Origin of the sequence: Mesorhizobium carmichaelinearum, assembly GCF_900199455.1 — a bacterium.
GTDB lineage: Bacteria > Pseudomonadota > Alphaproteobacteria > Rhizobiales > Rhizobiaceae > Mesorhizobium > Mesorhizobium carmichaelinearum.
Genome location: NZ_FZQR01000010.1, coordinates 226,323 through 282,297 on the forward strand (window position 1 = coordinate 226,323; position 55,975 = coordinate 282,297).

A 55,975-nucleotide genomic window follows, 5' to 3' on the forward strand; every position below is an offset into this window, starting at 1 on the left:
GCATGCCGCCGGAACCGCAGGGTCGGACTGCGACCCTGCGCGTGGGGAATCTTTGAACAGTTGGAGACAGGAAATGCGTTTGAAAACACTTCTTCTTGCCGCCCTGGCAAGCCTGGCGGCTACGACGGCTCACGCCGCCGGCCTGAAGTTCATTCAGATTCCGGGGGATGCGGCGGGTCCGGCCATCGACGCGGTCATGTGGTCGCCTTGTGCCAGCCCGGCGGTCGAGGTGAAGATCAAGGGATTTCTGGTTCCCGCCGTGCCCGATTGCCCGATCGCGGGCGGGACATTGCCGCTCATTGTCATCTCGCATGGCTATGGTGGCTGGTATTTCGGCCACCACGACACAGCCGAGGCGCTCGCGGATGCCGGCTTTGTCGTCGTTGCCATCAATCACCCGCAGGCGAACCATGCGGATATGAGCCGTGCGAATGGGCTGGGCGTGCTGAGACAGCGTCCGCTCGACATCAAGCGCACCATAGATTTCATGCTCGGCGCCTCGGCAGATTCGGCCAAAATCGATCCCCGGCGCGTCGGCTTCTTCGGATTTTCGCAAGGCGGCTATACCGGGCTTGTCATCGGCGGCGCCAATCCGGATTTCAACAAGCTGCCGCCGCGCTGTTCGGACCCGACTGCCGTCGGCTGTCCGCCGGCCGGTCAGCCCGAGCCTGCGCGCAAGCAACTGCCGCTGGAAATGCTGACCCACGATCTCCGCATCAAGGCGATCGTGGTGGCGGATCCCCTGAGCGTTGTTTTCCAGACCACCGACAGCGTGAAAGACGTCAAGGTTCCGCTGCAGCTCTGGAGTTCTGAGTTCGGTGGCGACGCTGTATCGCCCGCCGACGTGAAGCGACTGACTGGGTTGCTGCCGCCGACACTCGACTTTCACGTCGTGCCCAACGCCGTGCATTTCTCATTCCTGACGCCATGTCCGCCCGAGGACGCGCGCAAGCCATCTCCGGCTTGCATCGATGCCCCCGGTTTCGACCGCATTGCCTTCCACAAGGCGTTCAATGCGGATGTACTTGCCTTCTTTCGCCAGTATCTGGCCGAGGACCATGGGACAAAAATGTCCGAGCCTGGCCACGAAGCAGCCGTGCAATAGGCAAATTACCACTGATGGAAAGGCTTGCGCATGGCGCAGATTGAAAGAGGGGGAGAAGTGGAGGTTTCTGTTGCCAGGTACCTCCGAACCCCGCCTAGAAGTGCGAACCCCTAGGGCTTGATTTGAAGCGTTCGCACTGCATTAAGCAGCGAGACGAGCTTCCGCATAGTTGTCGTTGGCAACTATAAGTTTAGCCCGATGACGGTGGTACAATGCCGGGCAAAAGTACGATCTTTACACCTTCGTCGATCCTATTTCGCCCCCAGCAAAAACCGCTCTGTCGTCAACAGCGGCTTTTGGTGGAGGCGCCGGGTACCGCCCCCGGGTCCGAACGGCTTATTTCATCGCCCATTTATCGCCATAGTCGGTCAAGCCGACAAAACGAATATAGGGGGCGTTGCGCGGAAATGAAAGGCCGCAATGGGGCTTTGTCGCTCATGTCAAATTGCGACGGCAAGGGTTGACTTGGGCGCGGTCTCAACGGAAGCTTTGCGAGCGGTGAGGAGTTAGCGACCTAGCGCACAAGTTGCGAAGCGCGCCACAGCCCTCATCGACCGGATCCGTGGCGCCGACGAGGGGATTTTTTTGATGGCCGACTATCTTGCGGATGTGAAGAAGTACGACGCGGGCGCCAGCGCCGACGCGGTCGAAAAGATCGTCAAGCATCTGGGCATTGCGCTTAGGAACCGCGATTCCTCGCTGGTGTCCTGCACCGACCCGAAGGAGCTCGAGCGCGTCAAGGAGAGCTGGGTGGCCAAGAAGCTCGGCGTCAGCGACGGGGCCAAGGCCGACGCCTCGATCGAGAAGACCTGCAAGGCCATGCACGCCGACAACACCAAGAGCCGCGTGACCTTCTATTATCTGGTGGCCAAGGATCTGGGCAAACTCGGCTCGCTCTAACGATCGCCCGTCAATTTGCGAAGGCTGGCACGGCAGGATAGTCGCTCCAGCCTTGTTTTTCACTTCATCGAGCGTCAGCGCTGCCCCTCATCTGGCTGCCGCCCTCTTCTCCCCCGTGAACGGGGAGAAGGACGCTGTCTGGGCGATTTCGCCAATTGCCAACGTTGCAGAAATGGCGCGGCGACGCGGCCAACTTCTTTCTCCCCGTTTACGGGGAGAAATGCCCGGCAGGGCAATGAGGGGCGGCGCAAACGTCTGGAAAGAGTGGTGGGCCGAGCAACCCTTCTACCGTTTTGCTGTGTTCGGCCGCCGGTCTGGCCGCTATAATACCCACACACTCGAATCGAGCCGGAACCGATGCGCCAGTATCTCGACCTCTTGCAGCATGTGCTCGACAACGGCGCCGATCGCGGTGATCGCACCGGCACCGGCACGCGTTCCGTCTTCGGCTATCAGATGCGCTTCGATTTGGCGCGCGGCTTTCCGGTCACCACCACCAAGAAGCTGCATCTGAAGTCGATCATCCATGAACTCCTGTGGTTCCTGGCCGGCGACACCAACATCAAGTATCTCACCGACCATGGCGTCACGATCTGGGACGAATGGGCCGACGAGAATGGCGACCTCGGCCCAGTCTACGGCAAGCAGTGGCGCTCCTGGCCGGACGGCCATGGCGGCTCGATCGACCAGATTGCGAATCTTCTGAAAGAGATACGCCGCAATCCTCAATCGCGGCGGCTGATCGTTTCGGCATGGAATCCGGCCGAAGTGGAGGCGATGGCGCTGCCGCCTTGCCACTGCCTGTTCCAGTTCTACGTGTCTGAGGGCCGGCTTTCCTGCCAGCTCTACCAGCGTTCGGCCGACATCTTCCTCGGCGTGCCGTTCAACATTGCGTCCTACGCGCTGCTGACGCTGATGGTGGCGCAGGTGACCGGACTGAAGCCCGGCGATTTCGTCCACACGCTCGGCGACGCGCACCTCTACTCGAACCATTTCGAACAGGCGCGCGAGCAATTGCGCCGCACGCCGAGGGCGCTGCCGACGATGTGGATCAATCCGGAGGTGAAGGACCTGTTCGCCTTCCGCTTCGAGGATTTCCGGCTGGAAAATTACGTTGCCGATGCCAGTATCAAGGCGCCCATCGCGGTCTGAGCCGCAGCCGGTTCAGTCGATGCCGACCATCACGTCCGAGGCCTTGACCACGGCATAGGCCTGCTTGCCTTTTTCGAGCTTCAGATCGGCAACCGCCTCGTTGGTGATCGAGGCCGTGACGATGGCGCCGCCGCCAATGTCGATCCTGACATGCGAAGTGGTGGCTCCTTTGACGATTTCGGTGATGGTTCCCTTGAGGATATTGCGGGCGCTGATCTTCATTGGGCTCTCCTTTGCTTTTATGCATGTCGTTCTCCCAAAACCGAGGTCACTTTTGGGCGACATGCATTAGGGCTTCCTGCTCGTCTTACCAGAACAATCGACGGGGCATAGGCGTTTTCGCAAGCTGCCGGGCCTTCCCTTGTTATATTCATGCGGATATATCGATCGGCAGGCTTCGCGCCACACGGATTTCAAACTAGGGAGAGTTTTCGATGACGCGCAAAGGTTTCGGGTTGAGGGCGATCGCCATTGGCGGTTTTGCGGCGACATTGATGGCGGTGCCGGCCGCGCATGCGGAAGACAAGGTCGTGGTGTTCGCGGCGGCCAGCCTCAAGGACGCGCTCGATGCGGTGAACAAGGCCTGCGAGGCCGATGTCGGCGAGGCCGCGACCGTCTCCTATGCGGCGAGCTCGGCACTGGCCAAGCAGATCGAGGGCGGGGCGCCGGCCGACGTCTTCATTTCGGCCGACCTCGACTGGATGAAATATCTCTCCGACAAGAAGCTGACCAAGCCCGACACAGAGGTGAAGCTGCTCGGCAACGAGATCGTGCTGGTGGCGCCGAAGGATTCGACGGTCGAGACCAAGATCGAGAAGGGTTTTGACCTCGCCAAGCTGGTCGGTGACGGCAAGCTCGCCATGGGTGACTTCAAGGCGGTGCCGGCCGGCAAGTACGGCAAGGCGGCGCTGGAATCGCTCGGCGTCTGGTCCTCGGTCGAGGGCAAGGTGGCGCAGGCCGAGAATGTGCGCGCGGCGCTCAAGCTGGTTTCGACGGGCGAGGCCACGCTCGGCATCGTCTACGCCACCGACGCGCATGCCGAAAAGGGCGTCAAGGTGGTCGGCACCTTCCCGGAGGATTCGCATCCGCCGATCATCTATCCGGTTGCCCAGACCGCCGATTCGAAGGACAAGGATACGCCGGCTTTCCTGAAATGCCTGCAGTCCGCCAAGGCCGGTGCGCTCTTCAAGGAACAGGGTTTTACCGTGCTCACGCCGAGCAACTGAACAGGGGCCTGATAGCGCAATATGAACTGGCTGCTGGACCTCACTCCCGACGAATGGAATGCGGTCCGGCTGTCCATCAAGGTGGCGACGGTGGCGATGCTTTTCAGCCTGCCACCGGGCATACTGATCGCGCTGTTGCTTGCCCGCGGACAATTCTGGGGCAAGACGCTGCTTAACGGCGTGGTTCACCTGCCGCTGATCCTGCCGCCCGTGGTGACCGGCTATCTCCTGCTTTTGACGTTCGGCAAGCGCGGCCCGGCCGGCGCCTTCCTGGCCGAGCATTTCGGCATCGTCTTCTCGTTTCGCTGGACAGGTGCCGCACTTGCCTGCGGCATCATGGGCTTTCCGCTGATGGTGCGGGCGATCCGGCTGTCGATCGAGGCGGTGGACCGCAAGATGGAGGCGGCGGCGGGAACGCTTGGCGCCAATCCTTTGTGGGTGTTCGCCACCATCACGCTGCCGCTGATCCTGCCCGGGCTGATCGCCGGCGCAATCCTGGCCTTCGCCAAGGCGATGGGCGAGTTCGGCGCGACGATCACCTTCGTCTCCAACATTCCGGGCGAGACGCAGACGCTGCCCTCGGCGATCTATACGTTCACGCAAGTGCCGGGCGGTGATGAGGGCGCATTGCGGCTGACATTGATCTCGATCGTCATCTCGATGGCGGCACTGGTCGCCTCGGAAGTGCTGGCGCGGCGTGTCGGCCGGCGGATGGACATCGAATGAGCGTCCTCGTCGACATTGGCCACCGGCTCGGCGATGTCGCCATCGAGGCCCGCTTCGAGAGCGCCGGGCGGCTGACGGCGCTGTTCGGGCCGTCCGGCTCGGGCAAGACCTCGCTCATAAATATGATCGCCGGGCTGATCCGGCCCGACAAGGGCCGCATCGCGGTCGACGGTCGCGTGCTGGTCGACACCGATGCCGGCATTTTCGTGCCGAAGCACAGGCGCCGCATCGGTATGGTGTTCCAGGACGCGCGGCTGTTTCCGCATATGAGCGTGGCCGGCAATCTGCGCTATGGCCGCTGGTTCACGCCGGCAAAGGAGCGCTATGCCGACATGGACGCCGTCGTCGAATTGCTCGGCATAGGCTCGCTGCTCGGGCGGCGCCCGGCAAAGCTGTCCGGCGGCGAAAAGCAGCGCGTGGCAATCGGCAGGGCGCTGCTGGCCAGCCCGAAACTGCTCCTCATGGACGAGCCGCTGGCCTCGCTCGACGAGGCGCGCAAGGCGGAGATCCTGCCCTATATCGAGCGGCTGCGCGACGAGACGAAAATCCCGATCGTCTATGTCAGCCATTCGGTCGCCGAGGTGGCGCGGCTGGCGAGCGACGTGGTGATGCTGGCGCAAGGCAAGGTCGTTGCCAGCGGACCGACCGAGGCGGTGATGCAGAGGCTCGATTTGTTGCCGGCCGAAGAGCGCGGCGAGGGCGGGGCGGTTCTGGACACGAAAGTGCTGGGTCACGATGAGGTGTTCGGAATGACCGTGCTGGACTCTGCCGCCGGCGAGATCCGCGTACCGCGCCTCGCGATGAAGACCGGGGCTCGCGTGCGTATCCGCATCCGCGCCCGCGATGTGATGATCGCCACGGAGAAACCGGCAGGCCTCAGCGCGCTCAACATCCTGCCCGGCACGATCGTCGCGATCAGCCCGGGAGAGGGGCCGGCGGTCGAGGTCGGCATCGACTGCAATGGCGCGACGGTGCTGGCCCGCATCACCGAACAGTCGCGGCATGCGCTGAAGCTGCGGCTTGGCGGCAAGGTTTTCGCGGTCGTCAAGACAGTGAGCTTCGACCGGGCGAATACCGGCGCCGGCCTGCCGCTCGAGGTCGACGGCTGACAGGTGCGGCAATCGGCGCTATATTATTTTGGAATAGCGGTATTGCCGGAGTGGTGACCGCGGAGGAGCAAAGATGCCATCGCTGAGCTTGCGGATAAATCTCGATCCGGACGGGCGGATCGGTCCAGGCAAGATCGAGCTTCTCGAGCACATCGCCACTTTCGGCTCGATCTCGGCCGCCGCGCGCGGCATGGAGATGTCCTATAAGCACGCCTGGGACCTGGTCGAGGACATGAACCGGGTGTTCGGCAAGCCGCTGGTTGCCGCGCAGACCGGCGGCCGCAAGGGCGGCGGCGCGCAGCTGACGGCCATTGGTCTGGCGGTGGTCAGCCGTTTCCGCGCCATCGAGCGCGCGGCCACCGCAGCGGCTGCGACGCATATGGATGCGCTGCAGGCGGAGATTGATGCGGGCTGAGTGATCGGCGGGAACAGGAGAGGGGCGACCGAAAGGCCACCCCTCGTCGGTTTTCTTACTCCGAGAGCGTGAACGGAGCCGTGTACTTGTCGACATTGTCCTTGGTGATGAGCAGACAGTCGAACAGCTGCTTCTCAGTGGCGGCGCCGGTCTTGCCGGTCTTGATGAAGGAGTCGGCCTGCTGCACGGCTTTCGCCGAGTAGACGGCCACCGGCTGCAGCACGGTGTATTGCAGGTCGCCGGCCTTGATGGCGGCGACGGCGTCCGGCGAGCCGTCGAAGCCGCCGACCTTGATGCTCGACAGTTTTCCGGCCTCTTTCAGCGCCGCGATTGCGCCGAGCGCCATTTCGTCATTGCCGCTGGTCACGCCGATAATGTCGGGATGGGCCTGCAGCAGGCTCTGCATCTTGTCGTGGCCCTGGGTGCGGTCCCAGTTGGCGACTTCCGAGCCGACCTTCTTGAGGTCGGGATACTGGCTGATCACGGTCTCGTAGCCGTTAGACCGCGTCGCGGCGTTGTTGTCGGACGGGGCGCCGAGCAGTTCGACATAATTGCCCTTCTCGCCGATGGCCGTCACCCATTGCTGGCCGCCAAGTGCCGCGCCTTGCGCGTTGTTCGAGACAAGCTGCGCCTTGGCGAGGCCCTCCTGGTTGATCTCGGCATTGACGAGGAAGACCGGGATGTTAGCGGCGATCGCCTTCTTCACCGCGCCGATCGAGCCACTGGCATCGGCCGGGTCAAGGATGATGGCCACGGACTTGTTGGTGATCGCCGTGTCGATCAGCTTGCTCTCGGTGTTGGTGTCGGCCTTGGAGGCGCCGACCGTCGCGGTGTAGCCGAGCTTCTCGGCTTCGGCCTTGGCGACATTGCCTTCGGTGAGCCAGTAGGGGTTGGCGGGATCGATGACGATGACCGAGATGAGGCCACCGGCCGACGCCGCGCTTGCCGCGACGATCGGTGCGGCCAGGGCGAAGGCCGAGAGCATCAGAATTCTGGCACTGCGATACATAGAGTTCCTCCTTTGGTTAGCAATCGCGCCGGTCAACCGGCGGTCCTCTCGAGGGCGGGATCGGCCGTTGTGGCCTTGTCCTTTTGTGGAGAAGTGGGCGAGCCGCCGGCCGGGCTCGGGAGCTTGACGCGGCGGCGATACTGGATGGCGTTGAGCAGCACCGCCAACACGATGACCGCGCCGGTGAACACTGTTTGCCAATAGGCAGAGACGCCGATGATCACCAGACCATCGGACAGGAAGCCGATAACGAAGGCACCGACCAGCGTGCCGCGGATGTTGCCCCGGCCACCGGTGAGCGCCGCGCCGCCGATGACGACGGCGGCAATTGCGGTAAGCTCGTATGAGGTGCCGGCGGTCGGGCCTGCCGAGGTCAGTTCGGACGACAGGATGAGGCCGGCCACCGCGGCGCAGATGCCCGAGAGCATATAGACCGAGACCTGCACCTGCTTGACCGGCACGCCGGAGAGTTCGGCGGCGCGTTCATTGCCGCCGGAAGCGTAGAGCCAGCGGCCGAAGGCGGTGCGGTTGAGGATGATGCTGCCGATGATGGCGATGACGGCCATCACCAGCACGCCGATCGGGATGTCGAGCAGGCGGTTGAAGCCCAGCCATTCGAAGCCGGTGTTGCCGAGCTCCGGCTTGCCGCCGAGATCGTTGTAGGTCAGGCCGTTGGTCATCAGCAGGGCTGCGCCGCGCACGACGTAGAGCATGCCGAGCGTGGCGACGAAGGCGGGGACCTTCAGCCAGGCGATGAGGACGCCGTTGACCAGGCCGACCAGCGCGCCGAGCACGCAGACCAGCACCGCGACGACCCAGACCGGCGGGTAGAGGATGACGCCGAACGAGGTCAGCTGCACGCCCTGCATCAGGAAGCCGGCGATCACGCCGGAGAAGCCCAGTGTCGAGCCGACCGACAGGTCGATGCCGCCATTGAGGATGACCAGCAGCATGCCGACCGCCAGTATGCCGAAGATGGCGACATGCGAGGCCATGGTCAGGAAATTGCCGACCGAGAAGTAGTAGGGAGACAGAAGCGAGAAGACGATGATGATCGCGATCAGCGCGAAGAAGGCGCGGCCCTCCAGCAAAAGCTTGGCCAGGCTGAAGCCGTCGGTCGAAACCCTTGGCGAAACCCTCGGGGCGCGGCTGCGATCGGGGCTAGCGTCGGTCACGTTTGTGGCTCCTGTGTTCTTCATGGTCGGAGACCACGGCCTCGCCCGAAGCGGCCATGATCTCCTCCTTCGTGGCATCGGCGCCAAATTCGGCCGAGATCCTGCCGCGATGCATGACGATGATCCGGTGCGCGATGCTCAGGCATTCGGCGACTTCCGAGGTCGAGAAGATGACGGCGAGCCCACGGGCCGCCCGTTCGCTGAGCAGCCGGAACACCTCCGCCTTGGCGCCGATGTCGATGCCGCGGCTCGGCTCGTCCAGCAGCATGACCTTGGGATTGGTGGTCAGCATCTTGCCGATGACGACCTTCTGCTGGTTGCCGCCGGACAGCGAGCCGATGGGCGCGCTGCCGCCCGCGGTCTTGACGTGCACGTCGCGGATCGAGGCTTCGACCAGCGACCGCTCCTGCGAGCGCGACAAGAACATTCCCCTGACAAAGGATCCGATGCTGGCGAGCGACAGGTTGGCGCCGACAGACATGGTCTGCACCAGGCCGTCGCGCTGTCGGTCCTCGGGCACCAGGACGAGCCCCCTGGCGATGCGCTCGGCGATGCCGAGGCGGGAGATGTCGTTGCCCCCGAGCAGGATGCGCCCGCCCGATGGGTGCAGGCGCCCGGCGATGCATTCCAGCAACTCGGTGCGCCCGGCTCCCATCAGCCCGTAGATGCAGACGATCTCGCCGTTGTGCACATCGAGCGACAGCCCGTCGACCACGGAGCGTTCCGAACTCGAGGCATCGGCAACGCTGACGTCCTCTACCGACAAGGCGATCTCGCCAAAGGCGTAGCCGGTGGGTGGCGAGCCGAGGTCGAAATTCTCGCCCACCATGTTGCGGACGATCCATTCGAGATTGATGTGCCTGGCGTTGGCCGTCGCGGTGATCGCGCCGTCCCGCAGCACCACGGCGTAGTCGGTGATCTGCAACGCCTCCTCGAGATGATGCGAGATGTAGACGATCGAGACGCCGCGGGCGGTCAGGTCGCGGATCACCCGGAACAGCACCTCGACCTCGGTGGCGCTGAGCGCCGAAGTCGGCTCATCCATGATCAGGATGCGCGAATCGACCGAAAGCGCGCGTGCGATCTCGACGATCTGCTGCTGCCCAAGGCGCAGGTCTTGGACCAGCGTCAGCGGATCGATGTCTTCCTCGAGTTCGGCCATCAGCAGCCGGGTCTGGCGGGCTTCCTCGGCGAAATCGACGCCGGTCGCGCCGCGTATCTCCCGGCCCATGAAGATGTTGTCGCGCACGCTGAGATTGGGCGCGAGGCTGAGTTCCTGATGGATGATCGAAATGCCGCGGTCGCGGGCATCGGAGGCGGAGGCGAAGGTGACGGACTGGCCGTCGAGCTCGATGCTTCCCGATGTCGGCGTGGTCACGCCGGACAGAATCTTCATCAATGTCGACTTGCCAGCACCGTTTTCGCCGAACAGCGTGGTGACCTTGCCGCGGCGGATGTCGAAATTGACCCCTTTGAGCGCATGGGTGCCGCCATAGGTTTTCACGATGTGGCGTGCCGCGAGCACAGTGTCGCCCGGCGCGGGTTCGAATTCGGGCGCCGCATTCATTGGACGCTCAGCTTCACCGGCGCGACCAGCCAGCCTTTGGGATTGATCAGCTTGAAGACGCCGACGACCGAGATGGTCTTGCCGGTGAGCTGAGTGTTGTCGATGGCCGACAGCACCTGTTTCTTCATCTCGTTGTTCAGGGCCGAGCCCGCATTCTGGTACTCGATCTGGTTGGTGAACTGGCCGAAGGTGATCGAGCCGGTGGCATCGCGCAGGTCGGTGCCGTTGATCGCCGGCCCGGTCTGGACGCGAATGACCAGATTGTCCGGGACGTCAGCGACCTTGACGGTGTAGATGCCGGACTTTCCCTCGCCGACCACACCAGTGAACTTGACCGAGAATTCGGTGCCGACATTGGCCGGCACGCCATATTGTTTCTCCGCCGCCGCCTTGTCCTTGACGATGGCCGCGGCAAGCGTCGGCGCATCGACGGCGCGCTGCTCCACGGCGGATTGCACGTTCGGAAATTCAGCCTTGCCGAACGCCTCCGGCGAAAACGCGGCCTTGCGGGTGTCTTCGGCCGAGCCAATGGTGACGATCTTGGTGTCGAGGATCATCGCGCCGAGCAGCACCAGGATCGCGACCGCGACGGCCACCCAGCGGACGCCTGGCGACCCTCGGCGGTTCATCGTGGTGGTTGCTGGCTGCGAACTCATGCTGTGACGACCTGTGTAGTGGCGGCGATGAGAAGTGGCATTTCGTTTTGTCGGCGTGAGGCGCCGAATAAGCCGCTGTGCGGTCGGTCCACTTGCATCGACCCCTCCCGCAGCGTGCTCCTCCAACGCAATCGACCATACATCGATGTGAAATTACCGTCAATAACTGTGATACTTTGCCGATAACGTAACATTTGTGTGACCACTCGGCTGTTAGGAATCAGGCAATGCAATTGATTTTATTGAATTTTTCAAAATCAACAATATCTCACAAGCGCTGTGATACGCTCGCTTTCGAGTCAGAGAGGAGGCTGCGCCCCGCTCAAGCCAATTTGGCGCGATCGCTCGTGGTTCGTGAGAGGCGCTCCGCTTGCAGTCCCATCAAATTGGTGCCGTTGAGCTGCGCGACAACCGCGTCGATCTCCTCGCCCATCCTCTGCGGAGTCCAGCCGAGCGCCCAGCCAGCAACGATGGCGACCTGCTGCAAGTCGCCTGTCGTCAGGGAACCGCTGATGGCCAGCGTCGTGCGCCGCATGACGATGTCGGCCAGATGTTCGACGAATTCATTGCGAGCGATGTAGTCGATCTCCGACACGCTGTAGTTGCTCGAGTCCGGCAAGCGGTCCTCATTGCTCGATGCGCTCTGGTGGCGGGCTATCCGCGACGCCTTGGTGCCATAGCGCGACAAGAGTTGGTCGAGGCGGGCCTCGTCGATGCCTGAAGCCGATGCAGCGTTGGCCAGCCAGTTCGACCGCGCCGCCGTGTCGGCCGGAAAGTCCTTGCCGCCGCCGATCGGCATCGAGCGCGTCGTCACCTTGCGGGCGCGGCCGAGACGATCGAGCACGGTGTCGGCGACTTCCTCGGCGAAACCGCGGAACGTCGTCCATTTGCCACCGATCAGCGAGATGATGGGGAAGGGGCGCGATGGCTCCGGCTCCGCCACCGGCGCCGAGTGGTCGCGGCTGATCAGGCCGGGAACCGTGGTGTCGGATGCGGGCAGGGGCCTGATGCCGCTATAGGCATAGACGATCTGGTTGCGTTCGAAATGCATGCCCGGCAACAGCGTGCGCACGCTTTCCAGCAGATAATCGATTTCCGCCGGCTCGCAGCGGACGGTATCCGGATTGTCGGCCGCAAGATCCGTCGAGCCGACGAGCGCCTTGCCGAGATAGTCGTAGACCAGGCAGATGCGCCCGTCATCGGCTTCGAAATAGAGCATGCGCCCGGCCAGGCTCTGCACCAGCGCGTCGTGCTTCAGCAGGATATGCGAGCCCTTGGTGCCGCCGATCATCTTCGACGGCGCGCCGAGTGCCGCGTTGACATGGTCGATCCATGGGCCGGCGGCGTTGACGACCAGTCTCGGCCGCAGCGAGAATTCGCCGCCGTTCTCCCGGCGGAAGGCCAGCACGCCGTTCGAGGAAGAAACCAGCGAAGTGTAGTTGGCTGCGCTGGAGCCGGGATTGGCCTCCAGACCGTCGGCGATCAGCTCGAGCACCAGCCGTTCGGGATGTATGATCTTGGCGTCGTAGTAGGTGCCGGTGGCGACGATCGAGCCGGTCAGCGCCGGCATGTCGCGCAGCGCCTGAGCGCGCCCGACGAGCCGATGGCGCGGCATCACCCGGTGCCTAGAGCCGTAGAAATCGTAGATCATCAGGCCGATCTTGATGAGGACAGCGCCACGGCTGCGCGGCGCGCTGGTCGAGCCCAGCAGCGTGCGTAGCGCCGCCCACATGCCCTTGCCCCAGGAGAAGATCGGGATGACCGTCGGCAGCGGGCTGACATAGTGCGGTGCGTTCTTGAGCAGCAGGTTGCGTTCCAGCGTCGACTGCGCCACCAGTCCGAATTCGCCGGTCTCCAGATATTTCAGCCCGCCATGGATCAGGCGCGAAGGCGCTGCACTGGTGCCGGAGCCGAAATCCGCCTTGTCGACGATGCAGCAGCTGACGCCCTGCGCGCTGAGATCGCGAAACAGGCCGGCCCCATTGATGCCGGCGCCGAGGATGACGACATCGACATCGCCCTCATCGGGTGCGCCATCGCGCTGGCTTTCGGCCGTTGATGTCATGGCCTCGCCGTGGTGACCACGCGCAGCTGAACCCCGGCCTGCTCCAGCTTTTGCGCATGCTTGTCGCTGATGCCGTCGGTGACCAGGACCGCCTCGAAGCTGATGAGGTCGTCGAGCACGTGCAGGGCCACCTTGTCGAACTTGGAATGGTCGACCAGGAGGATGCGCTTGATCGCTGCCGCCATCATCGCCTGCTTGACCCGCACCACGTGCTGGTCCTGGATGAAGGCCGTGGTGCCGCTGATCGCGGAGGCCGAACAGATCAGGAGATTGGCGCGCAGCCGCGAGATCGCATTCTCGCAGACGATGCCGATATAGGCGTTGTAGGTGCGATGGTACTGGCCGCCGAGGCAGATGAAGTCGATGTCGTCGACATTGGTCAGCAAGGCCGCCGTCGACACGCTGTTGGTGATGACGGTCAGCGGCGTGACCTCGAGCAACAGCGGCGCAACGGCATTGGCCGTGGTCGAATCGTCCAGGATGATCGCCTGTCCCGGTTCGACATAGTCCATCGCGGCGCGGGCCAGCGCGTCCTTCTCGGCCCGTCCAACCGTCACCCGGTAGCGGAAGGCGCTTTCGTAGAGGCCGGATGGCTGCACGGTGACGGCGCCATGCAGCTTGCGCAGCACGCCTTGATGCGCCAGCTGGTCGATGTGGCGGTGGATGGTCATGCGCGACACGCCGAAATGCTCGACCAGATCGTCGATGCGCACCTGGCCGAGTTTTATCACGTATTCGGCGATTTCCTCGCGCCGTTCGTCGGCCTTGATCATGCTGTGCCCCCCAATTCCTGCCCCGCAAGGCTTTCGATTTCCGCCCATTTCGGCCTGAGCTGCTCGGCAATGCGGCCATAGATGGAATAGCGCTCGTCGAAGACGGCGCTGCGTGCCGGGTCCGGGCGGTATTCGCGGCTCACCGTGCAGGTGGCGCGCGCGCCTTCCTGCGGCGAGGCGAACAGGCCGACCGCCGCGCCAGCGCAAAGGGCAGCACCATAGGCGGCCGCCTCGTCGGTCGAGGTGACGATGACCGGCACGTCGAGCACGTCGGCGAACATCTGCGCGATGGTCGGATTGCGCGAGCCGCCGCCGGTCAGCCGCACCTCGCGGACGGCAAAGCCATCGCGCAGGGCTTCGACATGGGTGCGGTGGTTGAAGGCGATGCCTTCCAGCACCGCCTTCAGCATGTCGCCGCGGTCATGCCAGCCGCGCAGGCCGACGAAGCTGGCGCTGGCGGCATTGCCGTAGGGCGAACCGAACAGAAAGGGATGGAAGAGCAGCGTCGACGGCTTCTTCAGTGCCGTGTCGATTTCGGCCGCCAGCATCTCGTGGATGGAGCCACCGTTCTTCCGGGCTTCTTCCTGCTCCAAGCGGCAGAGCGTATCGAGGAACCAGTCGTAATTCGCCGTCGAGGCCGGCGAGATCGACATGTTGTTCCAGCGGCCTCGGTCGATGGCGTTGCGGCAGAACCAGCGCGGGTCGGTACGCGGCTCGCTGGAGACCACTTCGTTGATCGAGTAGGTGCCGGCGACGATGCTGACCACGCCATCCTCGTGGCCGCCGATGCCAAGCGCCGAGGCGGTGACGTCGTGCAGGCCGCAAGCAACCGGTGTCCCTTCTGCAAGCCCGGTCAGTGCTGCCGCTTCGGCGGTGGTGTAGCCGACAATGTCGGCCGAATGCGCAACCGGCGGCAAGGCCGCGAACAGTTCTTCCAAGCCAAAGATGCGCATCGCCTCTGGCGCGTAGGCTTGCGTGCGTACGTCGGTGAACGAGGTGCTTGCCTCGGTCAGATCGGTGCCGACGGTGCCCGTCAGGCAAAAGCGCAGCCAGTCCTTGCAGCCGACGATATGGCCGATCTGGGCGAAACGTTCCGGGGCGTGCTTCTTCAGCCAGCCCAGTATCGCCGATGGTGCCGAAGCGTGCGGAACCTGTCCGGTCAGGGCGAGCGCCTCGGCAAAAACCGAACCCTTCGCCCATTCGTCGACGATCTCGCCGGCGCGGCTGTCGAGCGACAGGATGCCGGGGCCGAGCGGCAGGCGGTTCCTGTCGAGCAGATACAGCCCGTCACCATGCGCGGTCGCCGCCACGGCCTTGATGTCGTGAGCCGGCCGGCCGCTGAGAGCGATGGCTTCCCTGATCGCCTCGGCGGTCGCCTGCCAGAGGCCCAGCATGTCGCGTTCGACCCAGCGGGGATGCGGCATCGATTGCGGTACGCGGCGCCTGGCCACCGACAGCTGCGAGCCGTCGGCATCGAAGATCACTGCCTTCGTCACCGTCAGGCCATTGTCGATCCCAAGCAGGCTGGACATGATGATCCCGTTCAGCGTGAGCCGGTACGCGTTGCGAATTGGTCCCGAACAAGGGTGGCGCTGAACATCATGGAAATCATCCTCGCCGGGATCCGCCATTGCCGATTGCGGGCCGCCGATGACACAGCGGCAGGATTCGAACCGGCCAACTGATCATACAATTCTGTGAATTTAACGTCAATATGTGTGATATACGCCGCGCGGGTGAGTTCCACGGGGCTACGCTTGATTATCAAATTAGCATAAAACGCTGTTTTTTCTAACTCTTGCGAGTCGCCAATCCGTCTCGCCGGTCCTGTTACCCATGCGACGCCGATAGCTGGCTTGCCGCTGATGCCGCAGGGTTCTGACTAGATATCCTCGGGCTCGCCGGGCTTGCGCAGCAGATAGGTGTCCATGATCCAGCCCTTTTGCCGGCGGGCGTTCTCGCGGACCTTCTCGATCTCGGTGCCGACATCGCCGAGGCGACCTGAAAGAATGATTTCGTCAGGCGTGCCGAGATAGGCACCCCACTGGATGAACACATCCTGGTCGGTGAGCGTGTTGAAGGCGCATTTGCCGTCCAGCATCACGACCGTGCTGCCGGCATTGTTGGCCAGACCTTCTTCAGTCAGCCTGCGGCCGGTGGTGACCAGGATGGAATCGCCGATGCGGTTCAGCGCCATTTTGTGGCTGGCAGCAAGCGCCTGGATGGCGGTGATGCCGGGGATGACCTCCAGTTCGAAGGCGACATTGTCTCTCAGCCGCACGCGCTCGAGGATGCGCAGCGCGCTGTCGTAGAGCGAGGGGTCGCCCCAGATCAGGAAGGCGCCGCAGCCATCTTCGGCGATCTCGTCGCGGATCAGGGCTTCGTAGATGGCGGCGATGGCTTCGTGCCAGTCGTCGACGGTCGAGCGGTAGGAAGACGCCGGCTCGGCGCGCACCGGCACGTCGAATTCGACGCGGCGCGATTTCGGGTTGGTGACGAAGCGGTCGCAGATCTCGCGCCGCAATTCGGCAAGGTCGTTCTTTTTCGCGCCCTTGTCGGGGATGAACAGCACGTCGGCACTGTTCAGGCCTGATATGGCCTGAACGGTCATGTGGTCGGGATTGCCGGCGCCGATGCCGATGACGAGAAGCTTGCGCATGGGGCGAACTCCTGCCCGATCGGAAGCTGTTAGTCCAGACTGCTGCTTTGCGTGTCCAGACCGCTTTTGGCGGGTTCACGGATGCGGAAGGGCTTTGAAAGGCCACATTGAAACAGCTAGGGTCCTGGCGGCATTCTCGCCGAGGGGGCTTTCATGCTGCGATATGTTCTGACCACCGTGCTGGCGCTGTCGGCGGCGCCCGCATTGGCCAACGACTCGGTCGCCGAGCTTGGCACCGGTGGCCTCATTCTGTCGCGTAACGATGTGGTCGCGATGCAAAGCGAGGATCTCTTCATCTCGCCCGAGAAGGTGACGGTCGACTACGTCTTCCACAACAACACCGACAAGGATGTCGACGCGATCGTCGCCTTCCCGATGCCCGACATTTCGGGCGATCCCGAAGAAATGCCGGCGATCCCTGAAAACCAGAGCGACAACTTTTTGGGCTTCGAGGTGACGATCGACGGTGCTCCGGCAAAGCCTCAGCTTGAGCAGAAGGTGTTCGCGCTCGGCATCGACATCAGCGCCGACCTCAAGGCGCAGAATGTGCCGTTCAATCCGTTTGGCGATGCGGCCAAGGTGGCATTGGCGAAGCTGCCAAAGGCGGTGGCCGACGACTGGGTCAACCGTGGCATCATCATCGAGGATCCGGAAAGCGACAGCGACCAAAGCGCCACACCGTCCTACGCGCCATGGTGGCAGCTGCGCTCGACCTATTGGTGGCGTTCGACCTTTCCGGCCAACAAAGACGTCCATGTTTCGCACCGCTACAAGCCGAGCGTCGGCGGCACGTCCTCGGTCAGTTTCTTCAATGAGGGCCAGTTCCAGGGCTCATACGCCGCCTACAAGACCCGCTACTGCATGGACGGCACGTTCGAGAACGCGGTGCGCAAGGCGGCGAAGGACAATCCCGACGGCTATCCCAAATTCTATGAAAGCCGCATCGCCTATATACTGACAACCGGCGGCAACTGGGCGGCGGGCACCATCGGCAAGTTCAAGCTGACCATCGACAAGGGCAATGCAAAGGCCCTGGTCTCGTTCTGTGGCGACAATGTCAAAAAGGTCGGGCCGACGACTTTTCAGATGACCGCGAACGATTTCTACCCCGAGCACGACATCGATATCCTGCTGCTGGAACCATCGGACAACAACGGCGGGGAAGCCAACTGATGCATGTTGCGATCTACGTCGCCATTGCCGAGAACAACGTGATCGGCCGGGATGGCGGATTGCCCTGGCGGCTCTCCACCGATCTCAAGCGTTTCAAGGCCGACACGATGGGCAAGCCCATCATCATGGGCCGCAAGACCTATGAAGGCATTGGCCGCCCGCTGCCGGGCCGGCTGAACATCGTCGTCACCCGCGACAAGAGCTGGCGCGCCGAGGGCGTCGAGGTGGCGCATACGCTGGAAGCGGCGATTCAGCTGGCAACGGTGCGCGGACGCTGCATGACCGGCGTCGACGAGGCCTGCATCATCGGCGGCGGCGAGATCTATGCCCAGGCGCTGCCGCTGGCCGACCGGCTGCACGTCACCCATGTGCTGGCCGCCGTCGATGGCGACGCGCATTTCCCGCCGATCGACCCTCAGATCTGGCGCGTGGTCAGTTCGCAGGAGGTTCCGGCCGGGGAAAAGGACAGCCACGCAACGCGCTATTCGGTTTACGAGCGCCGCCGCCAGATACTTTGATAGACAAAAGGTGCATTGAAGGACGACAAAGGGTCGCTACCGGCCCAAAACGGATGATGTCGGCGGGCCATCGCGTTGAAAGCGTGCCGTGGCGTCCCTATAGAAGAACAACACTGGATTTCGCGCCGTAACTGCGGTGCTTGAGGGAATTCCAAGCGAAAGGACATTCATGCCCTGGAACGACAAGAGTGGCGGAGGCGGCGGCCCGTGGGGCGGCGGCGGCAACAATCAGGGACCTTGGGGGCAGGGACCAAAGGGGCCAAGCGGCCCGCCGGGGTCGCCTCCGGACCTCGAGGACATTATCCGCCGCGGCCAGGACAGGCTGCGACGCGCGCTGCCCGGTGGCGGCGGTGCCAGTCCGGCCGTGTTCGGGCTGATCGCCGCGGTGCTGGTCGTTCTGTGGGCGTTCCAGGCGGTCTATACGGTGCAGCCGGACGAGGTCGCGGTCGAATTGCGCTTCGGCAAGCCGAAGCCCCAACTTTCCCAGCCAGGCCTGCATTTCCACTGGTGGCCGCTTGAAACCGTCGAGACCGCCAAGATTTCCGAGCAGCTCGTCGACATTGGCGGCGGCAACACCAGCGGCAACGGCCTGATGCTGTCGGGCGACCAGAACATCGTCAACGTGCAGTTTTCGGTGGCCTACCAGGTCTCCGATCCCCGGGCCTATCTGTTCGACGTCTCCGACCCGGACGGCATGCTGCGGCAGGTTGCCGAAAGCGCCATGCGTGAAGCCGTCGGCCGCCGGCCGGCGCAGGACATTTTCCGTGACGACCGTCAGGGCATAGCGGCCTCGGTGCGCGAGATCATCCAGACGACGCTGGACGGCTACAAGGCCGGCCTCAACATCAACGCCGTCTCCATCGAAGATGCGGCACCGCCACGCGAAGTGGCCGATGCGTTCGACGAAGTGCAGCGCGCCGAGCAGGACGAGGACAAGTTCGTCGAGCAGGCCAACCAGTATTCCAACCAGAAGCTCGGCCAGGCGCGCGGCGAGGCGGCACAGATCCGTGAAGACGCGGCCGCCTACAAGAACCGCGTGGTGCAGGAAGCCGAAGGTGAGGCGCAGCGCTTCATCTCGGTCTATGACGAATACGCCAAGGCACCCGATGTCACGCGCAAACGCCTTTATCTGGAAACCATGGAGAGGGTTCTGAAGGACTCGAGCAAGGTCATCGTCGAGCAGGGCAACGGACAAGGCGTCGTGCCCTATCTGCCGCTGCCGGCATTGCAGCCCAAACCGCCGGCTCCGGCCGCACCTGCCGCGAACACGGGAGGTACCCAGTGATGGCCAACCGTCTTCCCGTCTTCGTCGTCATCGCCGCGGTCATCCTGTTCCTGATCTATTCCTCGGTCTTCGTGGTCAATGCCCGCCAGCAGGCGCTGGTGCTGCGCTTCGGCGAGATCGTCGACGTCAAGAGCGAGCCCGGCATCTACTTCAAGGCGCCGTTCTCGTTCTTCGATGCCGATACGGTGCAACTGATCGAGAACAGGGTGCTGCGCTTCGATCTCGACAACATCCGTGTCCAGGTGTCGGGCGGCAAGTTCTATGAGGTCGATGCCTTCATCGCTTATCGCATCTCGGATCCGCGCGTCTTCCGTGCCGCCGTGTCCGGCCAGATCGAACTGGCCGAAGCGCGGCTGAGGACCCGTCTCGACGCTGCCTTGCGCCGCGTCTACGGTCTGCGCGACTTCGAGGCGGCGCTCTCGGAAGAGCGCGCCGTGATGATGCGCGAAGTGCGCGATCAGCTGAGGCCCGACGCCACCTCGCTCGGCCTGCAGATCGAGGATGTCCGCATCCGCCGCACCGACCTCACGGCCGAGGTTTCACAGCAAACCTACGACCGCATGAAGGCCGAACGCCTGGCAGAGGCCGCTCGGCTGCGGGCACGCGGCAATGAAGCGGCACAGCGCATCACGGCACGCGCCGATCGTGAAGTGGTCGAGATCGTTGCCGAAGCGCAGAAGGAGTCCGAGATCCTGCGCGGTGAGGGCGAAGCCCAGCGCAGCGCCACCTTCGCGGACGCCTACAAGCGCGACCCGGCCTTCTTTGATTTCTACCGGTCGATGAATGCTTATGGCACGGCGCTGGACAACACCGGGACGACCATGGTGCTGTCGCCGAATTCGGAGTTCTTCCGCTTCTTCCGCGATCCGGACGGCAAGGAAGGGCCAGCGAAGCCGCCAGCGGCTCCGGCTGCACCGGCGACGGCACCTGCCGCGCCGACGACGCAACCCAGCACCGGCCAGCAATAGCCGGTGCTGGACTTTTTCGCAGCGATAGGCCTGGTCCTTGTCATTGAGGGCCTGGTCTATGGCGGTTTTCCCAGCTTGGCGAAGAAGCTCGCGGGCGAGGTGCTGTCGATGCCGGAGAATGCATTGCGGATCGCCGGGCTGGCCGCGATCGCCATCGGTGTCGGCATCGTTTGGCTGGTCCGGGGCGGATGAGAACGTCAGGTTTTCGTCTGCGGCATAACGGAGGATTTATCCTCTGCCGGTAGTCGTAGCCGCAAACGTGCCGTATTTTTTGCCAACATGGCGCAACACGGTGTTTTCGCCGTTGCGCTTTCTCTTTCAGAAAGACCGGGAGGCTTCTCGATGACATCCACATTTCTTTTGCGCGCGGCACGGCGGACCTTCATCGCCGGCACGGCAGCGCTTCTTGTCGGCACTGTCGCCGTCCCGTCCTTCGTGGCGCCGACCTTCGCGGCAGACGGACCTGCTTCGGTGGCCGACCTGGCGCAAGGCGTGCTCGGCGCGGTGGTCAACATCTCAACCTCGCAGACGGTCAAGGGCACGGAAGGGCCAGGTGCGGTGCCGATGCCGCAGCTTCCCGAAGGCTCACCCTTCCAGGACTTCTTCGACGACTTCTTCAAGAACCGCGGCGGCGACAAGGACAATGGCGCGCAGAAGGTGCAGTCGCTGGGATCCGGTTTCGTCATCGACGCCGAACAAGGCATCGTCGTCACCAACAATCACGTGATTGCGGACGCCGACGATATCGAGGTCAATTTCTCGGATGGCGTGACGCTGAAGGCGACGCTGGTCGGCACCGACACCAAGACCGACGTCGCGGTGCTGAAGGTCGATCCGAAAGGCCACAAGCTGACCGCGGTGAAATTCGGCGATTCCACCAAGATGCGCGTCGGCGACTGGGTGATGGCGGTCGGCAATCCGTTCGGCCTCGGCGGCACGGTCACGGTCGGCATCGTCTCGGCCCGCAACCGCGACATCAATTCCGGCCCCTATGACGATTTCATCCAGACCGATGCGGCGATCAACCGCGGCAATTCGGGCGGACCGCTGTTCAACAGCGCCGGCGAGGTCATCGGCATCAACACCGCGATCATTTCGCCGTCCGGCGGCTCGATCGGCATCGGCTTCTCCATCCCCTCGCAGCTTGCCTCGGGCGTCGTCGATCAGTTGCGCCAGTTCGGCGAGACGCGGCGCGGCTGGCTCGGCGTACGCATCCAGCCGGTGACGGACGACATCGCAGAGAGTCTCGGCATGGCGACAGCCAAGGGCGCGCTGGTCGCCGGCGTCATCAAGGGCGGACCAGTCGACAACGGCACCATCCAGGCCGGCGACGTCATCATCAAATTCGACGGCAAGGACATCCATGAAATGCGCGACCTGCCGCGCGTCGTTGCCGAAAGCCCCGTCGGCAAGGCCGTCGACGTGCTGATCGTGCGCAAGGGTGTCGAGCAGACGGTGAAGGTGACGCTCGGCCGGCTCGAGGATGGCGAAAAGCTCGCCAGTGGCGAGAATGGCAATACCGATCAGCAAAAGGGCGACAAGGCTCCGGCCGTTTCGACCGCCTCGGTGCTCGGAATGACCGTCGGCGAACTCAATGACGAGACGCGCAAGAAGTTCAGCATTGCCGCCGATGTTTCCGGCGTCGTCATCACCGATGTGGCCAAGGACTCGGCCGCCGCCGAGCGTGGCATCCAGCCCGGCGAGGTGATTACGGAGATCGCGCAGGAATCGGTCGCCACGCCCAAGGACGTCATGGACCGGATCGGCGCGCTGAAGGAGCAGGGCCGCAAGAACGCGCTCTTGATGCTGGCCTCGAAGACCGGCGAATTGCGCTTCGTGACGATCCGGATGGACTGAGATTTCAATCCAGCGAATTAAAAAAGGCGGCTAACCAGCCGCCTTTTTTCTTGCCTGCCAATCCTCGCGCGAAAGCCGGTAGAGCACATGCCGCTTGAGCTCCGGATGGCTGTCGGGAATGCTGGGATGGTCGAAGTCAGCCGATGGGTCGGCCGTCATGCCGAGGCGTTTCATGACGGCGGTCGAGCGGTGGTTTTCCGCGACGGCAAAGGAAACGATCTCGTCGACGGCCAATGTCTCGAAACCGTAGGCCAGCCAGGCTTCCGAGGCCTCGGTGACATAGCCCTTGCCCCAGAATTCGGGCGCCAGCCGCCAGCCGATCTCGATCGTGTCGGCCGGCAGGGATGGTACATGATCGGTAGTAAGGAGGCCGACGAAACCGATGCTTTCGCCGGTCGCGGCAATCTCGGCCGCGGCGAAGCCATAGCCGTCCTCTTCGATCCAGGCGCGGAATTCGTCCATCTTGGCGTCGGCGGCGGCACGGTCGCGGCGGAACGGGAAGAATTCCATGACGCGCTCATCGGAATTGATGCGATGGAAGAGCTCGCGGTCGCGGTCTTCCCAGTTCCGCAGGATGAGGCGCTCGGTGCGCATGGGTTTCATTGGATGATTTCCTCGCTCCGGTAGCCCTGAAGGTAGAGCAAAGCGGTGAGGTCGCCATGGTCGATGCGGACCTTGGCCTGCGCCGCCACTGTCGGTTTCGCATGAAGCGCCACACCGGTGCCGGCGAGGCGGATCATGTCGAGGTCGTTGGCGCCATCACCGACGGCGATGGCATCGGCCGGCGTCAGGCCAAGGCGCGCCGAGATTTCGATCAGAGCATCGGCCTTGGCCGCGCGGCCGAGGATCGGCTCGCCGACCAGGCCGGTGAAGTGTCCGTCTTGTTCGAGCAGGCGGTTGGCGCGGTTTTCCTGAAAGCCGAGCATGGCCGCGATGCGGGTCGTGAACACTTCGAAGCCGCCCGAGACGAGCGCCGTCCAGGCGCCGTTGGCGCGCATGGTCTGGACCAGTGCCCGGCCGCCCGAAGCCAGTGTCAGCCGATTGGCGACGATGCGGTCAACGACGGCGGCATCGAGCCCCTTCAGCAGGGCGACGCGTTCGCGGAGCGCCGGCTCGAAGGCGATCTCGCCGTTCATCGACCGCGCGGTGATCGCGGCAACGCGATCCTTGACGCCGATCTCGTCGGCCAGTTCGTCGATGCATTCCTGGTCGATCATGGTCGAATCCATGTCGGCAATGAGGATTTTCTTACGGCGCGTTTCGGCCTGCTGGACTATGACATCGACCGCTTTCCCAGCCAATGTGGCGCGCAGGGCAGCCGTGGTATCGGCGGCGTCAGCCTCTTGCGGCAAGGCAAGATCGCAGGCAATGCCTTCGGCCAGCCAGACGACAGCGCTTGCGTCCACCGAGCGCGAGGCCATATTCGCAAGCGACGGCGACAGAGCGCGGTCGGCGGGACGGGAAACAAGTGTGGCAATGAGCGGCATTGAGAATTCCGGCGCGGATGCGGGCGAAGGCCGCGTGAAGAACGCGATCCTGATAGCCGGGCCGACCGCCAGCGGCAAGTCGGCATTGGCGCTCGATCTGGCCGAACGCGCGGGCGGCGTCATCGTCAACACCGATTCCATGCAGGGCTATTCGGTTCTCGATGTGCTGACCGCCCGGCCGGAGGCGGCCGACCTCGCACGCGTGCCGCATTTTCTCTACGGCCACGTCCATCCCGGTACCGCTTATTCGACGGGCGCGTGGCTGCGCGATGTGATGAAACTCATCGACGACGGCGCGCTGTCGCGGCGGCCAGTCTTCGTCGGCGGCACCGGCCTCTACTTCCGCGCGCTGGCCGAGGGTATTTCGGAAATGCCCGACATTCCGCCGCGCATCCGCGACCGCTGGCGCTACGAGTTGAAGGAGCAGGGCGCGGTCAAGCTGCACAGCCTGCTGCTGCGCGAGGATTCGAGAGCCGCCATGCAGCTCAAGCCAACCGACAGCCAGCGCGTCGTGCGGGCGCTCGAAGTGCTCGACGCCTCCGGCCGGTCGATCCTGGATTGGCAGGCAGAGCGCGGCCGGCCGCTCATCGACAGGCAGACCGCGCGTTTCCTGGTCATCGAGCCGGACCGGTCCGCGCTGGTTGACCGCATCGAAAGGCGCTTCGACCAGATGCTGGACAAGGGCGCGCTGGAGGAGGTCAGGCAACTCGCAGCTCTTAGCCTCGATCCGGATCTGCCGGCGATGAAGGCGATCGGCGTTCGCGACCTGCAGGCGGCGATGGCGGGTCAGATGAGCTTTCCCGAGGCGATCGAGCGCGCCAAGATCGCAACCCGGCAATACGCCAAGCGGCAGGCGACCTGGTTTCGCCATCAGTTGGGGCCGGAATGGCAGAGATTGCGCCCGGGTGACGATCTCGAAACCACGATCCAGACACTTGTTGCTAATGCAACTTAAAAAGTTGACCATGATGGAAGGGTTCGCGCCGAAGTTGCCGGGATTAACGCTCCGTAAGGCGGTCCGTGCCATAAGGTCGATGGGCACTTTTCCATTGGGGAGCAGATGCGTTTCCATAAGGCGGAATCCGCATTTTTCGTCTTTATTTTCGTGATCCTGGCCGCTGGCCTGGTGACGCTGCACGCCTATGGACTGTTGCAATCCTTCGCCACGGAACTCCATACGCAGTCGGGCCTGGACAAGGTCATCTACCTCAACAAGCTGCTGTTCGCGACGGGCGTGCTGCTTGCGACCGCGCTGTTCTTCGGCATCTTCTTCATCTACCCGCTGATCCGCAAACAGGCGACGGAAGAGGGCAAGCTGCGCGCCATGACGGTCTCGCTCAGCGCCCGCTCCGAAACGCTCGAGCACGCCGCCCTGACCGACGGCCTGACCGGCATGCAGAACCGGCGCTATTTCGACGATGCGCTCAAGGAATATCTCGAAGAGTTCCGGCGCATCGAAAAGCCGGTCGGGCTGATGATCCTCGATCTCGACCATTTCAAGCAGGTCAATGACACTCACGGCCACGATGTCGGCGACGAGGTGCTCAAGGCCGTCGCCAGCTGCCTGAAGGATATGACACGCTACCACGACGTGGTGGCGCGGCTGGGCGGCGAGGAGTTCGCCGTGGTCACGCCCAATATGGAGGCGGAGCTGCTGGCCAAATTCGCCGAGCGCATCCGCAAGGCGATCGCCAACATGTCGATCCTCTCGGGCAATATCCGGCTCAAGATCACCACCAGCGTCGGCCTTGCCGTCTGGGACCGCAAGGAAACGGCAGAAGAATTTTATCGCCGCGCCGACCGCCAGCTCTATGAGGCCAAGAGGCAGGGCCGCAACCGAGTCTGCGCCTGAAATCCCATCATTGATTTCGTGAGGCCGGCCGTCTGCCGCCGTTTTCTGCGCTTCCGGCCTTCGCCGGCCGAAGCACTCATGAGTGGCGTGGCAGCTAAGGCTACGGCCGGCGTAGGCCGGTGCTCACGGACTTATGTCCGCTCCGCTCCGGTTCTCGAAAACAGCACCAGCCGACTCGGCCTGACGAATTCCCTGATGGGATTTACCCAGGCTGGCCAAAGAAGCCTGCGCCCGGAAAGCGTGATTTGGGGCTCTCAGAACTGCCGGCAGATGGGCGTGATGCCCAGGCTCAGTCGTTCTGGGGGCGCAGACCGAAGGTGGCGGGTTTCAGGCCGTAGCGCATGTCGAAATCGTCGTCTGATGGCGCACGGGCGGTTGCCGGCTTGCGGTAATCGGGGTCGCCGGCCTGGCGGCCGGAATCGACCACTTCGGCGAAGGCCATCGCTTGCGGCGTCGGTTTCGGCACGTTGCGCAGCCGCTCGACGATCGCCACCAGATCGACATCATCGCCGCTCTTCGACGAAATAGCCTCTTCGCGCTTGGAGGTGCCGGGAAGCAGGTGGCTGGGCAATCTTTCGAACTTCAGCCGCATGGTCGTCGCCACGCCTTCGCCGAAGGCGATGGCTTCGCGCTGGCCCATGGACGACAGGAAGGCAAGGGTGGAGGCGGAAGAGTCGGCAATGGCCGAGCGGATGATCGCCTGGTCCTGCTCGTTGGCGAGCCGCATGGCGAAGAAAGTCGAGCACTGCGACAGGATGGTCGGGTCAAGCTCGCCCGGACGCTGGGTGACGACGCCGAGATAGCAGCCATATTTGCGGCCTTCCTTGGCGATGCGCGACAGAGCGTGCCTGGTCGGCGCGAAGCCGAGACGCGGATCGGCCGGCATGTAGCGATGCGCTTCCTCGCACAGCAACAACAGCTGCAGCTTGCCCTCGCTCCACAGAGCGAGATCGAAGGCCAGGCGCGCCAGCACCGAACAGACGGAGTTGACCACTTCGGAGGGCATGCCGGCCATCTCGAAGCAGGTCACCGGCCGACCGTGATGCGGCACGCGAAAAATGTTGCCGATCGTCTCGTGGATGGTGTCCTCGATCAGGCGCGAACTGAACATGAAGCGGTAGCGCGGATCGGCCGCGGCCGATTCGATGCGCGTCTTCAGCGATTTGAGCGTCGGCCGTTCGTTCTTGCTCTCCAGCATGCCCATGCGCTCGTCGATCTGCTTGAGCAGATCGACGATGCGGTAAGGCACCGGCGTATCGGCGGTCAGCGCATCGTTGCCGCGCCTGAGATAGGCGCCTGAATTCGGATTGCGGTAGAGGTTCTTGGCGAGCGGAATGAGGTCGCGCAGAGCGTCGATCTCTTCCGGGTCGGTCTCACGACCGCGAAACAGCACCTCGGCGAATTCCTCGAGCTTGAACATCCAGAACGGCAGGTCGAGTGTCTTGGAATCGACCTTGACGCAATATTCGGGCAACGAGTTCGCGAACTCGTTGTGCGGGTCGAGGATCAGGATGCGCAGATCGGGGCGAGCCTCGATCGACTTGCGCAGCAGCAGCGAAACGGCTGTGGATTTGCCGACACCCGTGGTGCCGACAATGGCGAAATGGCGCGCCAGCGTGTCGTCGATGGCGATGTTGGCAGCGATCGCTTCGTCCTGCGACAGCGAGCCGATGGTGATGGAATGGCGGCCGGCCAGATCATAGACCGCCTGCAGGTCACGGCTGCGGATGCGGTGCGCGACCGCGCCGATATGCGGATAGGTGGTGATGCCGCGGTCGAAGACCGGCTTGGCGCCGGGCTCGGGACCATCACGGACTTCGCCGATCAGCTCGATGCTGACCTCGATGGCGTTCTGGCCCTCATTGCTCCAGGCGCGGTCCGATTTGCCGATACCGTAGACCAGGCCGACGGTTCGCGTCGTGCCCAGATTGATCGAGATCATCTTGCCGACCGTCCACAGGCCGGTCACCGCGCCGTCGACATCGTCGGCATAGGCGCTGATGGTGGCGCGCGCGCCGTCGCATTGCACGACATTGCCCAGGATGCGCCGGTCGTTCTGCTCTGCGTTGCGGCGCTCCTGCGATGTCGGTTCTCCGACGGAAGCTTCGCGTTCGACGTACATGGACTGGCCAATCCCCATTTCCCTGGAGATCGGACCCTACAGGAGTGGGGTTAAGGTCGGATGAGGTCGGATGGTGTAGAGAGGATTAAGCGCCTGGTGGAAATTGTCGCGAAAGGCTCTTCTCCAATCCCTGTCTTTCGATATAGTGGACGAATGGATGATATAGCGAACGACATTTCCTCGACCATCGGCAGACGGATCCACACCGAAAGGACCATGCGGGACTGGTCGCTGGCCGAGCTCGCCGAGCGGTCCGGCGTTTCCAAAGCGATGCTGAGCACGATCGAGCGCGGCATGACCAGCCCGACGGCGACCCTTCTGGTGCGCATCGCGGCGGCCTTCGGCATGACGCTGTCGACCCTCATCGCGCGGGCGGAATTGCAAGGCGGCGGGCTGTTGCGCGAGGCCGACCAGCCGGTGTGGCGCGATCCCGATACAGGCTATGTCAGGCGGCATTTGTCACCGGCCACCGACATGCCGCTCGAACTGATCAAGGTGCATCTGCCGGCGGGCGCCAGGGTCAGTTTGCCGGCGGCTTCCTATGCCTTCATCAAGCAGCAGATCTGGCTGATTTCCGGACGGCTCGACTTCACCGAGGGCGATGTGGTGCACAGGATGGAGCCCGGCGATTGCCTGGCGCTCGGCGCGCCGTCGGACTGCACCTTCCATGCCCCGGAGGCGGGCGCCGACTATCTCGTCGCGCTGGTCAGGGGCTGAGATCATGGCGAGACGGCCAAAACGCTCCCACAATGGGGGGCCGCCTCTTGACGAGTACAAGGGACCGCCCTGGGGCAAGGGCGATCCTTACATCTTCCTGGCCTGGCAGGCCGCGCACGCCAAGGCATGGAAAGCGCCGAGCCGCGAAGTCATGCTGATGCGCATGGACAAGGCCGAGCGGCTCGGCCTGACCTATGAGGAATACACGCTCGAGATCCTGGAGCGTGGGCGGCATCTCAGGGAAGAAGACACCGAGCGCATCAGCGCCATCAAGGCCGCGCGCAAACGGCGGCGCGTGCGCCATCTCGACTGAGCCATTCATCGTTTCTAGAGGACCAGGCATGAATTCCATCGAAATCGAAGTGCTGAGCGCAAGTGCGGAAACGCTGGCGATGCTGGCCGACCTGCTGGTCGAAACGGTTGCCGCCGGCGGTTCGGTCAGCTTCATGCATCCGCTGGCGCCGGAAGCGGCAAACGTATTCTGGGAGAGGTCGCTGGCCGCGGCGGCAAAGGGCGAAAGGGTGGTGCTCGGCGCCTGGGACGGCAAGGTTCTGGTCGGCACCGTCACCCTGCTACTCGACCTTCCGCCCAACCAGCCGCACCGGGCCGAGATCGCCAAGCTGATGACATCGATCGAATACCGGGGCAGGGGTGTGGGAACGCGGCTGATGCGGGCGGCGGAGCGCCTCGCCGTCGAGAACGGACGAACGCTGCTGGTGCTGGATACGGCGACGGAAGAGGGCGCTTCAGGCCTCTACGAAAAACTCGGTTTCACCCTGGCCGGCGAAATACCGGACTTTGCGCTGAAGCCGCATGGCGGGCTGACCGGCACGCTGATCTATTGGAAGCGTGTCGGCGCCACATCGCGATAAAGCCCCGGTCAGGCCGAGGTCCCTCTGGCGAGGTGCCTCAGCAGCCACTGGCGGAAATCCTGCTCGGCGCTGGTCAGGCGTGCGGTCGACGCTTTGGTCAGGAAATGGCCCGAGGTGCTGGAGAGTTCGAAATCGGAAAGCGGCACCAGGCTCCTGTTCTTGAGTGCTGCGTCGACAAGCGGCCGCGAGCCCAGAAGCACGCCGGCCCCGGCGCTCGCCGCTTCCAGCGCCGCGACGAAACTGTCGAAGCGGTGCGATCGCTGGGGGTGGCCGGCCCGTCCGGCGGCGGCGAACCATTCCGCCCACATTTCGCGCGCGCCGGCGACCAGAAGCAGCGGCAGGGCTGTCCAATCGGCGGCGCCGGCAAGGGCCGGACTTGCCACCGGCACGAGCCGCTCGGCGGTCAGCCTGTCGGCCTCGCGTCCGGGAAAGAACCCGTTGCCGAAGCGGATGTCGAGCGCGGAACCCGGCAAATCATAGTCGGTCGGCCGATGGATGGTAACCAGATCGAGCTGGATGCGCGGCAGCGCCGCGGCGAGGTCGGGCAGCGCAGGGACCAGTATCAGCAGGGCGAAGGAGATCGGTACCCGGATCGACACGGTCTGCACGGCGCGCGGCTCGAACAGTTCCGTCGTGCTGCTGGAGATGGTGGCAAAGGCGGACTGGATGTGCGGCAGGTAGGCCGCACCCTCCGGCGACAGCGCGACGCCACGCGCCAGCCGCGAGAACAGACGCGTCTTCAACCGGTCCTCGATCAGCCGGATATGCTGGCTGACGGCGGCTTGGGTCAGGCCGAGTTCGGCCGCTGCCGCCGTGAAATTCGACAACCGCGCCGCCGCCTCGAAACTGCGCAGCCAGTCGAGCGGAGGCAGAGTGGGAATGGGTTTTCGAGGCATTAGAAATTTATGGTCTTTGGCCAAAAAATGATAATTTGAGTTATGCCTTTCGCGTGGCCAACATGCAATCGAAACCCTGCGGATCGGGCTGCGGGGCGTAGAGGACAGGAACGGATCTCCATGCTCACCCACGCGCTGGTTGACGACGAAGGCAGAACGATCGAACTTGGCTGGCAAGGCGGGAGGCGCACCCGCTTTCATGCCATGTGGCTGCGCGACAACGCGCTTGACGACGGGACGCGCAGCGCCGGCAATGGCCAGCGGCTGATCACCATCCTCGACATTCCGGCCGAGACAAGGATCGGCGCGGCCGCGATCAAGGGCGGTGCGCTGGAAGTCAGCTTCGTGCCGGAAGGAAAAACGGTCAGCTTTCCCGCGCAATGGCTGAGCGCCAACGCCTATGATCGCGACGAACCTCGCGAGCCGGGTTGGACGGGCGATATCGTCCAGCGCTGGACCAAGGCGACGATGCAGAATTCGGTGCCGCGCGCCCGATACACGGCGGCCTTTCACAGCCGCAGCGTCCTGCGCGAATGGCTGTCGGCGGTGAGGACCTATGGCTTTGCGGTGATGGACGGTCTGCCGGCCGAATCCGGCGCGCTGTGCAAGGTCTCCGATCTGTTCGGCTATATCAGGGAGACCAATTACGGCCGCTGGTTCGAAGTGCGCGCCGAGGTCAATCCGAACAATCTCGCTTACACCAATCTCGGCCTCCAGGCCCACACCGACAATCCCTATCGCGATCCGGTGCCGACGCTGCAGATCCTGTCCTGCATCGAGAATACGGTGGAGGGTGGCGAGTCGAGCGTGGTCGACGGTTTTGCCGTGGCGGCCGCGCTGCAGGCCGAGAACCCCGAAGGTTTCCGCCTGTTGAGTTCCTGTCCGGCGCGTTTTGAATATGCCGGTTCATCCGGCGTGCGGCTGCAGGCGAAGCGTCCGATGATCGAGCTCGGACCGGATGGCGAGCTGATCTGCATCCGCTTCAACAACCGCTCGCTAGCACCTGTCGTCGACGTGCCCTTCGCCGATATGGACGCCTATTATGCCGCCTATCGCCGGTTCGCTGAGCTGATCGAGGATCCCTCCTTCGAAGTGACGTTCAAGCTGGAAGCGGGCCAGGCCTTCATCGTCGACAACACCCGCGTCATGCATGCCCGCAAGGCATTCTCGGGCACCGGCAAGCGCTGGCTGCAAGGCTGTTACGCCGACAAGGACGGCCTGCTGTCGACGCTCGCCGCGATCGAACACAGCTTCAAGGAGGCCGCGGAATGAGCGGCCAGGATCTGAACGCGGACACCATTGTCGAGTTCATCGCCGACATTTTTGAGCGCCGGGGTGCGGAATCCTATCTCGGCGAGCCGGTGACGATGTCCGAGCACATGCTGCAGGGGGCATGGCTGGCGGAGCAGGACGGTGCGCCCGACGCGCTGGTGGCGGCAGCACTGCTGCACGATATCGGCCATTACACCAGCGAGTTCGGCACCTATTCGCCCGACGATGTCGAGGACAAGCACCATGACGAGGCCGGCGGCGAGGTGCTGGCGCCGTTCTTCCCGCCTGGCATCGTCGAATGCGTCAGGCTGCATGTCGCGGCCAAGCGCTATCTCTGCGCCACCGACCCGACCTATTTCTCCAAGCTGTCGCCGGCTTCGGTGCATACGCTGTCGCTGCAGGGCGGACCGATGAGCGCCGACGAAGTAGCCGAGTTCCGCAAGAACCCGTTCCACGAGGAAGCGGTGCGGGTCCGCATCTGGGACGAGGGCGGCAAGATCGCGAACATGAAGACGCGAGCGTTTCGCGACTATGTGCCGTTGCTGCAGCGCGTCGTCCACGATTTCGCCAATCGCGCCTGACGGCGGTTCATCACCAAGAGGAGACAGCCTATGTGTTTCTGCTTCGATGGTGAAAACGCGGTGGCTGGATTCCGACCGGAGAGCTGTCGCGAGCGCCTGACTGACGCTCGCGCCGAACGACCGGTCCCTTCCCAGCCAGCAAAGTTCGGCGCGGTCGGTTCGTTCGTGCCGCCCGATGCTGGCCACGTTCGCCATATTGCTGTCGGGATGGTTCGGGAGTATTAGCCACGCCCGACATGCGGCGCTCTTTGCGCCGCACGCCGTATCGACCACACTTTCGAAGGAGGCATGATGAGAACTTGTTCACGCAATTCGCGCCTCCACGGCGGTCGAACGGGCTGAGCCGCACCACAGCGGATCCCAATTTCCAGACGATCTGACGACCGCCGAGTTGCTATGTGCGCGGCGGTCATTGTCCCACGGCTGCATCGACGCCGCTGATATCAATGAGACGGTGGGAGCCGACACGCCCCGGCCGACGATCGCGGCTGCCTGAAGGCCTGAGATGCGCCTTTGCAACACTCTTTCATGTCATTGTAAACATTAGAAGAATGTCTCTTGCTCCAAACGGTCTGTGAGCCTAGAGAGCCCGCCCATTCCAACCCGTCATCCCCAGAGGAGACCTGTCACATGTCACGCCAATCCAGATCGACACATTCCGTGCCGGCGCTGGATTTGCGTGCGGCTGACAGGGTTCCAATCGGGAAGAACGGCCATGGCCATGTCCATGATCCAGCGCAGGCAGGATGCCGAGCGCCAACGCATTGAAGCATATCAAGCATCGCTGCGGCGGGTGTCCGCCATGCCACGTCCGGCTCCGGATTTCGAGCGGGCGATCGAGGAAGCACACCGCGGCTTCGGCATGGCGGTTCGCGACGGCAGGTTATGGCGTCCGAAGCTGAAGACGCGCGACCCCGCACGTTTGCGGCTGGCGGCAGCGCGTCATCTCTTTGCCCTCTACCCGGTCCCCGCTGCGCTCGAAGCGATCTGGCTTGACGGTTCGGGGCTCGATGCCGGTGAGATCAAGCTGCGCAAGACCTGGTACATTGTGGCCGCGGGCGGCAACTCGCTCTACAAGGCGGGCGCTAATGCGTGGCTGTCGCGCAAGGAGGTGCATTGCTTCCTGAACGTGGCTGGCGACGTTGGCTTCGACGAGGCGTTCTGGTTTGCGATCGCGCGGTCTTACACCGAGGATTGCGGGCTGGCTGCACGACTTGCGCGCACGAAAATTGTGCGCACGCCGCGCGGCGATCTGGCTTTCTGGCGCGAGGTGGTTCGCTTCTTCTGCGAGCACCCTGCCTCGAAGGAGGAGATCGACGACCTCAGCGACTATATCGCCGCCATGCATCGGCGCGACAAAGCGTACAGCCTGAAGGGCCGCACGCTTGCCTCGCTGAACCGGCAGATGTCGGTTTGGCATCGCGACCTTGCCGCGATCGAACGCATCGAGGCGATGCGCCGGCGTGCCGCCGCGCGGGCTCAGCCGGTCGCCGGCGAACCGGCGCAGAACAACGCATGGGCCGGCTCGCGCCTGCAGGACTGGGAATGGGCTCCGCCGCCGAAGGAAGCGAAGGCGCATGGCGAGTGGTTCTCCATCCGCCAGTTGAAGACGGCGGAGGACCTCGTTGCCGAGTCGAGGGCGATGCATCATTGCGTGTCGTCCTATGCGACCAAATGCATTGCCAGCTATGCCTCGATCTGGGCCCTGCGGCGCAAGGCGCTCGGCAAGATCGAGCGGCTGCTGACGATCGAACTCGATCCACAGCACCGGGCGGTGCAGGTGCGCGGTTTCGGCAATCGTCTGGCTACGCCGGATGAGCGCAAGATCCTCGAGCGTTGGGCCAAGGCGAAGGGCGTGACGCTGCGTGACTGAATAGAGACCCCGCGCGGGAGATGCCGCGCGGGGTCATACTTTTCTCATTGCCGATGGGGGATGGCGGACCTCCCGAGCTTACCGGCTATCCCTTGTGGTGCACCGTCTGCAGCCCGTAGACCGGCGTCGGCAGTCCGGCATGCCTGGCTTTCAGCTGCAGCGACAGGAACTGCGAATAGTGGCGCGACTGGTGCAGATTGCCGCCATGGAACCACAATGACTCCTGCTGCGTCGGCTTCCACATGTTGCGCAGCTCGCCTTCCCAGGGGCCGGGATCCTTGGTGGTGTTGGAGCCGAGGCCCCAGCATTTGCCGACCTTGTCGGCCGTTTCGCGCGAGATCAGATCGGCGGCCCAGCCGTTCATCGAGCCGTAGCCGGTGGCGTAGACGATGAGGTCCGCGGGCAGTTCCGATCCGTCGCTGAGCACAACCGAATGCTGCTTGATCTCTTCGACGTCGACCCCGCTCTTCAGCTTGATCGAACCATCGATGATAAGCTGGGAGGCGCCGACGTCGATATAATAGCCGGAGCCGCGCCTGAGGTACTTCATGAACAGGCCGGACTCGTCGTCGCCCCAGTCGAGCATGAAACCTACCTTTTCCAGTCCCTTGTAGAACGCCGCGTCGCGTTTCTTCATCTCGGCATAGGCCGGGATCTGGAACTCGTGCAGGATCTTGTAGGGCAGCGAAGCAAAAATCAGATCGGCCTTGGCCGTGGTGATGCCGTTCTGCACTGCCTGCTCCGAATAGAGCGAACCCAGTCCGATTTCCATCAACGTGTCGGATCTGGAGATATGGGTGCTCGAGCGCTGCACCATGGTGACGTCGGCGCCGGCTTCCCATAGGGCGGCGGCGATGTCATGGGCGGAATTGTTGGAGCCGATGACAACGGCCTTTTTGCCGGCATAGGCGTCTGGGCCAGGGTGCTTCGAGGAGTGATGGTGGTCACCCTTGAAGGTCTCCATGCCCTTGAATTTCGGCAGATTGGCCTTGCCGGATTGTCCGGTCGCCAGCACCAGCTGCTTCGGCTTCAGGGTGATGTCCTTGCCGTCGCGGTGGACGACGACCGTCCACTCCTTCTTCTTGTCGTCATAGGAGGCGCTCTTGGCCTCCGTCGAGGACCAATAGTTCAGTTCCATCACCTTGGTGTACATTTCCAGCCAGTCGCCGATCTTGTCCTTGGGCGAGAAGACCGGCCAGTTCTTGGGGAAATCGATGTAGGGCAGATGGTCGTACCAGACCGGATCGTGCAGGCAGAGCGACTTGTAGCGCTTGCGCCAGCTGTCGCCGGCCCGCTCGTTCTTCTCGACGATGATGGTCGGGACGCCGAGCTGCCGCAGCCTTGCGCCGAGCGCGATGCCGCCCTGGCCGCCGCCGATGATGAGCGTGTAGGGCTGCGTCTTGAAGCCGAGCTCGGCGGCTTCCTTCTCGCGCTCTTCCTTCCATGTCGGACGGTTCTTGCCCGAGCCATGCTTGGCGCCCATCGGCCGCGCGAAGCCAGCCGGTTCCTCATGGCCTTTCAATTCGGCCATGGTGGTCAGCAGCGTCCAGATCTTGCCGTCCTTCAGCCTGATATGGCCAAAGCCGCGCGCCAGTTCGGTCTCGAAACTGATCCAGCCCTCGATCAGCCCGCCGCTCTCGGTCGCGTCCTCACCCTTGGCGAGCGTCCAATGCGACGGCTTTGTCTTCGCCAGCTGGCTTTCCAGCATGTCGCGCACCTGCTCCCGGCCTTCCATGGTCTTGATGTTCCAGGTGAAGGTGACGAGGTCGCGCCAGTAGCAATCCTCCTGGAAACAGCCGACGGCCTTGTCGATGTCATTGGTGGCGAGAGCGCCGCCGAACTTGTCGAGCAGGTCGGACAGTTTCTTGCTTGGGGCCTTGTCGAGCATAAGTTTTCCTCCGTGAAATCCTGGCCGTCGTGGTGGCTCCTCCCGAGCCAGACGATTAAGTATCGGCAGAGAGGACGGCGTTCGTCACGCCCCACCATAGTTTCGCGTGGCTTCAAGGACTTATCCGGAAAATGCTGCTTGCGAGCCGGTCTGGGTTTGCGTGATGTGGGCACGATGCAGTGTCCATCGCGAAATCGTGACGGCCATTTGTCGAATTGCGGAGCGCCTTCATCGCCGTCGCGATTTTTGCCGTTGCCTTCATCGCCGTCGCGATTTTTGCCGTTGACAGGGCGCCTTGCCCGCCCGTAGTGTCCGCGACCATGAAAAAGGCACTCATTCTCGTAGGAAGGCGCGTGGGCAAGGCGGTGTAACCGCCGGGCGAAAACCTCCCATGCGCAACACACAGGCTCCCTCGGGGGCCTTTTTTATTGCCTGAAACACGACTAAACGACCGATAACACCCAAGTGGCAACGCCCAAGTGGCGACAGTACGGGACCAGACCGATGAGCAACGGACAGAGTGAGCGGCGCGAGATGACAGGCGCCGAAATGGTGGTGCAGGCGCTGAAGGACAATGGCGTCAAGCATGTCTTCGGCTATCCCGGCGGCGCAGTTCTTCCGATCTACGACGAGATCTTCCAGCAGGACGATGTCGAGCACATTCTCGTGCGCCACGAGCAGGGCGCCGGCCACGCGGCTGAGGGCTATGCGCGCTCGACAGGCAAGGCCGGCGTCATGCTGGTGACATCAGGCCCCGGCGCCACCAATGCGGTGACGCCGCTGCAGGACGCGCTGATGGATTCGATCCCGCTGGTCTGCCTGACCGGGCAGGTGCCGACCTCTCTCATCGGTTCCGATGCCTTCCAGGAGTGCGATACAGTTGGCATTACGCGACCCTGCACCAAGCACAATTGGCTGGTGAAGGACGTGAATGAGCTCGCCGCGACCATCCACGAGGCTTTTCACGTCGCCACCACGGGCCGTCCCGGTCCGGTGGTGGTCGACATCCCCAAGGACGTGCAGTTCGCCAAGGGGTTTTATGTCCCGCCGCAGATCGCGCCGCGCACCAGCTACCAGCCCAAGGTCCAGGGCGATCTGGAGAAGATCAAGGCAGCAGTCGAGCTGATGGCTGCTGCCCGGAAGCCGATCATCTATTCGGGCGGCGGCGTCATCAATTCCGGTCCGGAAGCGAGCCATCTGCTGCGCGAATTGGTCGACCTCACCGGCTTCCCGATCACCTCGACCCTGATGGGTCTCGGCGCCTATCCGGCATCGGGCAAGAACTGGGTCGGCATGCTCGGCATGCACGGCACCTATGAAGCCAACATGGCCATGCATGATTGCGACGTGATGATCTGCATCGGCGCACGCTTTGACGACCGCATCACCGGGCGGCTCAATGCATTTTCGCCGAACTCGAAGAAGATCCACATCGACATCGATCCGTCGTCGATCAACAAGAACGTGCACACCGAAGTGCCGATCATCGGCGATGTCGGCCGGGTGCTGGAGGATATGGTGCGGCTGTGGCGGGCCACCGCCAAGGCCGACAAGAAGGCGCTCTACCCCTGGTGGGAGCAGATCGCCAAATGGCGCGGTCGCGATTCACTCGCCTACAAGATGAACCACGACGTGATCATGCCGCAATACGCCATCCAGCGGCTCTACGAACTGACCAAGGACAAGGACACCTACATCACCACCGAGGTCGGCCAGCACCAGATGTGGGCCGCGCAGCATTATCATTTCGAAAAGCCGAACCGCTGGATGACGTCGGGCGGTCTCGGCACGATGGGTTATGGCCTGCCGGCAGCGCTCGGCGTGCAGATCGCGCATCCCGATGCGCTGGTCATCGACATTGCCGGCGACGCCTCGGTGCAGATGACGATGCAGGAAATGAGTGCGGCGGTGCAGTACAAGGCGCCGATCAAGATCTTCATCCTCAACAACCAGTATATGGGCATGGTGCGCCAGTGGCAGCAGCTGCTGCACGGCAACCGGCTGTCGCATTCCTACACGGAGGCGATGCCGGACTTCGTCAAGCTGGCCGAAGCCTATGGCGGCCACGGCATACGCTGCGAGAAGCCGGACGAGCTGGACGACGCCATCAAGGAGATGATCTCGGTCAAGAAACCCGTGCTGTTCGATTGCCGCGTGGCGAACCTCGCCAACTGCTTCCCGATGATCCCGTCTGGCAAGGCGCATAACGAGATGCTGTTGCCGGACGAGGCGACAGATGAAGCGGTGGCCAACGCCATCGACGCCAAGGGCAGGGAACTGGTGTAATCGACGAGCCAAGGCAGGGCTTGTCGAAAGAAGCCGTGCGCAAACAAAGAATTAGATCAAGAATTTGAGATCCATGTCATGAACGCACAGCACCTTCAACCCACCGGCTCCGCCTACTTCATCGCCAAGGAAACGGAACGGCCGGAAAACCACACGCTTTCCGTGCTGGTCGACAACGAACCGGGCGTGCTTGCCCGGGTCATCGGCCTGTTTTCCGGACGTGGCTACAACATCGAGAGCCTGACCGTTTCCGAGACGGAGCATGAGAAGCACCTGTCGCGCATCACCATCGTGACGCGCGGCACGCCGCATGTGCTGGAGCAGATCAAGCATCAGCTCGAGCGCATCGTGCCGGTGCATCGCGTGGTCGATCTGACCGTGCGTTCGCACGAGTTTGGCCAGGAGCGGCCGCTGGAGCGGGAACTGGCGCTGGTCAAGGTCGCCGGCACCGGCGACGCCCGTGTCGAGGCGCTGCGGCTTGCCGACGCCTTCCGCGCCAGCGTCATCGATGCCAACACGGAGCATTTCATCTTCGAGATCACCGGCAAGGGCTCCAAGCTCGACCAGTTCATCGCCATCATGAAGCCGCTCGGCCTGGTCGAGATCTGCCGCACCGGCGTGGCGGCGATGAATCGCGGCCCGCAGGGGATGTAGCTCCCATCGCATCTCAGACAGCCCCGCAGGGGTGAGAGCCTGGCTCGGCCACGGGCCGGCTCTGGCCTTTGTGCGGCTACCGAAAAGAGACAATAGTACTGACGTATCTGGGAGGATATCATGTCACTCGACGCATTCCTCGCACTGCTCGTCTATGCCTTCGTGACCTCGATCACGCCGGGGCCGAACAACCTCATGCTTTTGGCATCGGGGGTGAATTTTGGCATCGCCAGAACCGTTCCGCACATGCTTGGCATCAGCATGGGCTTCCTGGTGCTGTTGCTTGCCGTCGGTCTTGGCCTTGGCGCTGTGTTGACGGCGTTTCCGGCGCTGCACACTGGACTGAAGATCGCCGGTGCCGCCTATCTGCTGTATCTCGCCTGGAAGATCGCCATGTCGCGCTCCTTGAGCGGCAAGGGTGCGGCGGAAGCGCGGCCGATGCGCTTCATCGATGCGGCGGCATTCCAGTGGGTCAACCCCAAGGCCTGGGTGATGGCGATCACCGCCATGGCTGTCTATGCCAATGCCGAGCACCCGTTCCTGTCGGTGGCGTTGATCTCGATTGCCTTCACCATCGTCAACCTGCCGAGCGTTTCGATATGGGCGGGATTCGGCACGGCGCTGCGGGGATTCCTGTCGGATCCGGTGCGACTGAAATGGTTCAACATCGCCATGGGTGTGCTCTTGGCAGCGACCCTTTGGCCGATGCTGAAATAGGGTTCACCGACGGATCGACGGGCCTCGGCCGGCGGCCATGGTGGGCTGCCTACCGATTGTGCAGTGCACATTAAATCTTCGTAATGCCGTGTTTTGGCCCTTTTCCAACAAATGCGTGTCCTATCTATTCGGCGAAATCGCGGCAATCAGCCGTGAGTTGCGCTAGAATACGACCACCTGGCTATGGCGTGTCGGACGGAGAGGCCTTTGTCGATGCGTGGAAAAGTCATTCTTTCATTGCTTGCGATCGCCTGTGCGGGCGCGGCCTGGCTCTACCTTTCGCCCGACGCGCTGGGCAAGGTTCAGCAGCTCATCGGCGTGAAACAGGTCGCGGTATCGGACAAAGCGGCAACCGACAAGCAGGCAGCCGGGGGCAAGCAGGGGGCCGGTGGCAATGGCGCCCGTTCGGCCTCGATCGTTTCGGCGACGGCAACGACGGCCGACTTCCCGATCCGGCGCTATGCCATCGGCTTCGTCTCCTCTCCCGCCGTGGTCAACATCAATGGGCGGGTCTCCAGTCAGATCGTGTCGATCGATGTCAAGGACGGCCAGATGGTGAAGGCCGGCGACGTTCTGTTCCAGCTCGATGACCGCGCGCTCAAGGCACAACTCGCCAAGGACCAGGCCACGCTCGCCAAGGACCAGGCGCTGCTTGCCAGTTCGAATTCCGATCTTCAGCGCGCCAAGGACCTTGTCGCCAAGCAGGCCGGTACGCAGCAGACCTACGACCAGGCCGTTGCCGCGCAGAAGGCGGCGGCCGCGACCGTCGACGCCGACAAGGCGACGATCGACGCCGACAACGTCCAGCTTGGCTTTGCCACCATCACCGCGCCAATTTCCGGCAGGCTTGGCGCCGTCAGCGTTGCCGTCGGTGATCTCGTCACCACCAGCAACGGCAACAGCAGCACGGCGACGCCGCTGGTGACCATCACCGAGATGGACCCGTTGCAGGTCAACTTCAATCTGCCGGAAAGCGACCTTGCGCTGTTGCACAAGGCGCTTGCCAATCCCCAGCAAGGTGCAGTGACCCTGACCAAGGACGGCGACCCGACGCCGATCGGCAAGGGCACGCTCGATTTCGTCGATTCCAGCGTCGACACCGCGTCGGGCACGATCGCCACGCGGGCGAGCATACCGAATGCGGACCTTTCGCTGTGGCCCGGCCAGTATGTGAATGTCGTGCTCGATGCCGGCATCATGCCGCAGATGACCTCCGTTCCGACCGTCGCGGTGCAGCCCAGCCAGAGCGGGCCGTTCGTCTATGTGGTCAAGCCGGACAACACGGTCGAGATGCGGCCGGTGCAGGTGGCGCTGACCGAAGGCCAAAACAGCGCCATCAGCCAGGGCGTGAAGGCCGGTGAGAAAGTGGTCACGGAAGGCCAGACGAGGCTGAAGAATGGCGCCGCTGTGCATGAGGGCGCCGCGGCGGCCGCACCCAAGGTGGCCGAGGCGACCAACACGGGCGAGGCGGCCCGATGATTTCCGAATTCTGCATTCGCAGGCCCGTCGCCACCCTTCTGATGTCGTTCGCCCTCGTGCTGGGCGGACTGTTCGCCTACAAATTCCTGCCGGTGGCGGCACTGCCCAGCGCCGAATTCCCCGTCGTCAACGTCTCGGCTTCGCTGCCGGGCGCCTCGCCGGAAACCATGGCGACATCGGTGGCGACGCCGCTGATCAAGCAATTCGCGACCATCGCCGGCATCGATTCCATTTCGACCACCAACTCGCTCGGCCAGACCTCGATCGCCATCCAGTTCGTGCTCAACCGTGACATCGATGCGGCGGCCGCGGACGTGCAGGCGGCGATCGCGCGCACGCAAAAATCATTGCCGCCGCAAATGACGTCGCCGCCAAGCTACCGCAAGGTCAATCCAGCCGATGCGCCGATCCTCCTGATGTCGCTGGTCAGCGACACGGTTCCGCTGACAGATCTTGATGCCTTCGCGGAAAACGTCATCTCGCCGTCGCTGTCGACCATCGACGGCGTGGCCCAGGTCTCGATTTTCGGCCAGCAGAAATACGCCGTGCGCATCCAGATCGATCCGACAGCGCTTGCCGCGCGCGGCATCTCGATCGACCAGTTGCAGGCGGCGGTCGCGTCGGCCAACAGCAATACGCCTCTCGGTGTGCTGCAGAACAACAAGCAGCAACTGACCATCACCGCCAACACCCAGCTGACCAACGCCGCCGGCTTCTCCAACCTCATCATCGCCACCAAGAATGGCCACCCGGTGCGGCTGGGCGAGGTGACCCGCGTCGTCGATTCGGTGCAGACGACGACGACCGCAAGTTGGTACGACGGCACCCGCGCCATCATCATGGCGGTGCAACGCCAGCCCGACGCCAACACGGTCGACGTCGTCGACAAGGTCAAGGCTATGCTGCCGTCCTTCCAGGACCAGATGCCAGCCGCCGCCCAGATCAAGCTGCTCAACGACCGTTCGACCTCCATCCGTCAGGCCGTCAACGACGTGCAGTTCACGTTGCTGTTGACCATCGCGCTGGTGGTGATGGTGATCTTCGTGTTCCTGCGCCGGGTGACGGCGACCATCATCCCGGCCGTGGCGGTGCCGATCTCGCTGATCGCCACGCTCGGCGCGATGTTCCTGTTCGGCTTTTCCATCGACAACATATCGCTGATGGGCCTGACGCTCGCCGTGGGCCTCGTCGTCGACGACGCCATCGTCATGCTCGAAAACATCTTCCGCCACATGGAGGAGGACGGGCTGTCGGCCTTCGATGCGTCGCTGAAGGGCGCGCGCGAAATCGGCTTCACCATCATCTCGATCTCGATCTCGCTGGTGGCGGTGTTCATCCCTGTGCTTCTGATGGGCGGCGTCATCGGGCGTATCTTCAACGAGTTCGCCGTCGTGGTGACGGTCGCCATCCTGGCTTCGATGTTCGTGTCGCTGACGCTGACGCCGATGCTGTGCTCGCGGCTGCTGTCGGTCACGAAGGCCGATCGCGAAGCGCACGCCCCGGGACACAAGCAGGATCTCATCACACGCGGCTACGACCGGGTTCTGACGTTCTGCCTGCGGCACACCTTCCTGGTGTTCCTCGTCTTTGTCGGCACCGCGGCTGCGTCGGTGTGGCTTATCCAGGTCTCGCCGAAGGGCTTCTTCCCGCAGGAGGATATCAGCCAGATCTCGGTGACGACCATTGCGCGCCAGGACATTTCTTTTGACGCCATGGTGAAGCTGCAGGGGCAGGTGGCAAGCGTCTTTTCCCATTCGCCCTATGTTTCGCATGTGGCATGGTCAGCAGGCAGCGGCAACAATGCACTGAACCAGGGCCAGCTCTATGTGCAGTTGAAGGACAAGAGCCAGCGACCCGACATCGAGAAGGTGCAGGCTGACCTGCGCAAGCAATTGGCTGGTGTGGCGGGCATCGAGACCTACATGCAGCCGGTGCAGAACCTGCGGCTTGGTTCACGGTCGTCGGCCAGCGCTTACCAGCTCGTCGTGCAGGGCCTCGATACCGGCCTGACCGACCAGTGGGCGCAGAAACTGAATGACGCGATGGCGGCCGACCACACGACCTTCACCGACGTCACCAGCGACCTGCAGAACAATGCGCTGCAGGCATCGCTGGTTATCGATCGCGACAAGGCTGCCCAGCTCGGCATCGATACCGACACGCTGCGCTCCGCGCTTTATGGCGGCTTCGGCACCGACCAGGTCTCGACGATCTTCGGTTCGGCCGACAGCTACGAAGTCATCACCGAGCTCGACCCCAAGATCGAGTGGTCACCCGAGCGAATGCTCGCCATCCAGATGCGGACGGCGAGCGGCTCTCTGGTTCCGCTTGGCGCCTTCGCCCGGGTCGACCGCACGGCCGGCGCCTTGACGGTCAACCAGCTCGGCCAGCTTCCCGCCGTGACCATCTCCTACAATCTGCCGCAAGGCGTGGCGCTGGGCGACAGCGTGACGCGCATCAACGCGCTCAAAGAGCAGATCGGCATGCCGACGGCGATCTCGACCACCTTTGCCGGCACGGCCAAGACCTTCCAGGATTCGCTGGCCAACCAGGGCCTGCTGGTCGGCGGCGCGATCCTGACCATCTATATCGTGCTCGGCATCCTGTATGAGAGCTTCATCCATCCGCTCACCATTCTCACCGGCCTGCCGTCGGCGGTGCTGGGTGCGGTTGTTGCCTTGCGCTTCGCCGGCATGGACCTGTCGGTCATCGCGGTGATCGGCATTCTGATGCTGATCGGCATCGTCAAGAAGAACGGCATCATGATGGTCGACGTCGCGCTTGAATTGCGACGAGAGGGCATGTCCGCCAAGGACTCCATCCACAAAGCCTGCCTGATGCGTTTCAGGCCGATCATGATGACGACGCTGGCCGCACTGATGGGCACGTTCCCGATCGCGCTCGGCACCGGCGCCAGCGCCGAACTGCGCCAGCCGCTGGGCGTTGCCGTCGTCGGTGGCCTGCTGGCTTCGCAGGCGCTGACCCTGTTCGTGACACCGGTGATCTACGTCTACATGGAGAATTTCTCGGGCTGGCTGGTCGGGCTGATGCCCAAGCGCAAGTCCGAATTGCCCGTGGTCGAGAGTGCCGACCAGCCTTCGCTGTTCGGCATCAACGACGACATCCCCGTCGAGCCGCAGAAGACGGCCGCCGAATAACCGGCCAGCGGACGCCGATTTCCGCTGGCCCAAGCCGTCATGCTTGCGGTCAGCGGGTCGGAACCGTAATTTGTGGCCATGTCCCATGATCATGACCACGACAACGAACTCGACCCGTTTGCAGCACGCGTGCGGGCGCTGGAGACCATCCTGTCCCGCAAGGGGCTGATCGACCCGGCCGCGATCGACGTCATCGTCGATACCTACGAGACCAAGATCGGCCCGCGCAACGGCGCGAGAGTGGTGGCCAAGGCCTGGAGCGATCCTGCCTATGCGGATTGGCTTAAGCGCGACGCGACGGCGGCGATCGAGTCGCTGAGCTATACCGGCCGCCAGGGCGAGCACATGCAGGCGGTGTTCAATACGGGGGATACCCACAACCTCGTCGTCTGCACGCTGTGCTCCTGCTATCCATGGTCGGTGCTCGGCCTGCCGCCGGTCTGGTACAAGGCGCCGCCCTATCGCTCGCGGGCGGTGATCGATCCGCGCGGCGTGCTCGCGGAATTCGGGCTGACGCTGCCGGCCACCACCAGGATACGCGTCTGGGATTCGACGGCGGAGCTGCGCTATCTCGTCGTGCCGATGCGGCCGGAGGGCACCGAAGGCTGGAGCGAGGAGCAACTGGCCGCGCTGGTGAGCCGCGATGCCATGATCGGCACGGCATTGGCCCAAGAACCGCAACAAGCCGGGGAGCCGGCATGAACGGGCCACAGGATCTCGGCGGACAGATGGGGTTCGGCCCGGTCGCGCCCGAAAGGGATGAACCCTATTTCCACGCGGCCTGGGAGAGGCGGGCGCTCGGCGTGACGCTCTGCGCCGGCAGCATGGGCGCCTGGAACATCGATGAGAGCCGGCACGCGCGGGAATCGCTGCATCCGGCCGACTATTATTCCTCCAGCTACTATCAGATCTGGATCAAGGCGCTGGAGACCCTGCTCAAGCGCCATGGTTTCGTCAGCGAGCGCGATCTCAAGGCGGGCGAGGCGATCGATGCGGCGGCGACCCCGAAACGGGTGCTGAAGGCGGAAAATGTGCCTGCCGTGCTGGCCAAGGGCGGTCCCTGCGACCGGCCGATGGCGGAGCCGGCGCGGTTCAAGGCCGGCGATCCCGTGCGGACCAAAAACTTCAACCCGACCGGCCACACCAGGTTGCCGCGCTATGCGCGCGGTAAGCGGGGCACGATCGAGGCGGTGCGCGACGGCTTCGTCTTTCCCGACAGCAACGCGCATGGGCAAGGCGAAAACCCGCAATGGGTCTATACGGTGGCTTTCGACGGCACAGAAATCTGGGGCGAGGGCGCCGATCCGACGCTAACCGTGTCGATTGACGCCTGGGAGAGCTATCTTGAGCCGGCCTGACGGGACCGCCGCCGATTTGCCCGCTGGCCTCGACGCGCCGGTTTTCGCCGAGCCCTGGCAGGCCGAGGCGTTCGCCATGACGGTGGCGTTGCATGACAAGGGCCTGTTCTCTTGGAGCGAATGGGCGGATGCGCTGTCGGCAGAAGTGAAGAAGCCGGGTGCGGCAGCCGACGGCCATGACTATTACGAGCATTGGCTGGCGGCGCTGGAAGGGCTGCTGACGTCGAAAGGATTGGCTGTCAAATCCGATGTCGATGCAATGGCGCAGGCTTGGGAACGCGCCGCGCATGCCACGCCACACGGTAAGCCGATCCTGCTGGAAAATGATCCCGGACCGACCAGATAGGTCGTAGTGGTCTTATCGGTTGTTCTCTTTACGTTCTTGTCTGCGCCTGATAGCCTTACCGTCGGCGGCGCTGAGGCGTTCGCGACGCGTCGATGATGGTGGCGACTGTCTTGTCTTTCCCTTGCGAATCCGGTCTGTCGCGCTGATGGAATTCTCTCCACAACAGGACGAGGCGCTGCAAGCGGTCGCCCGCTGGCTGCAGGTCGGCAAGCCGCAGCTGTTCCGGCTGTTCGGCTATGCCGGCACCGGCAAAACGACGCTGGCACGCTATTTCGCCGAACATGTCGACGGCCAGGTGCAGTTCGCCGCCTTCACCGGCAAGGCAGCGCAGGTGCTGCGTTCCAAAGGTGCGGTCAATGCCCGTACCATCCATTCGCTGATCTACAGGCCCAAGGGCGAGGAATCGGTCGAGAACGAGGTGACTGGCAAGACCTCGATGTCGCCGACCTTTTCACTCAACCGGCAGAGCCCGATCTCGCGTGCGAAACTGGTCGTCATCGACGAATGTTCGATGGTCGACGAGCAGCTTGGCCGCGACCTGATGAGTTTCGGCACGCCGATCCTGGTGCTGGGCGATCCCGGCCAGTTGCCGCCGATTTCGGGCGGCGGCTTCTTCACCGATCACGAACCGGATTTCCTGCTCACCGAAATCCACCGGCAGGCGCGTGACAATCCGATCCTGCGGCTGGCGCTCGATGTGCGCGAGGGGCGCGAATTCATGCGCGGCGACTATGGCACGGCGCAGGTGATCGGCAAGGAAGACGTCAACCAGGAGCTGGTGCTGAGGGCCGACCAGGTGCTGGTCGGCACCAACCGCACGCGCCGGCGCTACAATCAGCGTCTGCGCGAGCTCAAAGGCTTCAATGCCGACTATCCGCAGGCCGGCGACAAGCTGGTCTGCCTGCGCAACGATCCTGCCAAGGGCCTGCTCAACGGTTCGCTGTGGAAGGTGATGACCTCGTCGCGCGAGACGGTGAAACCGGGCATCAACCTGCTGGTTTCGCCGGAAGAGGACGATCCGGACCGCGGCGTCGCCAAGATCAAGCTGCTCAAGGCGGCGTTCGAGGATCCCGACGCCGACATTCCCTGGCAGCAGAAGAAGCGTTTTGACGATTTCGACTATGGCTATGCGCTGACCGTGCACAAGGCGCAGGGTTCGCAATGGAACGAGATCGTACTGTTCGACGAAAGCTGGGCCTTCAAGGAAACCCGCCAGCGCTGGCTCTATACCGCCATCACCCGGGCGGCCGAGCGGCTGACCATCGTCAGGTAGAGTTATGAGGATGCCTTTTCTCGCACGCCGACTTGCCGGGCCCCGAGCCATTCCCAGGCCTCTTCTTCATCCTCGGCCTTGAAATGCCTGAATTCGATGGGCGACGCCGCGGGCAAGGCGTGTCGCGCGTCCGGCGTCCAGTCCGGCGTGCCGATCGCCGCGCAACGGCCTATATGCTCCAGTGCATGGACGGCGCCCTGTTTGAGGGTTTCGTCGGAGATGTCGGCCCAATCGACGCCGTCGTGATCGACCATGCGCACGGCCACGTCGATTCGCTTATGGAGCGCGTAGGCCGCCTCCAGCAGGCCGAACAGGTTTTCCGCATCGGCCGCCGAGACATGCCCGACCACATCGATGGCGAACAGGTCGTCGCGAGCGGTGTCGATGCGACGGATCGCCGGCACGGATTGCAGGAAATTCACGGCAGGGCCTCCTTTGGTGAAAGAACGCTGGTCTTCTGGAACACCGGAAACCCCTATCTGTTCCCGTTAAAGACGCTATAGATGCCCGGTCTCAAGCGCGCCGCGGCTGAATTTGTGGCTTTTGGCGCACCGTCAACCCGCCTGTTTCACGGACGCCAGCCATGCCTGCAAAGCTTTCCGTCAACCTCAACGCCATCGCCATGCTGCGCAACCGGCGCGACCTGCCATGGCCGAGCGTCATCGGCATTGGCCGGCTTGCGCTTGCCGCCGGAGCGCATGGGCTGACGGTCCACCCGCGCCCCGACGAGCGTCACACACGCCATTCCGACCTGCCGCAGATCCGAGCGCTGATCGACGATGAGTTCCCGCAGGCGGAGTTCAACATCGAGGGTTACCCGAGCGAGGATTTCCTGGCGCTTGTGGAAAAGCATCAGCCCGAACAGGTGACGCTGGTTCCCGATGATCCGGCACAGGCAACCTCCGACCATGGCTGGAACTTCGTCGCCGATGCGGCGTTCCTGACACCGATCGTCAAACGTCTGAAGAAGGGTGGCTTCAGGGTGTCGCTGTTTTCCGATGCCGATCCCGCCGGCATGACGGCCGTGCGCGATACCGGGGCCGACCGGATCGAGCTCTATACCGGCCCTTATGGCAGCTACCATTCCGATTCCGCAAAGGCGGCCAAGGAAGTGGAAAGATTGGGGAAAACCGCCGATGCGGCATTCGCCGCCGGTCTCCAGGTCAATGCCGGCCACGATCTGACGGTGGGCAATCTGCCCGCCCTGGCCAAGCGCATTCCGGCATTGGCCGAAGTGTCAATCGGACATGGGTTGACAGCCGACGCGTTGGAGTATGGCATGGCCGGCACGGTGGGCCGGTTCCTCAGAGCCTGCGGCTGGTAGGGGTAGAGCTTCGCTTTGCGGGTATGGCAGCCATAGCGTGCAATTGACGTCGCATCGCAGCATGCGTGAAGCACCGCGCGCTCGTCGGGGAGTGGTCCATGGACCTTGCCAGTCGCGGTAGCGAGGCCGAAGCCGTCGAGCAATCGAGCCATTCCGGAGCCGAACAGCACAGCACCAAGGTCCTGATGCTGGGCGCGCTCGGCGTTGTCTATGGCGATATCGGCACCAGTCCGATCTACGCCTTCCGTGAGGCGCTTCACGCTTCGCCCGGTATCGATACGCGCACTCACGTGCTTGGCGTGCTGTCGCTGATCGTCTGGGCGCTAACGATCATCGTGACCATAAAATATGTCGCCTTCGTGCTTCGTGCCGACAACAAGGGCGAAGGCGGCACGTTGTCGCTGATGTCGCTGGCGCGCAGCGCCTATCCCAAGGGTGCGCGACTCATCCTGGCGATCGGCCTTTGCGGCGCGGCGCTGTTTTTCGGCGATTCGATCATCACACCGGCCATCTCCGTGCTGTCGGCTGTCGAAGGCCTCAAGGTGGTGACCCCGACGCTGGACGCTTACGTCGTGCCGATCACGCTGCTCATCCTGGCCATCCTGTTCTCGGTGCAACGCTTCGGCACGGGAAAGGTGGCGGCGGTGTTCGGGCCGGTGACCGCGCTGTGGTTCCTGGCTATCGGCGTAGCCGGGCTTTATCACCTGATGGACGATCCATCGATCCTGTTGGCCATCAATCCGTATCACGCGGTCGCCTATCTGGTCAGCACACCCACGGCCGCCTTTGTCACTGTCGGCGCGGTGTTCCTGGCGGTGACCGGGGCCGAGGCGCTTTATGTCGATCTCGGCCATTTTGGGCGCAAGCCTATCGTGCTGGCGTGGTTTTCCGTGGTTTTCCCCTGCCTGCTGCTCAACTATTTCGGGCAGGGTGCCTTTGTGCTGGCCAATGGCGGGAGGCCGACCAATCCATTCTTCCAGATGCTGCCTGACTGGGCACTGATGCCGATGGTGGGACTGGCGACGGCCGCGACCGTCATCGCCAGCCAGGCAGTCATATCAGGTGCTTTTTCGCTGACCCGCCAGGCGGTGCAGCTCAACCTTCTGCCACGCATCGAGGTGCAGCATACGTCCGAAATGAAACTCGGCCAGATCTACATGCCCCGCGTCAATCTGCTCATCGCCTTGGGGGTGATGCTGCTGGTCGTCGGTTTCGGCAGCTCGAGTTCGCTGGCTTCCGCCTATGGCATCTCGGTGACCGGCGAAATGCTGATGACGACGATCCTGCTGTTCGTTGTCATGCGCAAGCTGTGGAAATGGACACTGGCGGTCGCCCTGCCGCTGACCTTGCTGTTCGGTATTATCGACAGCGGCTTCTTCCTGGCAAACATCGTGAAGATATTCGAAGGCGGTTGGGTATCGATCACGGTTGCCTGCCTAATGGGGTTGATCATGGGGACCTGGATACGCGGCACCCGCTATCTGTTCGACAAGACCCGCCGCAACGAGATCCCGCTCGATTTCCTCGCCGCCAATCTCTTGAAGAAGAAGCCGCACCTGGTGTCGGGTACCGCAGTGTTCCTGACCAGCGATCCGCTCAGCGCGCCAACCGCACTGATGCACAGCCTGAAGCACTACAAAGTGCTGCACGAGCAGAACGTCATCCTTTCGGTGGTGACGGCGCCGCAGCCGGTGGTGCCGGACAGCGACCGGGTCAAGATGGAGACGGTCAACGAGCTGTTCATGCGGGTGACGCTGACCTTCGGCTATATGGAACAGCCCAACATCCCGCGCGCGCTGGCGATCTGCCGCAAGCAGGGCTGGAAGTTCGACATCATGACGACGTCGTTCTTCCTGTCGCGGCGCTCGCTCAAGGCCTCGCCGAATTCCGGCATGCCGGTGTGGCAGGACCGGCTGTTCATCGGCCTGGCGCGCACGGCAGCCGATGCGACCGAATATTTCCAGATCCCGACCGGGCGTGTCGTGGAAATCGGCACGCAAGTCGCTATCTAAAGCAGATACGGCAGGTATTATTGGGCGCCCGCCATGCCCTCGCAGCCGCGAATTCAGCCCGCGACCATTGGATTACAGGCCATTTCCCAAGGAGCCTAGCGTTGCCGGCATGGGAGCCATTACGTGACGGCACTTGATATTGCATTGCAGCAAGCGTAGAGCACCGCGCGCTTATCGGAGTGTCGTCCATGGCCCTTGCCAATGCTGGTAGTGAGGCAGAACCCGTCGAACAGTCGAGCCATCCGGAGATCGAACAGCATAGCACCAAGGTGCTGATGCTGGGCGCGCTGGGCGTGGTGTATGGGGATATCGGCACCAGCCCGATCTATGCCTTTCGCGAGGCGCTGGTGGCGTCGTCCCACGGCACGGTTGCTGATCGCGGCGATATTCTCGGTGTGCTGTCGCTGATCATCTGGTCGCTGACGATTACGGTTACGATAAAATACATCATGTTCGTGCTGCGCGCCGACAACCGCGGCGAGGGCGGCGTGCTGTCGCTGATGGCGCTGGCACGCGGCAGTTTCCCCAAGCGCTCGGCGGTGATCCTGGGTATCGGTATCGTTGGCGCCTCGCTGTTTTTCGGCGATGCGGTCATCACCCCGGCGATTTCGGTGCTTTCGGCGGTCGAGGGCATGAATGTCGTCACGCCCGCTTTCCAGCCTTATGTGGTGCCGCTGACCCTGGTCATCCTCGCCATGGTGTTCGCGGTGCAGCGCTTCGGCACGGGCGGGGTGGGATTGGTGTTCGGCCCGGTGACCGCGGTCTGGTTCCTGGCCATCGGCCTTTCCGGCCTGAAACATATCATCAACGATCCGGAAATCCTGCTGGCGATCAGCCCGCACTATATCGTCGCCTTCCTGATCCATTCGCCGGACGTCGCCTTCGTCACGGTCGGCGCTGTCTTCCTCGCCGTGACCGGCGCGGAAGCGCTCTATGCCGATCTCGGTCATTTCGGCCGCAAACCGATCGTACTTGCCTGGCTGGCGATCGTTTTTCCCTGCCTGCTGCTTAATTATGCCGGGCAGGGCGCCTTCGTGCTGGCCAAGAATGGCATCGTCGGCCATCCGTTCTTCGAGATGAACGAGGGTTGGGCGCTGATCCCGATGGTCGTGCTGGCGACCGCCGCGACGGTCATCGCCAGCCAGGCGGTGATTTCGGGTGCCTTCTCGCTGACCAGGCAGGCGGTGCAGCTCAACATGCTGCCGCGGCTGGAAATCCTGCACACGTCGGAAAGACAGTCCGGCCAGATCTACATGCCGCGTGTCAACCTGTTGCTGGCGCTGGTGGTGATGATGCTGGTGGTCGGCTTTGGCGAGTCCAGCAAGCTCGCCTCGGCTTACGGCATCTCGGTGACCGGCAACATGCTGGTGACGACGGTGCTGCTCTATGTCGTGATGACCCGCATCTGGAAATGGAAGCTGATGGTGGCGATCCCACTGACCGCACTGTTTGCCTTCATCGACGTCGGCTTCTTTGCGTCCAACATCGTCAAGGTGTTCGAAGGTGGCTGGGCTTCGCTTGCGGTGGCCTTCACCATCGTGCTGGGCATGTGGACCTGGGTGCGCGGCAGCCGCTATCTGTTCGACAAGACTCGCCGCAACGAGATCCCGCTCGATTTCCTCGCCGGCAATCTGCTGAAGAAGAAGCCTCAGCTGGTGTCCGGCACCGCGGTGTTCCTGACCAGCGATCCGCTCAGCGCGCCAACCGCTCTGATGCACAGCCTGAAGCACTACAAGGTGCTGCATGAGCAGAACGTCATCCTTTCGGTGGTGACCGCGCCGCAGCCGGTGGTGCCCGACAGCGAGCGGGTCAAGATGGAGACGGTCAACGAGCTGTTCATGCGGGTGACGCTGACCTTCGGCTACATGGAGCAGCCCAACATCCCGCGCGCGCTGGCGATCTGCCGTAAGCAGGGCTGGAAGTTCGACATCATGACGACGTCGTTCTTCCTGTCGCGGCGCTCGCTCAAGGCCTCGCCCAATTCCGGCATGCCGGTGTGGCAGGACAAGCTGTTCATCGGCCTGGCCCGCACGGCCGCCGATGCGACCGAATATTTCCAGATCCCGACCGGGCGTGTGGTAGAAATCGGGACGCAGGTGGCGATCTGATCGGCTGATCGCCTCGACCTAACGGGAGGCGGGCGTGAGCGGCGAATTGGTGCTTGTTACTGGCGGGTCGGGCTTCTTAGGCGCCCATTGTATCGTCGAACTGCTGAAGGCGGGCTACCGCGTGCGCACGACGATACGCTCCGCCAAGCGTGAAACCGATGTTCTGGCCATGCTCAGGGCCGGCGGCGTCGAGCCGGGCGACCGGCTGTCCTTTGCTATCGCCGACCTGATGAGCGACGCCGGTTGGCCGCAAGCGGTCGCCGGCTGTGACTATGTGCTCCATGTCGCCTCGCCATTCCCGCCCGGCGTGCCCAAGCATGAGGATGATCTGATCATTCCGGCGCGTGAGGGGGCATTGCGGGTGCTGCGGGCGGCGCGGGACGCTGGCGTCAAACGCGTTGTGCTGACCTCGTCCTTCGCGGCCATCGGCTATGGCAAGATGCCGCCCGGGTCGTTCACCGAGGAGAGCTGGACCGATCCGACGGCCAAGGTCAGCGCCTATGTGAAATCGAAGACGCTTGCCGAGCGCGCGGCCTGGGATTTTATCGCCGCCGAGGGCGGCAGGCTGGAACTGGCGGTCGTCAACCCGGTCGGCATTTTCGGGCCTGTGCTGGGGGCCGACCATTCGACCTCCACCGAATTTGTCCAGCGCATGATGAACGGCGCCATGCCGGGGCTGCCGCGCCTGTCCTTCGGCGTCGTCGATGCCCGCGACGTGGCCGACCTGCATGTGCGCGCCATGACCAATCCAGCCGCCAAAGGCGAGCGCTTCCTGGCTGTATCAGGCGATTTCATGACCGTGCGGGAAATCGCGCAGACCGTGAAAACGCGGCTCGGCGATGCGGCGGCGCGCGTCACGACGCGTGAGCTCCCCGATTGGCTGGTGCGGATCGTCGGATTGTTCAACGCGGAAGCCGCGCAACTGGTGACGGAACTGGGCAAGGTCAAGAATGCCACCAGCGCCAAGGCCGTGCGTGTGCTCGGCTGGGCGCCACGATCGCGCGAGGACGCGCTGGCTGCCACCGGCGAGAGCCTGGTTCGGCTCGGCCTGCTCAAGAAATAGCGCGGCGGCAGGAAGACTAGCCGCCGCGCAGTTTTCAGCCAGCCAGTGCGGCCTTGTTGGCTTCCAGAAACTGCTTCAGCGTCTGGGGCTTCCTGCCGGAAAGCGTTTCGACCGCGTCCGTCACCATGGCGATGCGGCCGGACCGCGTGTTGGCGTCAAAGGACACGATGATGCGGGCGAAGTCTTCGGGAAGGCCCGCCGCCTTGACGCCTTCAGTCAGCGCCTCATCCGGCAACTGGATGACCTCCAGCGGCTTACCGGTGACTTCCGTCACCAGCGTGGCGATCTCGCTCGTGGTGTAGGCGTGCGGGCCGGTCAGCGTATAGATATTGCTCTCCTTTGAGCCGGATGCGAGGCCTGCCGCGATCGCAGCGGCCATGTCGTCGCGGGCGCCGTGGGCGATGCGGCCATCGCCGGCCGAGGAGTACCACTTGCCGGATGCAATGGCATGCGGCAGCGCCAGGAACAGGTTCTCCTGATACCAGCCATTGCGGAAGATGGTGTAGGGGATGCCGCTCGCCTTGATCGCCTGCTCGGTGCCGTAATGGTCGCCGGCGAACAGCACTGGCGAAACCGGCTCCGGATTGGGCATCGAGGTGTAGAGCAGATGCGAAACGCCTGCTTTCTTCGCAGCGGCCACCGCCGCCTCATGCTGCTTCAGACGCCTGCCGGTTTTGAGATCGAGATCGCCGGTCGAGACGATCAGCACGCGGTCGGCGCCGGCAAACGCCTTCTCCAGTGAAGCCGGATCGTTGAAGTCGGCCGCCCTGACGGTGATGCCAAGTGCCGCCAGATCGGCGAGGTTTTCGGGGTCGCGCGTGGTGGCGATGATGCTTGCCGGCGCGACTTTCTGAGCGCCCAGCAGATGGCGGATGACGGCGCGGCCAAGCTGGCCGGAAGCGCCGGTGACAAGGAGGGTTTCGGTCATGGGGAGGTCCTGATTTTGCGCCAGCATGGCGGTTCGGGTGGTGGTCTCAAAAAGAGACCAGCACTAAAATAGGAATTGACCCCGTGCCGTAAAGAAGGCAGTTTTTGGGGAGGTAGGCACACGCAGGGAACCAGCCATGGACAGCCGGATCGTCAATCTGAGATCCAAACTCGACGTCTACAAAGCGATGACCGGCGGCGGCAACCTTGCCGATTGCCCGGTCCGCGAGGTCATCCAGGGGCTCAATGGCAAATGGAGCTCACTGTTGATGGCGGCGCTGGCCGAGCAGCCCTATCGCTTCGGCGAATTGCGGCGGCTGGTGCCCGACATCTCGCAGCGCATGCTGACCCAGACGCTCTACGATCTGCAGCGCGACGGCTATGTGCACCGCGAAGTGTTCCCGACCAAGCCGCCGAGCGTCGAATACAGTCTGACTGATCTCGGGCGTTCGATGTTCGGCGCCCTGCAGCATCTGTTGCAATGGGCCGAACTCAACCACGATGCCGTGCGCGAGGCACGTGCCGGTTTCGATGCCACACAGGCTTGAGTGACCGGGCAGCATTCGGCGCCGCGACTTGATTTCATCAGGCGGCTGAAGGATTGTCCCGGCCAGTTCGGCTTGGGGGCATCGGCATTTCCTACGACATTGCAATTGCAGGCGCCGGTCCGGCCGGGCTGGCCATGGCGCTCTATCTCAAGCGCGCCGGGCACAGGGTCACCATCTTCGAGCGCTTCGAGGAGCCGAAGCCCGTCGGCTCCGGGCTGATCCTGCAGCCGACCGGACTGACGGTTCTGGCCGATCTCGGCCTGCTCGACGACATACTGGCGCTCGGCGCCCGCATCGACCGGCTGCATGGCGCCGATGCCTCGACCGGGCGCACCGTGCTCGACGTCCGCTACGACGCCCAGCGCGGTCGCCGTTTCGGCCTGGCGGTGCACCGGGCCGCGCTGTTCGGCGTGCTGTTTCGCGCCGCCCGGCGTGAGGCGATCACCATCGAAACCAGCGTCGAGATCGAGACGGTGGAGGCCGGCGAACGGGCGACGCTGATCTGTGGCAAGGGACGAAAGGCAGGGCCGTTCGATCTGGTCGTCGACGCCAGCGGTTCGCGCTCGAAACTACGGCAATGCGTTGGCGCTGCGGGCGCGCCGCGCCCTCTGACCTATGGTGCCTTCTGGGCGTCGCTCAGCTGGCGCGGCGAAGGCTTTGACGAGCACGCGCTATTGCAGCGCTACGACAAGGCCAGCGTGATGATCGGCGTGCTGCCGATCGGCCGGCCGGAACCGGGTGCCGAGAAGATGGCGGCCTTCTTCTGGAGCCTGAAGCCTGATGATGCCGACGCGGTACGCGCTGTCGGCCTCGACGCCTGGAAG

At 63.4% G+C, this 55,975-nt stretch carries 51 protein-coding genes, 1 other RNA gene and 1 pseudogene (1 of these 53 running past the window's edge); 36 read left to right on the forward strand and 17 right to left on the reverse strand.

Annotation, left to right across the window (positions count from 1 at the left end):
• The first annotated feature begins 73 nt into the window (after nucleotides 1–73).
• A complete protein-coding gene (locus tag CKW40_RS23405; protein ID WP_095202215.1) occupies nucleotides 74–1,105 on the forward strand; it encodes an alpha/beta hydrolase family protein in 1,032 nt (343 codons plus the stop codon).
• Nucleotides 1,106–1,161: 56 nt separating this feature from the next.
• Here the strand turns inward: CKW40_RS23405 and ssrA are convergent.
• Nucleotides 1,162–1,522: a transfer-messenger RNA gene (gene ssrA / locus CKW40_RS23410) on the reverse strand.
• Between the two features lie 171 nt (nucleotides 1,523–1,693).
• On the opposite strand from ssrA, the gene CKW40_RS23415 reads away from it, so the two are divergent.
• Entirely contained in the window at nucleotides 1,694–2,005 is a 312-nt protein-coding gene (locus tag CKW40_RS23415; RefSeq protein WP_064983857.1) for a DUF2853 family protein, read from the forward strand.
• A gap of 357 nt (nucleotides 2,006–2,362) precedes the next feature.
• Nucleotides 2,363–3,157, forward strand: coding sequence for a thymidylate synthase (locus tag CKW40_RS23420; protein ID WP_095202216.1), 795 nt, complete (start codon nucleotides 2,363–2,365; stop codon nucleotides 3,155–3,157).
• A 12-nt stretch (nucleotides 3,158–3,169) separates the two neighbouring features.
• Here the strand turns inward: CKW40_RS23420 and CKW40_RS23425 are convergent, their stop codons facing one another.
• Nucleotides 3,170–3,379, reverse strand: a complete 210-nt coding sequence (locus tag CKW40_RS23425) for a TOBE domain-containing protein (protein WP_095202217.1) — start codon at nucleotides 3,377–3,379, stop codon at nucleotides 3,170–3,172.
• Nucleotides 3,380–3,591: 212 nt separating this feature from the next.
• Here CKW40_RS23425 and modA point away from each other — a divergent pair, with 212 nt between their 5' ends.
• The 4 genes from modA (at nucleotide 3,592) to CKW40_RS23450 (ending at nucleotide 6,633) form a co-directional block, all read left to right on the forward strand.
• Entirely contained in the window at nucleotides 3,592–4,383 is a 792-nt protein-coding gene (modA, locus tag CKW40_RS23435) for a molybdate ABC transporter substrate-binding protein (RefSeq protein WP_095202218.1), read from the forward strand.
• A 21-nt stretch (nucleotides 4,384–4,404) separates the two neighbouring features.
• The gene (gene modB, locus CKW40_RS23440) at nucleotides 4,405–5,109 is read left to right on the forward strand and encodes a molybdate ABC transporter permease subunit (protein WP_095202219.1); all 705 of its coding nucleotides are present in this window, start codon (nucleotides 4,405–4,407) and stop codon (nucleotides 5,107–5,109) included.
• Nucleotides 5,106–6,218 carry a molybdenum ABC transporter ATP-binding protein gene (gene modC / locus CKW40_RS23445; protein WP_095202220.1) on the forward strand — a complete coding sequence of 371 codons (1,113 nt, stop codon included), beginning with the start codon at nucleotides 5,106–5,108 and terminating at the stop codon, nucleotides 6,216–6,218. The genes modB and modC overlap by 4 nt, the downstream gene beginning before the upstream one ends.
• A 73-nt stretch (nucleotides 6,219–6,291) precedes the next feature.
• Nucleotides 6,292–6,633: a winged helix-turn-helix domain-containing protein gene (locus tag CKW40_RS23450; protein ID WP_095202221.1), complete on the forward strand. Its 342-nt coding sequence runs from the start codon at nucleotides 6,292–6,294 to the stop codon at nucleotides 6,631–6,633.
• 55 nt (nucleotides 6,634–6,688) lie between these two features.
• On the opposite strand, the gene CKW40_RS23455 is transcribed toward CKW40_RS23450, so the two are convergent.
• From CKW40_RS23455 to cobF, 8 genes are all read right to left on the reverse strand, one after another.
• Nucleotides 6,689–7,642: a D-ribose ABC transporter substrate-binding protein gene (locus tag CKW40_RS23455; RefSeq protein WP_179298081.1), complete on the reverse strand. Its 954-nt coding sequence runs from the start codon at nucleotides 7,640–7,642 to the stop codon at nucleotides 6,689–6,691.
• A gap of 32 nt (nucleotides 7,643–7,674) precedes the next feature.
• Entirely contained in the window at nucleotides 7,675–8,841 is a 1,167-nt protein-coding gene (locus CKW40_RS23460) for an ABC transporter permease (protein WP_179298082.1), read from the reverse strand.
• A complete protein-coding gene (locus CKW40_RS23465) occupies nucleotides 8,804–10,384 on the reverse strand; it encodes a sugar ABC transporter ATP-binding protein (protein WP_095202222.1) in 1,581 nt (526 codons plus the stop codon). Before CKW40_RS23465 ends, CKW40_RS23460 begins: the two co-directional genes overlap by 38 nt.
• Nucleotides 10,381–11,040, reverse strand: coding sequence for a DUF2291 family protein (locus tag CKW40_RS23470; protein ID WP_095202223.1), 660 nt, complete (start codon nucleotides 11,038–11,040; stop codon nucleotides 10,381–10,383). The genes CKW40_RS23465 and CKW40_RS23470 overlap by 4 nt, the downstream gene beginning before the upstream one ends.
• A 322-nt stretch (nucleotides 11,041–11,362) precedes the next feature.
• Nucleotides 11,363–13,105, reverse strand: coding sequence for a glycerol-3-phosphate dehydrogenase/oxidase (locus tag CKW40_RS23475; RefSeq protein ID WP_095202224.1), 1,743 nt, complete (start codon nucleotides 13,103–13,105; stop codon nucleotides 11,363–11,365).
• Nucleotides 13,102–13,878, reverse strand: coding sequence for a DeoR/GlpR family DNA-binding transcription regulator (locus CKW40_RS23480; RefSeq protein WP_095202225.1), 777 nt, complete (start codon nucleotides 13,876–13,878; stop codon nucleotides 13,102–13,104). The genes CKW40_RS23475 and CKW40_RS23480 overlap by 4 nt, the downstream gene beginning before the upstream one ends.
• The gene (locus tag CKW40_RS23485; RefSeq protein WP_095202226.1) at nucleotides 13,875–15,410 is read right to left on the reverse strand and encodes an FGGY-family carbohydrate kinase; all 1,536 of its coding nucleotides are present in this window, start codon (nucleotides 15,408–15,410) and stop codon (nucleotides 13,875–13,877) included. Before CKW40_RS23485 ends, CKW40_RS23480 begins: the two co-directional genes overlap by 4 nt.
• A gap of 350 nt (nucleotides 15,411–15,760) precedes the next feature.
• On the reverse strand, nucleotides 15,761–16,537 hold the full coding sequence (gene cobF, locus CKW40_RS23490; protein ID WP_095202227.1) for a precorrin-6A synthase (deacetylating): 777 nt from the start codon (nucleotides 16,535–16,537) through the stop codon (nucleotides 15,761–15,763).
• A gap of 153 nt (nucleotides 16,538–16,690) precedes the next feature.
• Between cobF and CKW40_RS23495 the strand changes: the two genes are divergently transcribed.
• From CKW40_RS23495 to CKW40_RS23520, 6 genes are all read left to right on the forward strand, one after another.
• On the forward strand, nucleotides 16,691–17,710 hold the full coding sequence (locus CKW40_RS23495; RefSeq protein WP_095202228.1) for a DUF4424 domain-containing protein: 1,020 nt from the start codon (nucleotides 16,691–16,693) through the stop codon (nucleotides 17,708–17,710).
• The gene (locus CKW40_RS23500; protein WP_095202229.1) at nucleotides 17,710–18,228 is read left to right on the forward strand and encodes a dihydrofolate reductase; all 519 of its coding nucleotides are present in this window, start codon (nucleotides 17,710–17,712) and stop codon (nucleotides 18,226–18,228) included. Before CKW40_RS23495 ends, CKW40_RS23500 begins: the two co-directional genes overlap by 1 nt.
• Before the next feature lie 169 nt (nucleotides 18,229–18,397).
• Complete coding sequence (gene hflK / locus CKW40_RS23505; protein ID WP_095202230.1) at nucleotides 18,398–19,513, forward strand: FtsH protease activity modulator HflK; 1,116 nt, start codon at nucleotides 18,398–18,400, stop codon at nucleotides 19,511–19,513.
• Entirely contained in the window at nucleotides 19,513–20,481 is a 969-nt protein-coding gene (gene hflC, locus CKW40_RS23510; protein ID WP_095202231.1) for a protease modulator HflC, read from the forward strand. Before hflK ends, hflC begins: the two co-directional genes overlap by 1 nt.
• Before the next feature lie 3 nt (nucleotides 20,482–20,484).
• Nucleotides 20,485–20,673 (forward strand): DUF2065 domain-containing protein, encoded by a 189-nt coding sequence (locus tag CKW40_RS23515; RefSeq protein ID WP_095202232.1) that lies wholly within the window; start codon nucleotides 20,485–20,487, stop codon nucleotides 20,671–20,673.
• Between the two features lie 150 nt (nucleotides 20,674–20,823).
• Entirely contained in the window at nucleotides 20,824–22,338 is a 1,515-nt protein-coding gene (locus CKW40_RS23520) for a DegQ family serine endoprotease (RefSeq protein ID WP_095202233.1), read from the forward strand.
• Nucleotides 22,339–22,368: 30 nt separating this feature from the next.
• On the opposite strand, the gene CKW40_RS23525 is transcribed toward CKW40_RS23520, so the two are convergent.
• Nucleotides 22,369–22,941 carry a GNAT family N-acetyltransferase gene (locus tag CKW40_RS23525; protein ID WP_095202234.1) on the reverse strand — a complete coding sequence of 191 codons (573 nt, stop codon included), beginning with the start codon at nucleotides 22,939–22,941 and terminating at the stop codon, nucleotides 22,369–22,371.
• Entirely contained in the window at nucleotides 22,938–23,825 is an 888-nt protein-coding gene (serB, locus tag CKW40_RS23530; protein WP_095202303.1) for a phosphoserine phosphatase SerB, read from the reverse strand. The genes CKW40_RS23525 and serB overlap by 4 nt, the downstream gene beginning before the upstream one ends.
• Between serB and miaA the strand changes: the two genes are divergently transcribed.
• Together miaA and CKW40_RS23540 are read left to right on the forward strand one after the other, a co-directional pair.
• A complete protein-coding gene (gene miaA / locus CKW40_RS23535; protein WP_095202235.1) occupies nucleotides 23,815–24,780 on the forward strand; it encodes a tRNA (adenosine(37)-N6)-dimethylallyltransferase MiaA in 966 nt (321 codons plus the stop codon). The genes serB and miaA overlap by 11 nt on opposite strands.
• A gap of 105 nt (nucleotides 24,781–24,885) precedes the next feature.
• Nucleotides 24,886–25,677 carry a GGDEF domain-containing protein gene (locus CKW40_RS23540; RefSeq protein WP_095202236.1) on the forward strand — a complete coding sequence of 264 codons (792 nt, stop codon included), beginning with the start codon at nucleotides 24,886–24,888 and terminating at the stop codon, nucleotides 25,675–25,677.
• A 289-nt stretch (nucleotides 25,678–25,966) separates the two neighbouring features.
• Here the strand turns inward: CKW40_RS23540 and CKW40_RS23545 are convergent, their stop codons facing one another.
• Nucleotides 25,967–27,799 carry an ATP-binding protein gene (locus tag CKW40_RS23545; protein WP_095202237.1) on the reverse strand — a complete coding sequence of 611 codons (1,833 nt, stop codon included), beginning with the start codon at nucleotides 27,797–27,799 and terminating at the stop codon, nucleotides 25,967–25,969.
• A gap of 153 nt (nucleotides 27,800–27,952) precedes the next feature.
• Here CKW40_RS23545 and CKW40_RS23550 point away from each other — a divergent pair, with 153 nt between their 5' ends.
• Genes CKW40_RS23550 through CKW40_RS23560 form a run of 3 tightly spaced genes read left to right on the forward strand, consistent with a single transcriptional unit; the run spans nucleotide 27,953 to nucleotide 29,388 of the window.
• On the forward strand, nucleotides 27,953–28,516 hold the full coding sequence (locus CKW40_RS23550) for a helix-turn-helix domain-containing protein (protein ID WP_095202238.1): 564 nt from the start codon (nucleotides 27,953–27,955) through the stop codon (nucleotides 28,514–28,516).
• Nucleotides 28,517–28,520: 4 nt separating this feature from the next.
• Nucleotides 28,521–28,829, forward strand: coding sequence for a hypothetical protein (locus CKW40_RS23555; protein WP_095202239.1), 309 nt, complete (start codon nucleotides 28,521–28,523; stop codon nucleotides 28,827–28,829).
• Between the two features lie 28 nt (nucleotides 28,830–28,857).
• On the forward strand, nucleotides 28,858–29,388 hold the full coding sequence (locus CKW40_RS23560; RefSeq protein WP_095202240.1) for a GNAT family N-acetyltransferase: 531 nt from the start codon (nucleotides 28,858–28,860) through the stop codon (nucleotides 29,386–29,388).
• Nucleotides 29,389–29,396: 8 nt separating this feature from the next.
• Here CKW40_RS23560 and CKW40_RS23565 read toward each other — a convergent pair whose 3' ends face one another.
• Nucleotides 29,397–30,284, reverse strand: a complete 888-nt coding sequence (locus tag CKW40_RS23565) for a LysR family transcriptional regulator (protein WP_095202241.1) — start codon at nucleotides 30,282–30,284, stop codon at nucleotides 29,397–29,399.
• Between the two features lie 120 nt (nucleotides 30,285–30,404).
• Here CKW40_RS23565 and tmpA point away from each other — a divergent pair, with 120 nt between their 5' ends.
• The 3 genes from tmpA to CKW40_RS23580 all read left to right on the forward strand — a co-directional run bounded on the left by tmpA (nucleotide 30,405) and on the right by CKW40_RS23580 (nucleotide 34,010).
• Complete coding sequence (tmpA, locus tag CKW40_RS23570; protein ID WP_095202242.1) at nucleotides 30,405–31,556, forward strand: 2-trimethylaminoethylphosphonate dioxygenase; 1,152 nt, start codon at nucleotides 30,405–30,407, stop codon at nucleotides 31,554–31,556.
• Nucleotides 31,553–32,137: a (R)-1-hydroxy-2-trimethylaminoethylphosphonate oxygenase gene (gene tmpB / locus CKW40_RS23575; protein ID WP_095202243.1), complete on the forward strand. Its 585-nt coding sequence runs from the start codon at nucleotides 31,553–31,555 to the stop codon at nucleotides 32,135–32,137. The genes tmpA and tmpB overlap by 4 nt, the downstream gene beginning before the upstream one ends.
• A 715-nt stretch (nucleotides 32,138–32,852) precedes the next feature.
• Entirely contained in the window at nucleotides 32,853–34,010 is a 1,158-nt protein-coding gene (locus CKW40_RS23580; protein WP_095202244.1) for a PcfJ domain-containing protein, read from the forward strand.
• An 85-nt stretch (nucleotides 34,011–34,095) separates the two neighbouring features.
• On the opposite strand, the gene CKW40_RS23585 is transcribed toward CKW40_RS23580, so the two are convergent.
• Complete coding sequence (locus CKW40_RS23585) at nucleotides 34,096–35,898, reverse strand: NAD(P)/FAD-dependent oxidoreductase (RefSeq protein ID WP_095202245.1); 1,803 nt, start codon at nucleotides 35,896–35,898, stop codon at nucleotides 34,096–34,098.
• Between the two features lie 504 nt (nucleotides 35,899–36,402).
• On the opposite strand from CKW40_RS23585, the gene CKW40_RS23590 reads away from it, so the two are divergent.
• The 9 genes from CKW40_RS23590 (at nucleotide 36,403) to CKW40_RS23630 (ending at nucleotide 47,169) form a co-directional block, all read left to right on the forward strand.
• Nucleotides 36,403–38,184, forward strand: a complete 1,782-nt coding sequence (locus CKW40_RS23590) for an acetolactate synthase 3 large subunit (RefSeq protein WP_095202246.1) — start codon at nucleotides 36,403–36,405, stop codon at nucleotides 38,182–38,184.
• 78 nt (nucleotides 38,185–38,262) lie between these two features.
• The gene (gene ilvN / locus CKW40_RS23595; RefSeq protein WP_095202247.1) at nucleotides 38,263–38,838 is read left to right on the forward strand and encodes an acetolactate synthase small subunit; all 576 of its coding nucleotides are present in this window, start codon (nucleotides 38,263–38,265) and stop codon (nucleotides 38,836–38,838) included.
• A 120-nt stretch (nucleotides 38,839–38,958) separates the two neighbouring features.
• Nucleotides 38,959–39,555: a LysE family translocator gene (locus tag CKW40_RS23600; protein ID WP_095202248.1), complete on the forward strand. Its 597-nt coding sequence runs from the start codon at nucleotides 38,959–38,961 to the stop codon at nucleotides 39,553–39,555.
• Between the two features lie 213 nt (nucleotides 39,556–39,768).
• Nucleotides 39,769–41,034 (forward strand): efflux RND transporter periplasmic adaptor subunit, encoded by a 1,266-nt coding sequence (locus tag CKW40_RS23605; protein ID WP_095202249.1) that lies wholly within the window; start codon nucleotides 39,769–39,771, stop codon nucleotides 41,032–41,034.
• Nucleotides 41,031–44,192, forward strand: a complete 3,162-nt coding sequence (locus CKW40_RS23610) for an efflux RND transporter permease subunit (RefSeq protein ID WP_095202250.1) — start codon at nucleotides 41,031–41,033, stop codon at nucleotides 44,190–44,192. The genes CKW40_RS23605 and CKW40_RS23610 overlap by 4 nt, the downstream gene beginning before the upstream one ends.
• A gap of 78 nt (nucleotides 44,193–44,270) precedes the next feature.
• Nucleotides 44,271–44,894 (forward strand): nitrile hydratase subunit alpha, encoded by a 624-nt coding sequence (nthA, locus tag CKW40_RS23615; protein ID WP_095202251.1) that lies wholly within the window; start codon nucleotides 44,271–44,273, stop codon nucleotides 44,892–44,894.
• Nucleotides 44,891–45,550 carry a nitrile hydratase subunit beta gene (nthB, locus tag CKW40_RS23620; protein WP_095202252.1) on the forward strand — a complete coding sequence of 220 codons (660 nt, stop codon included), beginning with the start codon at nucleotides 44,891–44,893 and terminating at the stop codon, nucleotides 45,548–45,550. Before nthA ends, nthB begins: the two co-directional genes overlap by 4 nt.
• Nucleotides 45,537–45,896: a nitrile hydratase accessory protein gene (locus CKW40_RS23625; RefSeq protein WP_095202253.1), complete on the forward strand. Its 360-nt coding sequence runs from the start codon at nucleotides 45,537–45,539 to the stop codon at nucleotides 45,894–45,896. The genes nthB and CKW40_RS23625 overlap by 14 nt, the downstream gene beginning before the upstream one ends.
• 145 nt (nucleotides 45,897–46,041) lie before the next feature.
• Nucleotides 46,042–47,169, forward strand: coding sequence for an ATP-dependent DNA helicase (locus CKW40_RS23630; protein ID WP_095202254.1), 1,128 nt, complete (start codon nucleotides 46,042–46,044; stop codon nucleotides 47,167–47,169).
• Nucleotides 47,170–47,171: 2 nt separating this feature from the next.
• Here CKW40_RS23630 and CKW40_RS23635 read toward each other — a convergent pair whose 3' ends face one another.
• Nucleotides 47,172–47,591, reverse strand: a complete 420-nt coding sequence (locus CKW40_RS23635) for a SpoIIAA family protein (protein ID WP_095202255.1) — start codon at nucleotides 47,589–47,591, stop codon at nucleotides 47,172–47,174.
• Nucleotides 47,592–47,752: 161 nt separating this feature from the next.
• Here CKW40_RS23635 and CKW40_RS23640 point away from each other — a divergent pair, with 161 nt between their 5' ends.
• The 4 genes from CKW40_RS23640 (at nucleotide 47,753) to CKW40_RS23655 (ending at nucleotide 53,676) form a co-directional block, all read left to right on the forward strand.
• Nucleotides 47,753–48,493, forward strand: coding sequence for a pyridoxine 5'-phosphate synthase (locus CKW40_RS23640; RefSeq protein ID WP_095202256.1), 741 nt, complete (start codon nucleotides 47,753–47,755; stop codon nucleotides 48,491–48,493).
• Nucleotides 48,494–48,591: 98 nt separating this feature from the next.
• Nucleotides 48,592–50,505, forward strand: coding sequence for a potassium transporter Kup (locus CKW40_RS23645; RefSeq protein WP_095202257.1), 1,914 nt, complete (start codon nucleotides 48,592–48,594; stop codon nucleotides 50,503–50,505).
• Between the two features lie 188 nt (nucleotides 50,506–50,693).
• Nucleotides 50,694–52,613, forward strand: coding sequence for a potassium transporter Kup (locus tag CKW40_RS23650; RefSeq protein ID WP_095202304.1), 1,920 nt, complete (start codon nucleotides 50,694–50,696; stop codon nucleotides 52,611–52,613).
• A gap of 34 nt (nucleotides 52,614–52,647) precedes the next feature.
• Nucleotides 52,648–53,676 (forward strand): SDR family oxidoreductase, encoded by a 1,029-nt coding sequence (locus CKW40_RS23655; RefSeq protein WP_095202258.1) that lies wholly within the window; start codon nucleotides 52,648–52,650, stop codon nucleotides 53,674–53,676.
• Between the two features lie 34 nt (nucleotides 53,677–53,710).
• Here CKW40_RS23655 and CKW40_RS23660 read toward each other — a convergent pair whose 3' ends face one another.
• The gene (locus CKW40_RS23660; RefSeq protein ID WP_095202305.1) at nucleotides 53,711–54,604 is read right to left on the reverse strand and encodes an SDR family oxidoreductase; all 894 of its coding nucleotides are present in this window, start codon (nucleotides 54,602–54,604) and stop codon (nucleotides 53,711–53,713) included.
• 136 nt (nucleotides 54,605–54,740) lie between these two features.
• Between CKW40_RS23660 and CKW40_RS23665 the strand changes: the two genes are divergently transcribed.
• On the forward strand, nucleotides 54,741–55,151 hold the full coding sequence (locus CKW40_RS23665; RefSeq protein ID WP_095202259.1) for a winged helix-turn-helix transcriptional regulator: 411 nt from the start codon (nucleotides 54,741–54,743) through the stop codon (nucleotides 55,149–55,151).
• Between the two features lie 53 nt (nucleotides 55,152–55,204).
• Nucleotides 55,205–55,975: pseudogene (locus CKW40_RS23670) on the forward strand (FAD-dependent oxidoreductase) (it continues 494 nt past the right edge of the window).

Excerpts from the sequence above, each read along its gene's own strand:
- CKW40_RS23405 (WP_095202215.1), top strand. The coding sequence starts at position 74 with ATGCGTTTGAAAACACTTCTTCTTGCCGCCCTGGCAAGCCTGGCGGCT.
- CKW40_RS23415 (WP_064983857.1), top strand. The coding sequence starts at position 1,694 with ATGGCCGACTATCTTGCGGATGTGAAGAAGTACGACGCGGGCGCCAGC.
- CKW40_RS23420 (WP_095202216.1), top strand. The coding sequence starts at position 2,363 with ATGCGCCAGTATCTCGACCTCTTGCAGCATGTGCTCGACAACGGCGCC.
- CKW40_RS23425 (WP_095202217.1), bottom strand. The coding sequence starts at position 3,379 with ATGAAGATCAGCGCCCGCAATATCCTCAAGGGAACCATCACCGAAATC.
- modA (WP_095202218.1), top strand. The coding sequence starts at position 3,592 with ATGACGCGCAAAGGTTTCGGGTTGAGGGCGATCGCCATTGGCGGTTTT.
- modB (WP_095202219.1), top strand. The coding sequence starts at position 4,405 with ATGAACTGGCTGCTGGACCTCACTCCCGACGAATGGAATGCGGTCCGG.
- modC (WP_095202220.1), top strand. The coding sequence starts at position 5,106 with ATGAGCGTCCTCGTCGACATTGGCCACCGGCTCGGCGATGTCGCCATC.
- CKW40_RS23450 (WP_095202221.1), top strand. The coding sequence starts at position 6,292 with ATGCCATCGCTGAGCTTGCGGATAAATCTCGATCCGGACGGGCGGATC.
- CKW40_RS23455 (WP_179298081.1), bottom strand. The coding sequence starts at position 7,642 with ATGTATCGCAGTGCCAGAATTCTGATGCTCTCGGCCTTCGCCCTGGCC.
- CKW40_RS23460 (WP_179298082.1), bottom strand. The coding sequence starts at position 8,841 with ATGAAGAACACAGGAGCCACAAACGTGACCGACGCTAGCCCCGATCGC.
- CKW40_RS23465 (WP_095202222.1), bottom strand. The coding sequence starts at position 10,384 with ATGAATGCGGCGCCCGAATTCGAACCCGCGCCGGGCGACACTGTGCTC.
- CKW40_RS23470 (WP_095202223.1), bottom strand. The coding sequence starts at position 11,040 with ATGAGTTCGCAGCCAGCAACCACCACGATGAACCGCCGAGGGTCGCCA.
- CKW40_RS23475 (WP_095202224.1), bottom strand. The coding sequence starts at position 13,105 with ATGACATCAACGGCCGAAAGCCAGCGCGATGGCGCACCCGATGAGGGC.
- CKW40_RS23480 (WP_095202225.1), bottom strand. The coding sequence starts at position 13,878 with ATGATCAAGGCCGACGAACGGCGCGAGGAAATCGCCGAATACGTGATA.
- CKW40_RS23485 (WP_095202226.1), bottom strand. The coding sequence starts at position 15,410 with ATGTCCAGCCTGCTTGGGATCGACAATGGCCTGACGGTGACGAAGGCA.
- cobF (WP_095202227.1), bottom strand. The coding sequence starts at position 16,537 with ATGCGCAAGCTTCTCGTCATCGGCATCGGCGCCGGCAATCCCGACCAC.
- CKW40_RS23495 (WP_095202228.1), top strand. The coding sequence starts at position 16,691 with ATGCTGCGATATGTTCTGACCACCGTGCTGGCGCTGTCGGCGGCGCCC.
- CKW40_RS23500 (WP_095202229.1), top strand. The coding sequence starts at position 17,710 with ATGCATGTTGCGATCTACGTCGCCATTGCCGAGAACAACGTGATCGGC.
- hflK (WP_095202230.1), top strand. The coding sequence starts at position 18,398 with ATGCCCTGGAACGACAAGAGTGGCGGAGGCGGCGGCCCGTGGGGCGGC.
- hflC (WP_095202231.1), top strand. The coding sequence starts at position 19,513 with ATGGCCAACCGTCTTCCCGTCTTCGTCGTCATCGCCGCGGTCATCCTG.
- CKW40_RS23520 (WP_095202233.1), top strand. The coding sequence starts at position 20,824 with ATGACATCCACATTTCTTTTGCGCGCGGCACGGCGGACCTTCATCGCC.
- CKW40_RS23525 (WP_095202234.1), bottom strand. The coding sequence starts at position 22,941 with ATGAAACCCATGCGCACCGAGCGCCTCATCCTGCGGAACTGGGAAGAC.
- miaA (WP_095202235.1), top strand. The coding sequence starts at position 23,815 with ATGAGCGGCATTGAGAATTCCGGCGCGGATGCGGGCGAAGGCCGCGTG.
- serB (WP_095202303.1), bottom strand. The coding sequence starts at position 23,825 with ATGCCGCTCATTGCCACACTTGTTTCCCGTCCCGCCGACCGCGCTCTG.
- CKW40_RS23540 (WP_095202236.1), top strand. The coding sequence starts at position 24,886 with ATGCGTTTCCATAAGGCGGAATCCGCATTTTTCGTCTTTATTTTCGTG.
- CKW40_RS23545 (WP_095202237.1), bottom strand. The coding sequence starts at position 27,799 with ATGTACGTCGAACGCGAAGCTTCCGTCGGAGAACCGACATCGCAGGAG.
- CKW40_RS23550 (WP_095202238.1), top strand. The coding sequence starts at position 27,953 with ATGGATGATATAGCGAACGACATTTCCTCGACCATCGGCAGACGGATC.
- CKW40_RS23555 (WP_095202239.1), top strand. The coding sequence starts at position 28,521 with ATGGCGAGACGGCCAAAACGCTCCCACAATGGGGGGCCGCCTCTTGAC.
- CKW40_RS23560 (WP_095202240.1), top strand. The coding sequence starts at position 28,858 with ATGAATTCCATCGAAATCGAAGTGCTGAGCGCAAGTGCGGAAACGCTG.
- CKW40_RS23565 (WP_095202241.1), bottom strand. The coding sequence starts at position 30,284 with ATGCCTCGAAAACCCATTCCCACTCTGCCTCCGCTCGACTGGCTGCGC.
- tmpA (WP_095202242.1), top strand. The coding sequence starts at position 30,405 with ATGCTCACCCACGCGCTGGTTGACGACGAAGGCAGAACGATCGAACTT.
- tmpB (WP_095202243.1), top strand. The coding sequence starts at position 31,553 with ATGAGCGGCCAGGATCTGAACGCGGACACCATTGTCGAGTTCATCGCC.
- CKW40_RS23580 (WP_095202244.1), top strand. The coding sequence starts at position 32,853 with ATGGCCATGTCCATGATCCAGCGCAGGCAGGATGCCGAGCGCCAACGC.
- CKW40_RS23585 (WP_095202245.1), bottom strand. The coding sequence starts at position 35,898 with ATGCTCGACAAGGCCCCAAGCAAGAAACTGTCCGACCTGCTCGACAAG.
- CKW40_RS23590 (WP_095202246.1), top strand. The coding sequence starts at position 36,403 with ATGAGCAACGGACAGAGTGAGCGGCGCGAGATGACAGGCGCCGAAATG.
- ilvN (WP_095202247.1), top strand. The coding sequence starts at position 38,263 with ATGAACGCACAGCACCTTCAACCCACCGGCTCCGCCTACTTCATCGCC.
- CKW40_RS23600 (WP_095202248.1), top strand. The coding sequence starts at position 38,959 with ATGTCACTCGACGCATTCCTCGCACTGCTCGTCTATGCCTTCGTGACC.
- CKW40_RS23605 (WP_095202249.1), top strand. The coding sequence starts at position 39,769 with ATGCGTGGAAAAGTCATTCTTTCATTGCTTGCGATCGCCTGTGCGGGC.
- CKW40_RS23610 (WP_095202250.1), top strand. The coding sequence starts at position 41,031 with ATGATTTCCGAATTCTGCATTCGCAGGCCCGTCGCCACCCTTCTGATG.
- nthA (WP_095202251.1), top strand. The coding sequence starts at position 44,271 with ATGTCCCATGATCATGACCACGACAACGAACTCGACCCGTTTGCAGCA.
- nthB (WP_095202252.1), top strand. The coding sequence starts at position 44,891 with ATGAACGGGCCACAGGATCTCGGCGGACAGATGGGGTTCGGCCCGGTC.
- CKW40_RS23630 (WP_095202254.1), top strand. The coding sequence starts at position 46,042 with ATGGAATTCTCTCCACAACAGGACGAGGCGCTGCAAGCGGTCGCCCGC.
- CKW40_RS23640 (WP_095202256.1), top strand. The coding sequence starts at position 47,753 with ATGCCTGCAAAGCTTTCCGTCAACCTCAACGCCATCGCCATGCTGCGC.
- CKW40_RS23645 (WP_095202257.1), top strand. The coding sequence starts at position 48,592 with ATGGACCTTGCCAGTCGCGGTAGCGAGGCCGAAGCCGTCGAGCAATCG.
- CKW40_RS23650 (WP_095202304.1), top strand. The coding sequence starts at position 50,694 with ATGGCCCTTGCCAATGCTGGTAGTGAGGCAGAACCCGTCGAACAGTCG.
- CKW40_RS23660 (WP_095202305.1), bottom strand. The coding sequence starts at position 54,604 with ATGACCGAAACCCTCCTTGTCACCGGCGCTTCCGGCCAGCTTGGCCGC.
- CKW40_RS23665 (WP_095202259.1), top strand. The coding sequence starts at position 54,741 with ATGGACAGCCGGATCGTCAATCTGAGATCCAAACTCGACGTCTACAAA.